Consider the following 56,331-nt stretch of genomic DNA (forward strand, 5'->3'; position numbering starts at 1 on the left):
ACCCGGGTGGCACGTTCACCCAGGCCGACGTGGCCGCCGGCGTGCTCGATTCCCGGCACGGCCGGATCGTGTCAATTCCGCGCAAGGTCAGCGGCGAGTTGTACGGCAGTTTCCTGCCGGGCAGCCCCGAGAACCTCCAGCGTGCGCTCGACGGTTTGATCGAGTTCCTGCCGTCGGGCAAGTGGTTCGACCACAGCGCGGCGGACACCTCCGATCCCGGCCGGAATTGATGTGAGGTGACGGCACCGCATGGTGGGTGAGATGTCCTCCCACGAACCGGACGACGGGCGCGACGACATGGCCGCGCTCGACTTCTTCGTCGGCGAACCCGCTCACGACACCGAATCTGTGCTCGACGCGCTCGACCCGTACGCCGACGACTACGCGGCCGATGATGACGAAAGCGACGCCGCCACACCGATTTTCACGGTCACCAACCCGCCGGGCACCGTGACGGTGAGCGCGTTCATGGACGGCAGGGTCAAACACATCGAACTGTCCGCGAAGGCGGGCGAGATGTCGGAACGCGAGTTGGCCGCCGAGATCGTCCTGATCGCCCGGCTCGCGGCCCAGGACGCCAGATCCGCCCAGTACGCGGTGATGCTGGAGGGGATGCGGGAACAGGGGCACGACGACGCGGTGACCCGCGACTTCCTCACCCGTGATCTCGCCCTGCCCACTCCCGAGCAGGCCCAGCAGGAACGGGCCCGCGTGTTCGCGACAAGATATGCGGGTGACCATGACTGAGCACCTCGCCAGCCTGTTCGGAAGCGCGGTCGGCATGCTGCCGAGCGCGCCGGCCCGCTCGTTCGAGATCTTCACCGAGATCACCAATCTCGACGAATCCGCCTGCGACGCCTGGGTCGGGCGCATCCGCTGCGGCGACACCGACCGCGTCACGCTGTTCCGTGCGTGGTACTCGCGCGCCAACTTCGGCCAACTCGCCGGGTCCGCCGAGATCTCGATGAACAGCCTCAACGCGCGGATCCCGATCGGCGGGCAATTCGGCGACATCACCTATCCGATCAACTCGCCGCTGGCGATCACGATGGGCTTCGCGGTCAACGAGGCCGCCATCGGCAACTACGCCGACGCGATGGAAGCCCTCGACGACGTCCCGGCGGCCGGGGCCGAACACCTGGTGTCGTGGGTCAAGGCGGTGGTCTACGGTGCGGCCGAACGCTGGACCGACGTCATCGACGAGGTGCGCGGCGCGGGCGGTTGGCCGGACAAGTTCCTGGCGGCCGCAGCGGGTGTGGCGCACGGCGTCGCGGCGGCCAACCTCGGGTTGTTCACCGAGGCCGAACGGCGGTTGACCGAGTCCAACTCGTCGCCCGCCGGTGAGGCCTGTGCGCCGGCGATCGCCTGGTTCCTGGCGATGACGCGGCGCAGCCAGGGCAACGAAGACGCGGCGGTCGCCCTGTTGGAGTGGTTGCAGGCCACCCACCCGGAACCGAAAGTCACGCAGGCACTGCGGGATCCGTCGTACCGGATGACGACCACGACCGCGGAGAAGATTGCCGCCCGCAAGGACCCCTGGGATCCGCGCAGCGTCGAGGCCGACACGTCGGGCCGCGACCGGTTGCTCGCCGAGGCGCAGGCCGAGCTGGACCGCCAGATCGGGTTGACCCGGGTCAAGGAGCAGATCGAGGCGTACCGCGCCGCCACGCAGATGGCCAGGATCCGGGCCGCGCGCGGGATGAAGGTCGCCCAGACCTCCAAGCACATGATCTTCGCCGGGCCGCCCGGCACCGGTAAGACGACGATCGCGCGCGTCGTCGCCAACATCCTGGCCGGGCTCGGGGTGATCAGCGAGCCGAAGCTGGTGGAGTCCTCCCGCAAGGACTTCGTCGCCGAATACGAGGGCCAGTCGGCGGTCAAGACCAGCCGCACCATCGACCGTGCGCTCGGCGGTGTGCTGTTCATCGACGAGGCCTACACGCTGGTGCAGGAACGCGACGGCCGCGCCGACCCGTTCGGCACCGAGGCACTGGACACGCTGCTGGCGCGGATGGAGAACGACCGCGACCGGCTGGTGGTGATCATCGCCGGCTACAGCGCCGACATCGACCGGCTGCTGGAGACCAACGACGGCCTGCGGTCCCGGTTCGCGACCCGCATCGAGTTCGACTCGTACTCACCCGACGAGATCGTCGAGATCGCCAAAGTGATTGCCAAAGCCAACGATTCGGCTCTCGACGAGGACGCCGCCAAGCGGGTGCTGGAGGCCGCGAGCCTGCTGAGCCAGCGGGCGCTGAACGGCAAACCGGCGCTGGACATCGCGGGCAACGGCCGCTACGCGCGGCAACTGGTGGAGGCGGGCGAGCAGAACCGCGACATGCGCCTGGCCCGGTCGCTGGACTTCGACAGCCTCGACGTCGACCAGCTCAGCCAGATCAATGGTGACGACATGGCCGCCGCGATCGCCGCGGTGCACGCACGTCTGAGTATCGGCGAGTAACGGCATGGCGAGTTTCCGGCTCACCACCAAGGTGCAGGTCAGCGGTTGGCGCTTCCTGCTCCGGCGCGTGGAGCACGCGATCGTGCGCCGGGACACCCGCATGTTCGACGACCCGCTGCAGTTCTACAGCCGCGCCGTGTCGGCGGGTGTGGTGATCGCGGTGCTGATCTGCCTGGGCGCCGCCCTGCTCGCCTACTTCAAACCGCTCGGAAAGCGGGGCAGCGACACACTTCTCGTCGACCGCACCACCAACCAGCTCTATGTCGTGCTGCCCGGGTCCGGTCAGCTGCGCCCGGTCTACAACCTGACCTCGGCCCGGCTGGTGCTGGGCAACGCGGGCACGCCGGTCGCGGTGAAGTCCGACGAACTCAACCGCATGCCCAAGGGCCAGCCCATCGGTATCCCCGGTGCGCCCTACGCCACCCCGGTCGGCGCCCCCACCTCGCAGTGGACGCTGTGCGACACCGTCACCAAACCGGAGAGTGTGGCGCCCAGCCTGGAGACGGCGGCGATCATCCGGCCGTTGCAGATGGACGCATCGGTCGGGCCGATGCGCCCGGACGAGGGGCTGCTGGTGTCCTACGAGGGTGACACCTGGTTGGTCACCGACGCCGGCCGCCACGACCTCGACCTGGCGAACCGCGCGATCACGTCGGCGGTCGGCATCCCGGTGACCGCCAGGGCGACCCCGATCTCCGAGGGGCTGTTCAACGCGCTGCCCAACGCCGGGCCGTGGCGACTGCCCGACATCCCGCTCGCCGGCGCCCCCAACACCGTTGGGCTGCCGCCGAATCTGGTGATCAGCTCGGTGTTCAAGGCGCTCACCGAAGACGGCGAACAGCACTTCGTGGTGCTGCCCGACGGGATCGCCCGGATCAACGACACCACCGCGGCCGCGATCCGCGCCACCAACTCCTACGGCCTGATCACCCCGCCGTCGGTGGAGGCGAGCGTGGTCGCCAAGATCCCCGAGCAGGTGTTCGTCTCGCCGCTGCCCGACAAGCCGCTCGACATCCTGCTGCGCGAGGACACCCCCAGCCTGTGCTGGGCGTGGCAACGCGAGCCGGGCGATCAGAACCCGAAGACCACGGTGATCGCCGGGCGGCACCTGCCGATCCCCGCGTCGGCGATGAGCACCGGGATCAACCAGATCGGCGGCGACGCAACGGTATACATCGACGGCGGCCAGTACATCCGGTTGCAGTCACCGGACCCGCGTTACGGCGAGAGCCTCTACTACATCGACCCGCAGGGCGTGCGCTACGGGCTGCCCAACGAGGACACCGGCAACACGCTCGGGCTGAGCGGGCCGACCACCGCGCCGTGGCAGGTGGTGGGTCTGCTGGTCGACGGGCCGGTGCTGTCGAAAGAGGCGGCGCTGATCGAACACGACACGCTGCCGCCGAACCCGAACCCGCGCAAGGTCGGTGAGGACGGTGCGGCCCAGCCGGCGACTGCCCAGACGGGAGGCGGCGGATGACCACCAAGAAGTTCACCCCGATCATCAAGCGCGGACCGCGGCTGACCCCCGGCGAGATCAACGTCACGCCACCGGAGGATCTCGGGGTCGAGATCCCGCCGTCGGGCATCCAGAAGGCGCTGCCGTGGGTGATGGGCGGCGGCATGCTCGGGATGATCGCGATCATGATCTTCACCGGCATCCGGCAGCTCTCGCCGTACATGCTGATGATGCCGCTGATGATGGTGATGGCCACGGTCGGCTTCATGGCCGGCGGTGGGCCCGGCGGCAAGCGCGTGCCCGAGATCAACGCGGACCGAAAGGAATACCTGCGTTATCTGGCCGGGCTGCGGACGCGGGTGACGTCGTCGGCGGCCGCGCAGGTGACGTTCTTCAACTATCACGCGCCGCATCCGGAGGACCTGCTGTCGATCATCGGCACCAACCGGCAGTGGTCGCGGCAGACCAACGCCGACTTCTACGCCGCCACCCGCATCGGGCTCGGCGCCGAACCCGCCGTGGACCGGCTGCTCAAGCCCGCGGTCGGCGGTGAGCTGGCCGGGCCGCAGGGCGCGCCGCAGCCGCACCTCGAGCCGGTCAGCCACATGTGGGTGACGAAGTTCCTGCGCACGCACGGGCTCATCCACGACTGCCCGAAACTGGTGCAGCTGCGGTCGTTCCCGACGATCGCGATCGGCGGGGACCCCGACGGCGCGGCGGCCCTGCTGACCGCGATGGTCTGCCACCTCGCGGTGTTCCATCCGCCGGACCTGCTGCAGATCCGGGTGCTGACCGACAACCCGGAGGACCCGAACTGGTCCTGGCTCAAGTGGCTGCCGCACGTGCAGCACCAGACCGACACCGACGCGGCCGGGCCCACCCGGATGGTGTTCACCCGGCCCGACGGGCTCAGCGACCTGACCGCGCGCGGGCCGCACACCCCGGACGGCGCCCCGGGCGGCCCCTACGTCGTGGTCGTCGACCTCACCGGCGGGCGGGCCGGCTTCCCGGTCGACGGCCGGGCCGGCGTCACGGTGCTCACGCTCGGCAACCACCGCGGCTCGGTGTACCGCATCCGGGTGGCAGCCGACGGCACCGCCGACGACCGGTTGCCCAATCAGCCGTTCCGCCTTGTCACTTCGATGGTCGACCGGATGACACCCGACCAGGCCTGCCGCGTGGCCCGCAAGCTGGCCGGCTGGTCCATCACCGGCACGATCATCGACAAGAGCGTGCGCGTGCAGAAGAAGGTGGCCACCGAATGGCACCAACTGGTCGGCGCGCAATCGATCGAGGAGGTCACCCCGGCGCGGTGGCGGATGTTCAGCGACACCGACCGCGACCGGCTGCGGATCCCGTTCGGGCACGAGCTCAAGACCGGCGACATCATGTACCTCGACATCAAGGAGGGCGCCGAGTTCGGTGCCGGCCCGCACGGGATGCTGATCGGCACAACGGGTTCCGGTAAATCCGAGTTCCTGCGCACGCTGATCCTGTCGCTGGCCGCCACCCACCACCCCGATCAGGTCAACCTGCTGCTCACCGACTTCAAGGGCGGTTCGACGTTCCTGGGCATGGAGAAGCTGCCGCACACCGCGGCCGTCGTCACCAACATGGAAGAGGAAGCCGAGCTGGTCAGCCGCATGGGTGAGGTGCTCAGCGGCGAGCTCGACCGCAGGCAGTCGATCCTGCGCCAGGCCGGCATGCAGGTGGGTGCGGCCGGCGCGCTGTCCGGCGTCGCGGAGTACGAGAAGCACCGCGAACGCGGTGCCGACCTTCCCCCGCTGCCAACACTTTTCGTGGTGGTCGACGAGTTCGCCGAACTGCTGCAGAACCATCCCGACTTCATCGGACTGTTCGACCGGATCTGCCGCGTGGGCAGGTCGCTGCGCGTGCACCTGCTGCTGGCCACCCAGTCGCTGAACACCGGCGGGGTGCGCATCGACAAGCTCGAGCCCAACCTCACCTACCGGATCGCGCTGCGGACCACGAGCTCGGCGGAGTCCAAGGCGGTGATCGGCACGCCCGAGGCGCAGTACATCACCAACAAGGAAAGCGGCGTCGGCTTCCTGCGCGTCGGCATGGAGGACCCGGTCAAGTTCCACAGCGTCTACACGGGCGTGAACTACGTGCCGACCGAACAGGTGCAGGAGAACGGCGAGGTCAAGCCGAAGACCAACGGCCAGGCCCGGTTGCGGATCCACGAGTTCACCGCCGCGCCGATCTTCGACACGTCGGGGGTGAACTAGCGTGAGCATCGAGTCCGAACAGCGGGTACTGCGCGAGGTCGTCCTCGACCAGCTGACCACCGGTGAGATCCGCGCGTACCGAATGTGGTTGCCGCCGTTGGCCGATCCGACACCGGTCGACGAGCTGATCGCCCGCGACCGGGACCGTCGGCCACTGCGGTTCGGGCTCGGCATCATGGACGAGCCGCGCAGACACCGCCAAGAAGTCTGGGGCATCGACGTGTCCTCGGCCAGCGGCAACATCGCGGTCGGCGGGGCCCCGCAGACCGGCAAGTCGACGTTCCTGCAGACGATGATCCTGTCGGCCGCGGCGTCGCACACCCCGCGGCAGGTGCAGTTCTACTGCGTGGACCTCGGCGGCGGTGGCCTGATCTACCTCGAAGACCTGCCGCACGTCGGCGGTGTCGCCACCCGCTCCGAACCGGACCGCGTCAACCGCATCGTGGCCGAGATGAAAGCTGTTCTGCGTCAACGCGAAGCGATGTTCAAGCAGTACCGGGTCGGTTCGATGTCGGCGTACCGGCAGATGCGTGACGACCCGAACCACGCGCTGGCCGCCGACCCGTTCGGCGACGTGTTTCTGGTGATCGACGGGTGGCCGGCGTTCGTCGCCGAGTTCGGTGACCTCGAGCCCGTGGTGCAGGATCTCGCAGGCCAGGGTCTGCAGTTCGGTGTGCACACCGTCATCTCGACGCCGCGTTGGACCGAGCTCAAGTCCCGCGTGCGCGACTATCTCGGCACCAAGGTCGAGTTCCGGCTCGGCGATGTCAACGAGACCCAGGTCGACCGCATCACCCGCGAGATCCCGGCCAACCGGCCGGGGCGGGCGGTGTCGATGGAAAAGCACCACCTGATGATGGGGGTGCCGCGGCTCGACGGTGTGCACAGCGCCGAGAACCTCGTGGCCGCGATGTCGGAGGCGGTGGCGATAGTCAGCGCCCAGCACACCGACCAGGCGCCGAAGGTCCGCGTCTTGCCCGAGCGCATCTACCTGCACGACCTCGACCCGAACCCGCCCGGCCCGGACGCCGACTACCGCACCCGCTGGACGGTGCCGCTGGGGCTGCGCGAATCCGATATGGGCGTGGCCTACAACCAGATGCACACCACGCCGCATCTGCTGATCTTCGGGGCGCCCAAGTCCGGCAAGACGCGCATCGCGCACGCTGTCGCGCAGGCGATCTGCACGCGCAACAGCCCGGCGCAGGTGCGCTTCATGCTGGCCGACTACCGGTCGGGCCTGCTCGACGCGGTGCCCGACAGCCATCTGCTCGACGCCGGCGCGATCAACCGCAACAACGCGACCCTCGAAGAGGCGATCAAGGCGCTGGCGTTCAACCTGCAGAAGCGGCTGCCCCCACCGGATTTGACGACCGCGCAACTTCGGGCGCGGTCCTGGTGGCGCGGACCCGACGTGGTCCTGCTCGTCGACGACTGGCACATGATCGTGGCCGCCAGCGGGATCGTCCCGCCGATGGCGCCGCTGTTCCCGCTGTTGCCCGCGGCCGCCGACATCGGCCTGCACCTCATCGTGACGTGCCAGATGAGCCAAGCCCACCGGGCCACCATGGACAAGTTCGTCGGCGCCGCCTACGGCGCCGGGTCGCCCACGATGTTTCTTTCCGGAGAAAAACAAGAATTTCCGTCCAGCGAGATCAAGCTCAAGCGTCGGCCTCCTGGCCAGGCGTTTCTCGTCTCACCGGACGGAAAAGAGGTCATTCAGGCGGCCTATGTGGATCCACCGGAAGAAGAAGTGCAGCCAGCACTCTCTGAGCGCGGTTAAGATATTAACCGGACGCGTCAGCAAACTTCATAACGCGTCGACAGCAAAGGGGTCGGGGGACGATTCCTAGCTTCGGGCAACCGCACGCGATGCGGTGCACAAGTCCATAACCTTGGTTATCTCTGCATTTGAGGAGTGAATGCTATGCAACCGTTGGAGCACAATCCGACCGCCGTGGGCATCGGCGGGCAAGTTGTTGCAAACGGCGCGCGGGGTCTGGCGGGGGGCACGACGGCCGCCGCCGCGGTGACCGCGCTGGTGCCCGCGGGCGCCGACGAGGTGTCGGCCCAGGCGGCGCTGGCGTTCGCCGCCGAGGGTGTGGAGACCCTGGCGATGAACACCTTCGCCCAGGAGGAGATGGCGCGCGCGGGAGCCGCCGTCATGGAGATCGCGGGCATCTACGCCGCGGTCGACAGCGCGAACGCCGCGAACTTCTGACGCTGACCGGATCTACGCAACGCCACAGGAAGTAGTCCACGATGTTCTGGCACGGGATGCCGCCAGAGTTGAACACCGCCCGGCTGATGGCCGGCGCCGGACCGGCGCCGATGCTGCAGGCCGCCGGAGGGTGGGAAGGTCTGGCGATTCTCCTGGAGACTCAGGCCGACGAACTGGCCGGGAGTCTCGCTGCCTTGACGTCGGCGTGGAGCGGCGCGGGCGCCGAGCGGGCCGTGGCGTCGATCATGCCGATGGTCATGTGGCTGCGGACCGTGGCGGCGCAGGCGCAGAAGCGGGCGATGCAGGCGACCGCGCAGGCGAACTCCTACAGCCTCGCGATGGCCACCACCCCGCCGATACCCGAGATCGAGCAGAACCACATCACGCACGCCGTGCTGGAAGCCACCAACTTCCTGGGCATCAACACGGTGCCGATCGGCGTCAACGAGTTCGACTACTTCGTGCGGATGTGGAACCAGGCGGCCGGTGCGATGGATCTGTACCAGGCCGAGACCGCGCTGAACCTCCTGTTCGAGCCGATCATGCCGATGAAGCCGATCGTGATCCCCGGCGTCGGGGAGAGCGCGGTGGGCGCGGCCCTTGGGCAGGCGGCAGCCGGTGCGCCGGCCGCGGCGTTGCGCAACGCCGCGATCGCGCACGTCGGCGCGCAGGCCACGGTCGAGTCCGCGGGCCTGATGACCGGCCGGATGGTCTCGCAGACCAACCAGATGGCCGTGCACGCCGAGAACCAGACCCAGCGCACCCAGAACGCCCAGCAGCTCGGTCCGCAGGAGCAGGCCCAGCAGGGCATGCAGATGGGGATGCAGATGGCCTCGCAGCTGGGGTCGACGTTGGGGCAGTTACCGCAGCAGGCGTCGCAGATGGTGATGCAGCCGATGCAGCAGCTGACCCAGCCGCTGCAGCAGGTGACCTCGATGTTCAGCCAGATGGGTTCGCTCGGTTCCGACAAGGCGCAGATGGGACTCATCGGCGCCAGCCCGCTGTCGAACCACCCGCTGGCCGGCGGTTCGGGCGCGACGTCGGGTGCCGGCCTGGTGCGTGCCGCCTCACTGCCCGGTGCGGGCGGCACGATGTCGCGAACCCCGTTGATGGCCAACCTGATCGGGAGCACCGACAAGGTCGCGATGGCCGGTGCGGCCGCGGGCGGCAGCGGCGGCGGCCTGGCACCGGTCGGCGCCGGTGGCGGCGCGGCACCGATGAGCGGACTGGGGCAGCGCGGTACCAGCGGCGGTTCCAAACAAGGTCTGAAGGCACCGGGGGTGTTGCCGCAAGACCTGGGCGAAGACGACGAGGACGACTGGTAGTCGACCGAATCCGCCCACCCAAGACTTCCCGGTCACCCGGCCGGAAAGACTCGCCATTTCACCGATGTGGTGAGGACACGCAAAGAAAGAAAGAGTATCCAGCATGGCAGCTTTGAATACCGATGCCGCTGTCCTCGCCAAGGAGGCAGCGAATTTCGAGCGGATCTCCGGAGAGCTCAAGGGCGTCATCTCGCATGTCGAGTCGACCGCGGGCACCCTGGCGGCCCAGATGGTCGGCCAGGCCGGCACGGCGGCGCAGGCCGCGCTGGTTCGCTACCACGAGGCCGCGGCTCGTCAGATCCAGGAGTTGAACGACATCTCGGCCAACATCCACACCTCCGGCATCCAGTACACCGCGTCGGATGAGGACGCCGCAGGCACGCTGCAGTCCACGATGAACATCAACCTCTGAACCTGACTTCAACCACGAAACGGAGACCACAACATGACTGAACAGGTATGGAATTTCGCCGGAATCGAAGGCGGCGCCAGCGAGATCCAGGGTGCTGTCGGCACCACCGCCGGCCTGCTCGACGAGGGCAAGGCGTCGCTCGCCGCGCTGGCCTCGGTGTGGGGCGGCAGCGGCTCGGAGGCCTACCAGGCCGTGCAGATGCGCTGGGACAGCACGTCTGCCGAACTCAACTCGGCCCTGCAGAACCTGGCGCAGACGATCAGTGAAGCCGGTGCGACGATGGCTCAGACCGAAGCCGGCGTGACCGGGATGTTCGCATAACACGACGGTGTGCGCAGGTGGGCGGGTCGACCATCGGGCACCCGCCCACCGCGCGTCCCTTGTGTTTGATGATGAGAGGTACTCATGTCGGCCGACTATGACCGGCTCTTCCACTCCGCGGGCGATCCTGTGCAGACCGCCGAAGACGGAGCGGACCGCGACGCCGCGCCGCAGGGCTCGGCCGCACCCACCGGCGGCCCGGGACGCAACGAGGTGACCCCGCCGCCGATGCCCATCGGAGGCACACCGCCGGCAGCCACCGGCCAGACCAAGGCCGCCGCGGCACCGCCGCCGCGCGAAACCGAGGTCACCACCCAGATGCCCCCCGCGCGGTCCACAGCGCCGCAGCGGCAACCGAATTCGATGATGCGCACGCCGAAGGCCGCCGGCCCGGCCGGCGCCCGCTTCGAGCAGGCGCGCCCGGCACCCGCGCCCGCGGCGCGCCCGGCACCGGCACCCGCGCCGAGCCACTTCGCGGATTCGCAGGCCGACGTCAACGGCACGTTCCGCGCGGGCCCGCCCGCACCGACCTCGGCGGCGACCATCGGCAACCACCGCGCCATCGACGCGCTGTCGCACGTCGGGGTCAAGTCCGCGGTGAAGATGCCGTCGCAGCGCGGCTGGCGTCATCTGCTGTACCTGCTGACGCGGATCAATCTGGGCCTGTCGCCCGACGAGCTCTACGAGATGGAGCTGCACACCCGGATCCGCCGCAACGCCCGCGACTCGTATCAGATCGGGATCTTCGGTCTCAAGGGTGGCGTCGGCAAGACCGCGGTGACGGTCGCGCTCGGATCGGCGCTGAGCAAGGTGCGCGGCGACCGGATCCTGGCGGTCGACGCCGATCCCGACGGCGGCAACCTCGCCGACCGCGCGGGCCGCCAGTCCGCCGCGACGATCGCCGACCTGCTCTCCGACAAAGAACTGGCGCGCTACAACGACATTCGCGCCTACACGAGCATGAACGCCGCGAACCTCGAGGTGCTGTCCTCGGAGGACTACAGCGGCGCGCGTCGCGAGTTCAACGACGAGGACTGGAAGGGCGTGACCAACATCGTGTCGCGCTACTACAACCTCGTGCTCGCCGACTGCGGCGCCGGGCTGTTCCAGCCGGCGGCGCGCGGTGTGCTGTCGACGGTGTCGGGTCTGGTGATCGTCGCCAGCGCCTCGATCGACGGGGCCCGCCAGGCGGCGTTGACCATGGACTGGTTGCGCCAGAACGGATACCAGGACCTGCTCGGCCGGTCCTGTGTGGTGATCAACCACGTCGTGCCCGGCAAGCCGAATATCGACGTCGACGATCTGGTCGCCCAGTTCGAGCGGCACGTCGCGCCCGGCCGGGTCGTGGTGCTGCCGTTCGACAAGCACATCGCGGCGGGCACCGAGATCCAACTGGATCTGCTGGGCAAGACGTTCCACCGCAGGATCGTCGAATTGGCTGCGGCGTTGTCCGACGACTTCGACAGGCTCGAACGGCGTTGACATCCACCGCCGCTGCAGCATCGACATCGAGCGTCACGCCCGGCCGGCCGGCGACCACCCGGGTCACCATCCTGACCGGCAGGCGGATGACCGACCTGGTGCTGCCCGCGGCGGCACCGATCGAGGGCTACATCGACGAGACGGTGTCGGTGCTGGCCGATCTGCTCGAAGACACCCCGAAAGAGGTGTTGTCCGGGTTCGACTTCGGCGCGCAGGGCGTCTGGGCGTTCGCCCGGCCGGGCGCACCGCCGCTGAAGGGCACCGAGTCGCTCGATGACGCCGGGGTGGTCGACGGCTCCCTGCTGACCCTGGTGTCGGTGAGCCGCACCGAGCGGTACCGGCCGTTGGTCGAGGACGTGATCGACGCGATCGCGGTCCTCGACGAATCGCCGGAATTCGACCGCTCCGCGCTGAATCGTTTTGTCGGCCTTGCCATCCCGGCGGTCGCGCTGCTCGTGACGGTGATGACGCTGATCGGCTGGAGCCGGGCAGGTCACCAGTGGTGGTGGGCGGTGGCGCTGGCCGTGGTGGGCCTGGGCCTGCTCGGCGGCAGCATGCTGGCCACCAACCGCTACGAGAACCTGGACCTGGCGGAGAGCCTGTTGGCCTCGTCGGTGCCGACGCTGGCAGGCGCGGTCGCCTTGGCCGTGCCGCTGCCGCGGGGCGTCGACTCGCTGGGCGCACCGCAGATCGCCGGCGCGGGCGCGGTGGTGCTGCTGTTGACGTTGGCGACGCGCGGCGGGCCGCGACGGCGGGCCGAACTGGCGGCGTTCTTCGCGGTCGCCGCGATCGCGTTGACCGCCGCGGCCGTCGCCTACGGCTACGGCTGGCAGTACTGGGTGCCCGCCGGGGCGATCGCGTTCGGTCTGATCATCGTCACGAACGCCGCGAAACTGACGGTCGCCGTCGCCCGAATCGCGTTGCCGCCCATCCCCGCACCCGGCGAGACGGTGGCCAACGACGAACTGCTCGATCCGGTGACCACCACGGCCACCGACGAGGAGACGCCGACGTGGCAGGCGATCATCGACTCGGTGCCGGACTCGGCGGCGCGCCTGCACGAACGCAGCGAGCTGGCCAAGCGGCTGCTGATCGGGTTCGTCACCGCGGGCGCGTCCGTGCTGTCTGTCGGCGCGATCGCCGTTGTGGTGCAAGGCCACTTCTTCACCCACAGCATGATCGTCGCCGGCCTGATCACCGCGATCTGCGCGTTTCGGTCGCGGCTGTACGCCGAACGGTGGTGCGCCTGGGCGCTGTTGGCGGCGGTGGTCGTCATCCCGTCGGGGGTGATGATCCGGTTGTGCCTGTGGTATCCGGACTCCGCGTGGCTGGTGCTCGCCGGTTATCTCGGGCTCGGTGTCGTCGCGCTGATCGTGATCGGGGCGACGTCAGGCGTGCGGCGGGTGTCGCCGGTGACCAAGCGGATCCTCGAACTGCTCGACGGGGCGGCGATCGCGGCGGTGATCCCGCTGCTGCTGTGGATCGCCAGCGTCTACGACATGTTGCGCAACATCCGGTTCTAACTCCACGGCGTCGACGGCCGGTCGCGGCGTACACCGTCGACGGTCACGTCCACCCGCTCGTCGAAGAAACAGATGCGGTCGCGAACCAGTTCGCCGTCGTGCAGCGGATCGTGATAGGTCCATGCGATGTCGCGCGGGCCGTCGGGCACCGAGAAGTACGACGCCCGCCCTTTGTAGGCGCAGTAGGTGACCGTGTCGCTGTGCTGCAACCGGACCGCGACGTCGTCGCGGGGCAGGTAGAACCGCACCGGCAGCATCGTCTCGAAAAGCAGCTTGGGCCGCGACGATTCGGCCAGCAGCGTGCCCTCGAACTCGACGCGCACGGTCCGGCTGCTGGCGAGGACGTCGATGCGCTTGAACGGGTCGCGCGGGTGGCTGGTGATCGGCTCCTCCTCCTCGCGCCATTCGAAGGAGTCGAAGTCGAGCACCACATAGTCGGCGAGGTCGGGGTCATCAGGCCGGAACGCACCCGCCCCGGCGGTGTCCTCACCGGCGATCACGTCGAACTCGGTGCCCGCGCACGTGTGGTTGCCGAACGGAACGGACGGGTCGAGCAGCGCATGGTCGCGGCCGGGCCGGTCGGTGTCGTCGTCTCCGGACTCGGCTCCGGCCGGCACCAGATGCGCCGAGATGGCCGTGATCGGCACCGCATAAGACGGCACGATGCGCCGCGGCTCCCACACCAGGACCGCGTCCTGGGTGTCGGCGACGAGTTCACCGGAGCGGCACACCCGGATGCGTTTGGCGGTCGGTTCGTACCGGAGCGCATCCAGGCTCCCGTGGAACAGCTCCATCATCCGGACGGCCATCGCGGCCCCCTCTCACTTGCGGGGCGGACGCAGAACATTCATCGCCAACCGCATTATCGGCGCGGGCACGCGATCTTTGGCCGAAAGCGCGGCATCGGCGGCGCGGCCCCGCAGCGGGGTGGCGCGACCGAAGGTCCGGTTGATCGGGCCGCCGGTCGGTTCCAGATCGAAGTGCAGCGGCGGCTTGCCGTCGGCGGCTCCGAGCGCATTCGAGATCACGACGCGCTGGATCTCACTGGTGCCCTCGAAGATCGTGTACAGCTTGGCGTCGCGGTACCACTTCTCGACGGGATGGTCCTTGATGTAACCCCACCCGCCCATGGTCTGGATGGCGCGTTCGGTGGTGCGCACGGCGACCTCGCTGGCGGCGAGCTTCGACATCGAGCCTTCCCCGCGCTCGAACGGCACACCGCTGGCGGCCATCCACGAGGCGCGCCACGTCAGCAGCCGCGCGCCGTCGAGTGCCGTGGCGAGCTCGGCGAGCGGGAACGAGATGCCCTGGTTGTCGATGATCGGCGCGCCGAACGCCTCGCGCCGGTTCGCGTACTCGGTCGCGTATTCCAATGCCGCCCGGGCTATTCCGAGCGCCTGCGCGGCAACCATCGGCCGTGTCTGCTCGAAGGTGCCCAGCGTCGCCGAGCCGGAGTGCCGACCGCCCTCGACGGCTTCGCGCGCTTTGGCCAGTTTGTGGTCGAGCTTGTCCTGGCCGCCGAGCAGGTTCGCCGCAGGCACGCGGACGCCGTCGAACTTCAGCTCCGCGGTGTGCGATGCGCGGCAGCCCAGCTTGTCGAGCTTGCGCACCATCTCCAGACCCGGTGTGCCGCCGGGCACGATGAACAGCGCCTGGCCCTTGTGTCCGAGTTCCTCGTCGACGACGGCGTTGACGACGTGCACGTTGGCGATGCCGCCGTTGCCGATCCACATCTTGTGGCCGTCGATGATCCAGTCGTCACCGTCGCGCCGCGCGCGGGTGCGCAGATTGCGGACGTCGCTGCCGCCTTCGGGTTCTGAGATCGCCAGCGCGGCGAGCTTGAGATCGCCTGGCGTACCGAAACATTCGGGTTCCCATTCGAGCATCTGTTCCGGTGAGGCGGCCTGCCCGATGGCCGACAGTGCCAGCGCGGGCATCACCACCGCCAGCCCGATGCCCGCACAACCCCAGAACAGCTCCTCCATGAAGATCGGCAGCGACAAGCCGGTCGGATCGCCGATCAGGTCGCGGTAGAACAGCGGGCTGTAGAACCCGCGCTGCGCGGCCTCCTCGAGCACCGGCCACGGAAATTCCTGACGCTGGTCGTATTCGAGAGCCACCGGGCGCACGACGTCGACAGCGAACTCGTGGGTGCGCTGCGCCAGGTCGTGCTGGGCCGCGGTGGGCGAGATGTCGAAGGCCACCCTGACGGATTAACCGGCCGCACGCCGAGCGAAACACTTGTTCGCTGAAACGACAGGCCCCCGGATGCCAGGGGGGAGGGCATCGCGGGGGCCTGTCTTGGGGGGGAGAGTTACTTCACGTCGACGTAGACCGTCTTGTTCAGCACGCGCTTGGACAGGTCGCTGTCGGTACCCAGGGTGTCGGTCTGGGTGTACGTCTGTCCCTCGCGGACCGAAACAACGCTCGCCTGCTCCAGCGGGGCGTTTCCGATGCGGTTGACGACCACGTGGTAGCCCTGCGATTCCAGCTCGCTGATGGTCTGCTGCGCGTTTCCGGGTCCGGACGGTGCGGCCTGAACCGGTGCGGCCAGGCCTACGAGGCCGGCGGCCAAGGCGCTAGCGGCGACGGTAGCGATCCCGAACTTCTTCATTTTCGAGCCCTCTTTTTGTGTGCGTTTCGTTCCGAGCCGTGGCATGTGTCGCGGTTCGTAGCTGCAGCTGATCTTGTAAACCGTCAGGTCAACGGTTTAATTCCGGTGGCAGAAATTGGTTGGCGATTGGCAGGAGTCGTGCTGCGGGCCAACCGATTGCCCACGTTCGGCGCACCGAATTGGACCGTCGCGGTGTGGCGCGCGCGACACTGGAGGCGATGAAGCTCAGCGGTCCGGTCCTGCGCCAGCGTGACGGAGTCACCTGCGGCCCGACGGTCGCGGTGGTGGCCGGGCTTCTGCTCGACCCGCACGCCCGCACCCACCTCGACGACCGCGATGGCGGGCTGGCGTGGTGCGCCGCGGAGCAGGCGCGGGTGCACGCCGACATCAACCGGGTCTGGCCGCGCCGGCTGGGGACGACGCCGCGCGGCCTGGTCCGTGCCTTCGACGCGCACAGCCGCCGGCTGGGCGTGCGGTACCGATGGCGATTCTTCCGCGGCCGCCGCGACAGGCTCGCCGACGTCCGGTCCGCAGTAGCCGACGGCTGGCCGGTCGCGATGCTCGTCGGGCGGGTGATCCCGCGGCACTGGGTGCTGATCGTCGCGGTCGACGGGCCGCGGCTCGACTGCTTCGAACCGACCTCGGGGCAGGTGCGGACCGTCGACATCGACAGCATTCGTCGGGCCCGGTTGACCGGTGTCGGCTTCGCGCGGCCCTTTGCGTTCGTGCTCCCGCGTCGCTGAACCGGCTATCGAACGTATGATCGAACGGTGGGCGAGCTGAAGGGCATCGGGTACAACGGTCAGCCCACCCAGCAGGCCTTCCGCCGGGTGGATCCACCGGTGACGGTGCTGGTCGATCTCGCGGCGGTGTTTCCCCGCGAACCTCACGCCGCCGGCGGCTACAACCCCGCCGGCCTGCAGATGCACGCCGTCGTCGAGGGCCGCCTGACCTGTTGGGGGCTCTGCGAGCAGGGCTACTGGTGGGGGCTGGTCACCTACCCGATCGCCTACGGCGCGCGCCGCAAGGCCGTCACCCACTGGATCCCGGCCTGGACGCTGAAGCCCAAGACCGACTGACGGACTACGAGGCGCGACCCAACCGCCGTTGCGCCTCGCCCGGCGAGATGCGCAGTCGCCGCGCGACGTCCCGCGGCGACGAGGCAGTGTCGGCGAGCAGCCGGCCGAACAACTTCTGGTCGAGCGCCGCGAGCTGCTGATCGAGCTTGTCGAGGTGCTCGATCAGCGCGTAGAGCTCCGTCCGGGACAGGCCGTCCAGCCGCAGTGCGGCCACGTCCTTATATATGGACTCGATACGGGTGAGTACGTCAACAACGGTATTCGAACGCATGTACGAACGATAACCGCGAGCGGTGACATCGCCGGGAATTTACCGGACCATAGTCCGGTTGTTGCCGGTATGCCTGCCATCACCGCCGACACCCTGACACTGCCCCGCGTCGCAGCCGCTACGCCCGCGGAGACGCAGCGACCCGTTCGCACCATCACCACCGGTCCCCGCGGCTACGAGGGCGAGGGCTTCCCGGTGGTCCGCGCGTTCGCCGGCGTGAGCGCGCGCGACCTCGACCCGTTCATCCACATGGACCAGATGGGCGAGATCGAATACGAGCCCGGCGAGCCGAGGGGCACCGACTGGCATCCGCACCGCGGCTTCGAGACGGTCACCTACATGATCGACGGCCGCTTCGCGCATCAGGACTCGCACGGCGGCGGCGGGCTGATCACCGACGGCGCCACCCAGTGGATGACCGCCGGTTCCGGGATCCTGCACATCGAGACGCCGCCCGCCGAACTCGTCGAGAGCGGCGGTGTCTTCCACGGCATCCAGCTGTGGGTGAACCTGCCGCGCAAGGACAAGTTCGCCGCGCCGCGGTACCAGGCCATCGAAGGCAACGAAGTGACGCTGCTGGCGTCGGAGGACGGCGGTGCGCTGCTGCGCGTGATCGCCGGTGACATCGACGCGCGAACTGGCCCGGGCGCGACACACACCCCGATCACCATGGCGCACGCGACGATTCAGCCCGGCGCGCGGCTCGACATCCCGTGGAACCGCGACTTCAACGCGCTGGTGTACGTGCTGTCCGGCCGGGGATCGGTCGGGCCGGTCGACCATCCGATCCAGCAGGGTCAGCTCGCGGTGCTGGGACCGGGCGACCGCATCAGCGTTGCGGCGCAGCGGGATCAGGACTCGAACCGGCCGGCGCTGGAGGTGCTGCTGCTCGGCGGCAGGCCGATCCGCGAACCAGTGTTCCAGTACGGGCCGTTCGTGATGAACACCAAGACCGAGGTGGCGCAGGCGTTCGACGACTACCAGGCGGGCAGGTTCGGCACGATCCCGCCGAACGCCCTCATGCCGCATCGTCCTTCGGCCTCCTGACGGCCTTCGGGTACAACAGCTCGAGCGCGCCGAGGTGCGCCGCGGCGGTCACCAGCGGTAGCGCCGCGGGCACCGCGAGATCGTCGTCGGTCGCCTCGGCGCGCAGGGCCATCACGAAGTCGTCGCTGATCGGCGCCGGCGCATCGGCGGACGCACCGGTGGCTCTGGCGCAGATCGCGTCGGCGTGCGTCTCGAGCACCCGGCGAGTGCGCTCGTACACGCCCAGCGGGGGTGGCATGACGTCGGCGATCAACTCCGCGGCCGCCCGCAGCCGCACCGCCCGGTTGGCCGCACGGACCACGGGCGCGCGGATGTCGGTAGCCCCGCCGCTCTCGGAAAGAAACTGGCGCACCGCGTCGTCGGCCGTCCGCGACGCCTCGAGCGCGTCATGGCTCAGCGCGATCACCTGATCGGTGGCGTTCTCGGACGCGCCGCGGGTAACCCGCCGGACGGCCGCGGTCAGGAAATGCGCACCGACGGCGAACGCGTCGTCGATGGCGCGCGACACCCGGGTGCGCGCCCCGCGCGGCCACAGCAGCACCGAGGTCATGACGCCGACGAGCGCGCCGACGGCGACGTCCTCGACGCGGATCAGCCCGACGCTCCACCCCGTCGGCGCGATCAGGTTGAAGATGATCAACACCATCATCGTGAACGCGGCCTGGCCGGCGATGAACGACGCGATCTCCGGCACGAACGCGGATCCGAACGCCACCACCGGCAGCAGCATCCACATGATGACCGGGTCGACACCGAGCAGTTCGATGAGCACCACCCCGAGCAGGAACCCGATCGCGGTGCCCGCGACCGCCCGCACGACGCGGGTGCCGGTGGTCAGCGCGCTGCTGCGCAACACCGACATCGCACCCAGCACCACCCAGAAGCCGTGCTGCAGCGGGAACAGGTGGGTGACTGCGACGGCCATCGACAGGCCGAGTCCGGTGCGAACGCTGTTGCGCAGCACGACGGCTCGGGTCGCCAGAAAGCCGCGGGTGATGACCGCGACGGCCGTCGTCTCCGGCATTACCCAGTCGGCGGTGCCGGTCCGCGGCAACCCCCGCCCCAGGATGCGCGCCCACACCGGGCGCGCGTCGGCGGCTGCGGCGTTGCGGATGATGCGCCCCGTGACGCCGACCGTCGCCGAGAAAGTCCGTCTTCCCAACAAGTTTCGCCCCACCCCGACCGCAGCGGCGTCGTCGGTCGAGCCCAGGATCTCGAGGAGGTCCTCGCGGTAGCGGCCCTGCGCGATCTCGCGCAACCCGGTGAGCGCGTCGTCGAGGTCACGGCTGCGGGCCGCGCGTTGGGCGACGTCGGGAATGCGCAGCACCGCGGCGCAGTCCCGCAACACCCGGATCAGTGGATCGCGCATGTCACCGAGCCACCGACCGGTGTCGTCGGTGATGCGGTCCGCGAGCCAGCCGAGGTCGTCGACGACGCGCACCAGCGCGCGGCTGCCCGCCGTCAGCGCCACCGGCCGGAAGTCGGCGTTGAGGAACGTCTCCCAGAGCTGGTTCATCGCCCGCGTCGCGTCCCTCGCGCTGGCCTTGCCGTCGAGGCAGTCGGCCAACCGGTTGCAGACGCGGGCCGCGTCGCCGCGCAGTTCGTCGTGGTGGCGCGGCGCCAGCAGGAACAGCGCGGCGGGCACGCACACCGCCAGCGCGATCAGCCACCCGAGCAGCCGGTCGGGGATCGGCCCGGGCGGGGTGCAGGCGGGCAGCACGAAGGTCAGCAGCGTCGCGCGTTGCCCGGCCGCGACCACCTCGCTGAGCACACCGGAGAACGTGACGGCGAACCCGAGCACGAACATCACCGCCACGCTCACCCAGGGATACGGGGACACCAGCGTCCCCAGCGTGATCAGCAGCGCGCCGTTGAAGCCGAGCCCGCAGTAGGCCAGCGCCCGCGCGGGGCGGTTGCCCGGGAAGTCGACGAGGATCAGCAGCGCGACCGAACCGAAGATCGTGAACATCGGCGTCTGCGAGCCGCCGCCCACGGCGAAGCTGACCGCCGCCGCGATCGGCAGCACGATCGCCGCGCGGAGGGCGCGCCGCAGCGCGTCGCGTTCGGGGTCGCGCTGCCGGATACGGTCCGCCGCACGGCGCCAGGTGCGGGCGGCGATGCCGGTCACCTCGCGGCCCGCGCTACCGGTCGTCCGGGACCGACTCGAACGCCCCGGTGTCCAGGGCCGCGATCAACTGGTTGGCGATCCATTGCAACGCGGTCGGATCGCGGGTGAGCGTGGTCTGCTCGTAGCCGACGAACAGGTACACCGCCCACCCCGCGAACAGCTGGGCCTGGCGCTTGTGCTGCAGGATCTCGAAGGCCGACTCGTAGAGGATGTCGAAGCGCTGCTGGTCGACGGCCACCTGCACCGCGTGCACGTGCGGATCGAGGGAACTCCAGACGCGGATCGCCGCTTCCGCGCCGTGGGGCAGGTCGAGGCCGGTCATGATCAGCGCGTCGATGCGACGCCGCGGGTCGGGTTCGGCGCGCACCCCCTCGATGACCCGCACGGTGAGGACCTGCGTCCAGTGCGCGAGCAGTTCCTTGGTGTAGGCAGGCCAGTTCGGGAAGTAGTGGTAGAAGGATCCGGTGGTGACGCCGAGCCGATGGCACACCGCCGCCAGCTTGAGCCCGCCGTAGCCCCGCTCGGACAGGATGTCGAGCCCGGTGTCGAAATAAGACTCCCGAGATACGACGCTGGCCATGAGACGCGACACTAGTTGTTCACCGGTCGAATTTCTTCCGGTTGCCATTCGCCAGATAGCGGCTCGATTCTCGGAAACGACATGCCCGGGGCGCCCCGGACAACCACTGTCTGTTAACGCAAGTGACGTGTGGCACAATTTGACCGTGCCGCATACGGCTAGTAGAGGACCCGGTCGTCCCCCCGCAGCGAAGGCCGCCGAGACACGAGAGCGCATCATCCAAGCCGCTCGCGAAGTCTTCAGCGAACTCGGATACGACGCTGCCACTTTTCAGGCCATCGCGATCCGCGCCGATCTGACGCGTCCCGCGATCAACCACTATTTCGCAAGCAAGCATGTGCTCTGGCGAGAAGTTGTCGAGCAAACCAACGCCGCGGTGGTCAACGCCGGCAAGGCGCGCGCGCAGAGCGAGACCAGTCTGCTCAACCGGCTGTCGGCCTACTTCACCGCCGCGATGCAGGCCGAGGCCGAAGACCGTTCGGCCGCAGCGTTTTTGGTGACCTCGGTGCTGGAGTCCCAGCGGCACCCCGAGTTGATCGGCGACGATCAGGACGCGCTGAAGAGTTCCCGTGAGTTCGTGGGGTGGGCGGTCAACGACGCGATCCAGCGCGGCGAGTTGTCCACCGACGCCGAGGTCGACTCGCTGGTCGAGATGCTCGTCGCGGTGATGTGGGGGATGGGTTTCTACGCCGGGTTCGTCGGCACCCACGAAGAACTCAAGGCCGTCGTGCGGCAGTTCGAACTGCTGATGGCCAACAAGCTGTGGAGCCTGCAGGACTGACCTTCGCGCCGCGGAAAATAGGCCGTCTAAGTTTTTGAGCTAGCATGGCGGCGATGAGTTCGTTGCGCACAGACGATGACACCTGGGACATCGCGACCAGCGTGGGTTCGACGGCCGTGATGGTCGCCGCCGCGCGGGCCGCCGAGACGCAGCGGGACGACGCGCTGATCCGCGACCCGTTCGCGCAGGTGCTGGTGGCGGGCGCCGGCGGCGGCGTCTGGGACATCATGCTCGACCCGCAGGTCGGCGCGAAGGTCGCCGAGACCGACCCCGAGGTCGCCGCGATCTTCGAGCACATGGGCAACTACCAGGCGGCGCGCACCCATTTCTTCGACGCGTTCTTCCGCGAGGCGGCCGAGGCCGGTATCCGCCAGGTGGTGATCCTCGCCGCGGGTCTGGACTCGCGCGCGTACCGCCTGGCGTGGCCGGCGGGCACGGTGGTCTACGAGATCGACCAGCCCAAGGTGCTCGAGTACAAGAGCGCGCGGCTGGCCGAGCATGGCGCGCAGCCGTCGGCGCGGCGGGTCGAGGTGGCCGTCGACCTGCGTTTCGACTGGCCGAAAGCGTTGCGCGAGGCCGGGTTTGATCCGGGTGTGCCGACGGCGTGGCTGGCCGAAGGTCTGCTGATGTATCTGCCCGCCGATGCGCAGGACCGGCTCTTCGAGCTCGTCACCGAACTCAGCGCGCCGGGCAGCCGGGTGTCGGTGGAGACGGTGGGCGTGCAGGCCGACGAGCGGCGCGAGCAGATGCGCGAGCGGTTCGAGCGCATCCGCGCGCAGTTCGGCATCGAGGACTCCGTCGACGTCGCGGAGCTGATGTACAACGACCCCGACCGCGCCGACGTCGCCGAGTGGCTCGACGCGCACGGCTGGCGGTCGAGCGCGGTCACCTCGCAGGAGGAGATGCGGCGGCTGGGGCGCTGGGTGCTGCCGGCTGAACTGTCGGACGACGACGGGTTCTCCTCGTTCGTCGTCGCCCGTAAGGGGTGACCTGCGAGGGCCTACTATGCGGCCCAACCGGTTGGTTAGGATCGGGTATTCCTCGGGTCAGGAAGGACACCCACCATGACCACAGAATTCGCCGCCCCGGCTCAGTCCGCCACCGATGACATCCCCGCCGTGGTGCGCCGGCTGCGGGAGACGTTCAAGACCGGCCGCACCAAGGATCTGGCCTGGCGCAAGCAGCAGCTGGAGGCGATGGAGCGGCTCGTCACCGAGAACGAGGACGCCATCGCCGCTGCGCTGGAACAGGATCTCGGGCGCAGCCGGTTCGAGGCGTGGCTGGCCGACATCGCCAGCACCGCGGGTCAGGCCAAGGACGCCGCGAAGAACCTGAAGAAGTGGACCCGCCGCCGCTACCGGCTGCTGGAGATGTCGCAGCTGCCCGGCCGGGGCTGGATCGAATACGAGCCGTTCGGCACCGTGCTGGTGATCGGCGCGTGGAACTTCCCGATCGTGCTGACGCTCGGCCCGGCGATCGCGGCCATCGCGGCGGGCAACACCGTCGTCCTCAAACCCTCCGAGGTGTGCCCGGCGTCGTCGGCGCTGATGGCCGAACTGGTGCGGCGCTACCTCGACAACGACGCGATCGCGGTGGTCGAGGGCGACGGCGCGGTCAGCCAGGAGTTGATCGCGCAGGGCTTCGACCACATCTGCTTCACCGGCGGCACCGAGATCGGCCGCAAGGTGTACGAGGGCGCCGCCCCGCACCTGACGCCGGTCACCCTCGAACTCGGCGGCAAGAGCCCGGTGATCGTGTCCGCCGACGCCGATGTCGACGTCGCGGCCAAGCGCATCGCCTGGACCAAGCTGATCAACTCCGGGCAGATCTGCATCGCGCCGGACTACGTGCTCGCCGACGTGAAGATCCGCGACCGCCTCGTCGACAAGATCAAAGAAGCGGTGACGACGTTCGAGTCCGAGAACCCCGACGGCAAGCGCATCGTCAACGAGCGGCACTTCGACCGGCTCACCTCGGCGTTGGCCGCGACCAAGGGTGACGTCGTCATCGGTGGCGGCTCGGACGGGTCGAAGATCTGCATCCAGCCGACCGTCGTCGTCGATCCGGACCCGGCCGAACCGTTGATGACCGACGAGATCTTCGGTCCGATCCTGCCGGTGATGACGGTCCAATCGCTCGACGACGCAATCACTTTCGTCAACTCGCGGCCCAAGCCGCTGGCGGCCTACCTGTTCACCAAGACCAAGAGCATCCGGGAACGGGTGATCAAGGAGGTCTCGGCGGGCGGCATGGTGGTCAACCATCTGCTGTTCCACTTCGCCACCAACAAGCTGCCGTTCGGCGGTGTGGGCCCGTCGGGCATGGGCGCCTACCACGGCCGGTACGGCTTCGAGCAGTTCAGCCACAAGAAGACGGTGATGACCAAGCCGACCCGACCCGACGTCGGCGCCTTCATCTATCCCCCGTATACAGAGAAGGCCCTTAAGCTCGCCAAACGTCTGTTTTAGCGATTCGGGTGTAGTTGGTGGCGGCCAGCGCAACCAATTACACCGAAATCGCGGAATGTGGAAAGGAAACTCATGCCAGGAGTGCAGGACCGCGTCGTCGTCGTCACCGGGGCCGGAGGCGGCCTCGGACGCGAATATGCGTTGACCCTCGCCAAGGAGGGCGCCAGCGTCGTCGTCAACGACCTCGGCGGTGCGCGCGACGGCACCGGCGCCGGATCGGCGATGGCCGATCAGGTCGTCCAGGAGATCAAGGACGCCGGCGGCCGCGCCGTGGCGAACTACGACTCCGTCGCCGAACCCGAAGGCGCAGAGAACATCATCAAGACCGCGATCGACGAGTTCGGCAAGGTCGACGGTGTGGTCTCCAACGCGGGCATCCTGCGCGACGGCACCTTCCACAAGATGGAGTTCGCCAACTGGGACGCCGTCCTGAAGGTCCACCTCTACGGCGGCTACAACGTGATCCGCGCGGCGTGGCCGCACTTCCGCGAGAACAACTTCGGCCGCGTGGTGGTGGCCACCTCGACCAGCGGGCTGTTCGGCAACTTCGGCCAGGCCAACTACGGCGCGGCCAAGCTCGGCCTCGTCGGCCTGATCAACACGCTGGCCCAGGAGGGCGCGAAGTACAACATCAAGACCAACGCGGTCGCGCCGATCGCGGCGACCCGGATGACGCAGGACATCCTGCCGCCGGAGGTCTTCGAGAAGCTGACGCCCGAATACGTGGCGCCGGTGGTGGCCTACCTGATGACCGAGGAACTGCCCGACACCGCGTCGGTGTTCATCGTCGGTGGCGGCAAGGTGCAGCGCACCGCGCTGTTCCAGAACGAGGGCATCACGTTCACCGACGTGCCGTCCGTCGACGACATCGCCGCCAAGTGGGGCGAGATCACCGACCTGTCGGCGGCGCAGCGGGCCACCTTCAGCCTCGGCTGATACCAGCATGAAAGCGCTTGTCGCGCGCGAACTTTCCGGCCCGTCCGGACTGAGCTACACCGATGTCGACGACGTCGGCGGTGACGATGCCGTCGTCGTCGACGTCGGTGCGGCCGGGGTCAGCTTCCCCGACCTGCTGCTGCTGCGCGGTGAGTACCAGCTGCGACTGGAGCCGCCGTTCATCCCCGGCATGGAGGTCGCCGGCACGGTGCGTTCGGCGCCGTATGAGTCGGAATTCAAGCCCGGCCAGCGGGTGACCGCGCTGTCGATGCTCGGCGGCTGGGCCGAACGCGTGGCGGTCTCGCCCGACAGCGTCCGGGCGACACCCGACGAGTTGGACGACGCGCAAGCCGTTGCGCTGCTGGGCAACTACCAGACGATGTATTTCGCGCTGGCCAAACGCGGCGCGTTACGGCCCGGTGAGACGGTGCTGGTGCTCGGCTCGGCCGGGGGCGTCGGCACGGCCGCGATCCAGGTGGCAAAGGCCCTGGGCGCCAAGGTGATCGCGATGGTGCACCGGCCGCATGCGGTCGAGTTCGTCGAGTCGCTGGGCGCCGACCTGGTGCTGCCGCTGACCGACGGCTGGTTGCAGGCGGTCAAGGACGCCACCGACGGCCGCGGCGCGGACCTCGTGGTCGACCCGATCGGCGGTGACGCGTTCGACGACGCCGTGCGGGCGCTGGCGATCGAGGGCCGACTGCTGGTGCTCGGGTTCGCCTCCGGCGGCGGCATTCCCGCGGTCAAGGTGAACCGGCTGCTGCTGCGCAACGTGGCGGTGATCGGCGTCGGGTACGGCGAGTACGTCAACCGCAAACCGGGCGCACAGTCGGTGTTCGAGTTCGGCGTCGCGCAACTGGTGAAGGCCGGACTGCGGCCGCCGCCGCCGATGCGGTTCCCGTTGGCCAAGGGCGCCGACGCGCTGCAGGCGCTGGCGGACGGCGGGGTGCTCGGCAAGGTCGTGCTGGAGCCGTAATGTCTCTGCGGGTGCTGGCTTTCGACACGTTCGGCACGGTTGTCGACTGGCGCACCAGCATCACCGCGGAACTGGCGGCCTTCGGCAGCAGCCTTGGCCTGCAACGGGATTGGGCGGCGATGGCCGACGACTGGCGCGCGGGCTACCCGCCGGCGATGGACCGGGTGCGCCGCGGCGAGCTGCCGTGGACGAAGATCGACGCCCTGCACCGGATGATCCTCGTCGAACTGCTCGGCAAGGCAGGTATCGACGGCGTCGCCGACGAGGCCGTCGACCACCTCAACCGCGCCTGGCATCGGCTCGACCCGTGGCCCGACGCCGTCCGCGGGCTGACCCGGCTCAAGGCGAAGTTCACCATCACCACGCTGTCCAACGGCAACTTCTCGCTGCTGACCAACATGGCCAAACGTGCCGGACTGCCGTGGGACTGCATAGTCTCGGCCGAACTGTTCGGCCACTACAAGCCCGACCCGGAGGTCTACCTCGGCTGCGCCGACCTGCTCGACGTCGAGCCCGGTGAGCTGATGCTGGTGGCCGCGCACGCCAGTGACCTGCGTGCTGCCAAGGCGGCGGGGTTGATGACGGCCTACGTCGACCGGCCGCTGGAGTACGGCGAGGGCCGCCGCCGGCCGTCGAAGATCGCCGACGGAGAGTTCGATTACCGGGCAGCCGATTTCGAAGACCTCGCGGACCAGTTGGGCGACTTGTGAGTGAAAACGATCGCTCAGTGGGTGTTGCGAAATGCCGAGTGAGGTGTTTGGCGTTCGGGACTGAGCGCGACACGATGAGTTATGGCTCGTTCGTATCGTCCTGTGGTGCGTGATCAGGAGTTCTTGTTGCCGCCGAATATGGCGGACTGGCTGCCTGCAGATCATCTGGTGTGGTTTGTCCTTGATGTGGTCGAGCAACTCGACACTTCGAGGTTGCACGCACAGCGGCGCACTGGTGGCGTCGGGCGGGCGGGTTATGACCCGGATATGTTGTTGGCGTTGTTGATCTATGCCTATGCGACAGGGCAGCGGTCATCGCGCCAGATTGAACGGTTGTGCACCGACCATGTCGCCTATCGGGTGGTGTGTGCTCAGGACCGGCCGGATCACACCACGATCGCGCGATTCCGCGCGGCTCACGATGAGGCGTTCACCGACCTGTTCGCCCAGGTGCTGCGCTTGTGCGCCCAAGCCGGGATGGTTCAGGTCGGGGTGGTTTCTATTGATGGCACCAAGATCGCAGCCAACGCCTCGAAATCAGCGAACCGGTCTCAGCGGTGGGTGGCTGAGCAAGCTCGCCGGATCGCCGAGGATGTGGTCAGTCAAGCCGCCGCGGTCGATGCCGCCGAAGACGCCGCAGAAGCCCAAGCCGGCCCGGCGCAGCGCCCGCCGGCCGAATTGGCTACCCCTGCCGGGCGCGCGGCGGCGATCAAGAGGGCCAAGGAAGAGATCGCCCGTCAAGACGCCGCCAACGCCGAGGCCGACGCTGCCGATGAGGCCCGTCAAGAGCACTACCTGCAGCGCGTGGAGGCCGGTGAAGTCGTGTCGAGTCGACCACCGGCTGGAGTGGATCAGGTGCGCCTGTATCAGGCCAGGATTGCCCGTGAACAGCGGCGTCTGGCCCCGTTGCTGAATGTGCGCGGGACCGCAGAGGCCAACCAGCGTGCCGCGATTCGCAAGATCCTCAAGAAGGCCCAAGCCGGATTGGCCCGGGCTCAGCAAGAGCAGGCCGCCGGGCTGGCTGACCGGCGGGGCGCGTCTGAACGCCGACGCGTCCGCCTCGGCGTTCAGCGTGGCCAGGCACGCGGGCCTGTGGTCAATCTGACCGATCCGCAGGCTCGATTGATGGTCGAGGGCGCCGGCGGCGGATCGGTTCAGGGCTACAACAGCCAGATCGTGTGCTCTGATGACCACTTCGTGATCGGGTTGCACATCTCCCAAGACGCCAACGATCTACATTGCTGGACACCAGCTTTGGCTGCGGCCACGACCCACATGGATGCCCTCAACAAGACGATCGAATTGGTCCTAGCCGACAACGGCTACTTCACCGAAGACAACATCACCAGCCCCGGGCCCGAGCGGCTCATAGCCCCGGGCCGGGGTCGAGCCGTTCATCACGACGCTAAACACCAATCCATTCAAGGCCCGCCACCACCGGATCTGTCACCGCGCGATGCGATGCGTCACACCCTGCGCGACCCCGAGCAGGCCCAACGATACAAACGCCGTTCGGCAACCGTGGAACCGGTAATCGGACACCTCAAAGACCGCATCGGCCTACGCCGCTTCGCCCGCCGCGGCCTGGCAGCCGTCAGCGCCGAACTGCATCTGGCCGCCGCAGCACTGAACCTCACTAAACTCCACACAGCCACCGCCGGATAACTCCGGCATCACCGTTGCACCCGGCGACATCCCCACCATCACCGGCTCACCGCTCACAAATCGCAACACCCACTCAGCGAACGAAATCACTCACAAATCGCACGAGAGCGGGGGCGTATGAGTACCGGCGGGATCGTGCTGGTGGCGCTGGCCATCGCGGTCGGCATCGTCGGCATCGTCGTGCCGCTGCTGCCGGGCACCCTGCTGGTGTTCGCCGCGATCGCGGTGTGGGCCGTCGTCGAGCGTGACACCACGGCGTGGGTGACCCTCGGGGTCGCGACGGCACTGCTGGGCGCGGCGGCGTTCGTCAAGTACACCTGGCCGGTGCGGCGGATGCGTGAGGCCGACGTGCGCACATGGAGCCTGGTCGCCGGCGCCGTGCTGGGTGTCATCGGCTTCTTCGTGATCCCGGTGCTCGGCCTGCCGATCGGTTTCGTGTTGGGTATCTACCTCGCCGAGTTGGCCAACCGGCGCGATCAGCGGATGGCGTGGACGTCGACCAAGCATGCGCTCAAGGGCGTCGCGCTGTCGGTCGGCGTCGAACTCGCCGGAGCGCTGCTGGCGACCGTCGTTTGGGTCACGGGTGTGTACCTGACGCAGTAGCTTGCAGGCATGGCCAAGCTGCGCTTCGGATACTTCATCGCCCCGTTCCACCGCGCCGGCACGAACCCGACGCTCGCGCTGCAGCGGGATCTGGAGTTCATCGAGCACCTCGATGCGCTCGGCTACGACGAAGCCTGGATCGGCGAGCATCACTCGGCGGGCAGCGAGATCATCAGCTCTCCGGAGGTGTTCATCGCCGCGGCTTCACAGCGCGCCAAGCGGATTCGGTTCGGCACCGGCGTCATCTCGCTGGCGTACCACAACCCGCTGTGGGCGGCGGACCGGCTGATGCTGCTCGACCACCTGACGCACGGCCGCATCATCGGCGGCATGGGACCCGGCTCGTTGCCCACCGATTCGGCGATGATCGGGCTGACCCCGACCGACACTCGCGAACTGCTGGAGACCAACCTCGACATCGTTGTCCGGTTGCTCAGGGGCGAGACGGTGTCCGCCAAGACCGCCACCCACGAACTCCACGACGCCAAACTGCAACTCGCGCCGTACTCCGAGGACGGCATCCCGCTGGCCGTCGCGGCGGTGGCCTCGCCGACCGGCGCGCGGCTGGCGGGCAAGCACGGCATCGGCCTGCTCTCGATCGGCGCGACGCTTGTCGTGGAGGGCTTCGACGCGCTGGCGCATCACTGGGGCATCGCCGAGGAACGCGCGGCGGCATTCGGCACCACCGTCGACCGCCGCAACTGGTCGCTGGTCTGTCCGATGCACATCGCCGAAACCTACGAACAGGCTTGTGCCGATGTGCGTTTCGGGTTGGAGTCCTGGTATCTGTATTTCCAGAAGGTGGCGGCGTTTCCGCAGATGACCATGCCCGGCGACCGCATCGACGAGGTCATCGACGTCATCAACGGTGCCGGCGCGGGCGTGATCGGCACCCCCGAACAGGCCCGTGCGCAGGTGCAGCGGCTGTGGGACCAGTCCGGCGGCTTCGGCTGCATGCTGCAGATGGGCCATGAATGGGCCAACCCGGCCGCCACCAAGCGGTCGGCGGAGTTGTTCGCCGCCGAGGTGATGCCACATTTCCAGGGTCAGGCGCAGCCGACACTGGACGCCGCCGCGCGTGCCGCCGTGGTGCGCGACGACTTGGCGCAGACCCAGCTGTCGGCGATCGAGCACATGACCACCAAATACGAAGCCGAGAAGGACGCCACCTAGCCCGGCGAACGTTGATTACCGCTCGAAGATCCGCCGAAATTTCGAGCGGTAATCAACGTTCGGCGCTCAGCCCACGAGGGGCGCTCAGCCCAGGAGGGCGGCCCGCAGGCGCTGCACGTCCTCGTCGCCGACCCCGGCCGCCTCCAGGTAACCGCGCAGCGAGCCGTAGTGCTCGTCGATCGCGCGCCGGGCGGTCTCCAGGTAGCCCTCGCGCACGCCCAGCACGGCGTCGGTCAACCGCGCCTCGACAAAGGTGACCTCCTCGGCGGTCTCGGTGCGCTCACGGACCGACTGCAGGATCTGTTCGCGCAGCTGCGGTACCGCATCATTGCTGCGCAGGAAGTCGGCCATCACGGCGTCCCGATCGACGCCGACGGCATCGAGCACGGTGGCCACGGTGAAACCGGTGCGGTCCTTACCCGCGAAGCAGTGCGCGATCAGCGGCCGCCCGTCGGCGAGCAGCGAGACTACCTGGCGGATCGCCCGCCGCGCACCCGGCAACGTCGGAAACCGTTGGTACTCCTCGGTCATGAACCGGCCGGCGGCGACGGCGACATCCTCGTCGTCGGGCTTCTCGCCCATCATTTTCTGAAACGCCGTCTCGTGAGGCGCCTCCCCGTTGCTCGCGGCGAGTTCGTGAAAGTGCAGCAGGTGCACCGCGACGCCCGGCGGCACCGCCCCGCCGCCGTGCCGCTCCACCTCGCGCGCCGACCGTAGATCGGCGACGTCGCTGATACCCAACCGGCGCAACACGTCTCGGCCGGCGTCGTCGAGCCCGCTCAGTTCGCTGGACCGGAAGAACCGCCCGGGCCGCACTCCGGTCTCGGCGGCGACGTCACGGAAGTTCCAGGCGCCCGACAGTTCTCCGGTCCCGGCCGTCACCGCTGGGTCACCGCCGCGGCGAAAGCGCTTTTCTCCCTACCCAGTTCGGCGCGGGCGATGGTGCGCATGTGCACCTCGTCGGGGCCGTCGAACAGCCGCATCGCGCGGTGCCAGGCATACAGCCGCGCCAGCGGCACGTCGTCGCTGATGCCCATCCCGCCGTGCACCTGGATGGCACGGTCGATGACGTTGCACGCCATCTGCGGAGCGACGGCCTTGATCTGCGCGACCAGCACCTGCGCGTCCTTGCTCTTGTTGCCCTGCTGATCGATGGTCCACGCCGCCTTGTGGCACAGCAGCCGCGCCTGGTCGATCTCGTTGCGCGACTTGGCGATCGACTCTCGGACCACACCCTGTTCGGCCAGCGGCTTGCCGAACGCCACCCGCTTCTGCACGCGGTCGATCATCAGTGCCAACGCCCGCTCGGCCGCGCCGATCGCACGCATGCAGTGGTGGATCCGGCCGGGGCCGAGCCGCGCCTGCGCGATCGCGAAGCCGCTGCCCTCTTCGTGCAGCAGGTTCTCGGCGGGCACCCGCACGTTGTCGAAGACGATCTCGCAGTGCCCGTGCTGGTCCTGCCAGCCGAACACCGGCAGCGAGCGCTGGATGTCGACGCCGGGGGTGTCGGTCGGCACCAGGATCATCGACTGCTGCTGATGGCTGGCCGCGTCCGGGTTGGTGCGGCCCATCACGATGAGGATCTTGCAGCGCGGGTCGGCCGCACCGGTGATCCACCACTTACGGCCGTTGATGACGTAGTCGTCCCCGTCGCGCAGCATGGTCGTCTCGATGTTGCGGGCGTCGCTGGAAGCCACCGCGGGCTCGGTCATCGCGAACGCGCTGCGGATCTCACCGTTCAGCAGCGGCTCGAGCCACTGCTTGCGCTGCTGTTCGGTGGCGAACAGGTGCAGCGTCTCCATGTTGCCGGTGTCGGGCGCTGCGCAGTTGGTGACCTCCGGGGCGATCTCCATGCTCCAGCCGGTCAGCTCCGCCAGCTGCGCGTACTCGAGGTTGGACAATCCGGACTCGGGCGGCAGGAACAGGTTCCACAGCCCACGCTCCTTGGCCAGCTTCTTGAGGTCCTCGACGACCGGCGGGACGGTGAAGTCCTTGGGACCCTTCTCCTCGCGATAGGCGTGGTAGTCAGCCTCGGCGGGGAAGACGAATTCCGTCATGAACGCGGTCAGGCGATCGTGGTAATCCTGCGCCTTGGCCGACATCGCGAAGTCCATGCCCGCCACGATATGACACTAAGTCAGACAGGTTTGTGGGGCGTCGGGCTCTGCCCGGACTCCCACTTGGACTCCAGCGACCGGGTGATCCGGGTGCCCGCCGGATAGCGCACCTCGAAGGTCTGCGCGTCGGGCGCCTCGAACGTGATGAGGAAGCCGTCGTCGACGGTCTCCTTGTGCACCACCTTCGCGGCCAAAGTCTCGTTGTCGCGGTCGACAGCGACGATGTCGCCCGGCGCCACGTCGTCGATCAGGTCATTGCTCGAGATGTTCGACATACCTCCGACGTTAGCCGCACATGGAGAAGCCCTCCCCGGGAGTGCCACGTCGTCGGGGAGGGCTTCTGGTCTGAGGGTCAGCGGCGGCCGGCCGCCAAGTCCTGGGCGTAGACCAGGCCGTGGTGGTGCGTGCCTGCCGGCATCTCTGGGGCCGGGTGGGCCTTGACGCTCGGGCCGGCGACGATGCCGGGCCGCGGCGTCGTGTCGTGCGAGTAGGTGCCCGCGCTGGCGGCGCCCGCGAAGCCGAGCGCTCCGGCGGCGATGCCTGCGGCGACGGCCGGCAGGGCGAAGAAGCGGGCGATACGGCGGGTGGTGTTCGTGGTCATTTCGAATCCTCCTGTGTGCGTGTACTTTTCGGTTTGTCTGCCGGTGTGTTCCGGCGATGACTCAAGAATGCGGCATCGGCGCGTCCCGGTCTGTCGACCGGCTGGGGGATGAGCGGGTGGAATCGCGTGTCCACCGATCGGGGGAACGGTTGCTGTGCGAAGCTGATCGCGTGGTGGACCGGGTCACGGTGGTGGTTGGCGACGACCATCCGATGTTTCGCGACGGCGTGGTCCGCGCGCTGGTCAACAGCGGTCAGATCGACGTGCTGGCCGAGGCCGACGACGGGGTGAGCGCGCTGGCGGCGATCCGGGCGCACAACCCGCAGGTGGCGCTGCTGGACTACCGCATGCCCGGGATGGACGGCGCCGAGGTGGCGGCCGCGGTCACCCGCGACGAGCTGCCGACCCGCGTGCTGCTGGTCTCCGCGCACGACGAGGCCGCGATCGTCTACCAGGCGCTGCAGAACGGCGCGGCCGGTTTCCTACCCAAGGAGTCCAGCCGCTCGGAGCTGGTCAACGCGGTGCTCGACTGCGCGAAGGGCCGCGACGTCGTCGCGCCGAGCCTGGCCGCCGGGCTGGCCGGCGAGATCCGCAAGCGCGCCGAACCCGAGGGGCCGGTGCTCAGCCCCCGCGAGCGTGAGGTGCTCAAGCTGATCGCCGAGGGCATCAGCATCCCGGCGATGGCCAAGCAGCTGTTCCTGGCGCCGTCGACGGTGAAGACGCACGTCCAGCGCCTGTACGAGAAGCTCGGCGTCAACGACCGCGGCGCCGCCGTCGCCGAGGCGATGCGCCGCAAGCTCCTGGACTGAACCGGCATGGACCGCCTCGCGCGCCTCTTCGCCGCCGAACCTGTTCGCGTCACCGCGGTGTTGCGGTTGCCGCTGATCGCGCTGATCGCGGTGCTGGTGTGGGTGTGGGAGGTCGACCACTGGTTGCCGATGGTCTACGTGGTGGTGCTGGGCGTGTGGGCGGTGGCCGCGGTCCTGTGGCTGGTGCTGGTGTCGCGCGGCCCAACGCTGCCCCGGTGGGCCGACTGGGCGTCGACGAGCATCGACGTGCTGGTCGTCGTCGTGCTGTGCCTGGTGTCCGGCGGGGCCACCGCGGCGCTGCTGCCGGTGTTCTTCCTGCTGCCGATCGCGGTGGCGTTCCAGGACCGCCCGCTGCTGACGGCGCTGCTGGGCGTCGGCACCGCGGTGGCCTACCTCGCGGTGTGGATCGTCTACTCCAAACGCGACGACACCGTCGGCATGCCGAACGTGGTGTACACCCAGTTCGGTTTCCTGCTGTGGTCGGCGGTCGCGACGTCCGCGCTGTGTGTGGTGCTGGTGCGCAGGCAGGCCCGGGTGCTCAAGCTGCAGGAGGTGCGACGACAACTGGTGTCCGAGGCGATGCAGGCCGACGAGCGGCACAACCGCGAGGTCGCCGAACATCTGCACGACGGCCCGCTGCAGACGCTGCTGGCCGCGCGGCTGGATCTCGATGAGGTCCGCGAACGCGTCGACGATCCCGCGCTCGATGCGGCGCACGCCGCGCTGCAGCAGACCGCCGCCGCGCTGCGCTCGACGGTGACCGAGCTGCACCCGCAGGTGCTGGCTCAGCTCGGGCTCACACCCGCGGTGCGAGAGTTGGTGCGGCAGTTCGAATCTCGCGGTGGTTGCACGGTGGAGGCCGAGCTCGACGAGGTCGGCAAGCCCGAGTCGCAGCAGTTGCTGTACCGGGCGGCCCGCGAACTGCTGACCAACATCGGTAAGCACGCCGGCGCGACGACGGTGCACGTCGGGTTGGTGCGGCGCGGCGACCGGATCGTGCTGACGGTCACCGACGACGGGCGCGGTTTCGACCCGGCGGTCGTCGAGAAGTATGTCGCCGACGGACACATCGGGCTGGGCTCGCTGCTGGCCCGCTTCGACGCGATGGGCGGTTCGATGGAGGTCCACTCGGCCCCGGGGCGGGGGACGCAGGTGATAGCCACCTCGCCGCCGGAGACTCCTCCCGGCGAACAGACGTGAAATGCCCCGTCCGCGGGGGTTTTCGGGGCAATTTGTGACTGCTCGGCGAGTCTAACCAGACAGCCCGCGGGCGATGACGAGGCGCTGAATCTGGTTGGTGCCCTCGAAGATCTGGGTGATCTTGGCTTCGCGCATGTACCGCTCGACGCGGTAGTCGCGGGTGTAGCCGGCGCCGCCGAACACCTGCACCGCGTCGGTGGTGACCTTCATCGCGGCGTCGGTGGCGGTCAGCTTCGCGACGCTGGCCTGCTGCGAGTACGGCCGGCCGAGGTCGCGACGGCGGGCCGCGTCGAGATACGTCGCGCGTGCGGTGGCGACCGCCGCCGCCATGTCGGCCAGCAGAAACCCCAGCCCCTGATGGTCGATGATCTTGCGGCCGAATGTGGTTCGCTCGTTGGCGTAGGCGACCGCCTCGTCGAGTGCGGCCTGCGCCAGCCCGGTCGCCACCGCGGCGATGCCGAGCCGGCCGGAGTCCAGCGCCGAGAACGCGATCTGCAGGCCCTGACCTTCGGCGCCGATCAGCCGGTCGGCGTCGAGGTGCGCGTCCTCGTAGAACGCCGACGTGGTCGGGATCGCGTGCAGGCCCATCTTCTCCTCGGGCTTGCCGAACGTCAGACCGGACAGATCACCGGGCACCAAGAAACAGGAGATTCCTTTACTGCCTTCCCCTGTCCGCGCGAACAGCGTGTAGAAGTCCGCCCGCCCGCCGTGGGTGATCCACGACTTCGAGCCGTTGAGCACATAGCCGCCGTCGGCCCTCACCGCCTTGCACTGCAGCGCCGCCGCGTCCGAACCGGCCTGCGGTTCGCTCAGGCTGTACGCGCCGATCTGCTCGCCGGACAGCATCGCAGGCAACCACCGCTGCTTCTGCTCGTCGGTGCCGAACACCAGCAGCGGGTGCGACGACAGGCTGTGCACGCTGACCGCCACCGCGACCGCCGCCCAGCGCGCCGCCAGTTCCTCGAGCACCTGCAGGTACACCTCGTACGGCTGACCGCCGCCGCCCCACTCCTCGGGCTGCGGCAGGCTCAGCAGCCCCGCCGCCCCCAGCTGCGCCATCACGCCGTCGGGATAGCGCTCGTCCTTCTCGTGCTCGTCGACGATCGGATCGAGCACCTTGTCGGCGATGTCGCGGGCGAGCGCGATCAGGTCCTCGGCATCGCTGCTGGGTAGGAGCCGGTCGACGGCCACCGTGGCCTCCCGTGGTCGAAGTTTGTCAGACAGTTTGCAGATCGAAGCCACGATAGGGCCGGTCAGTCGGCGCGCCGCCACCAGGCGATGAAGTAGAGCACCATCGCCGCGGTCAACGCGAGCAGCACCCACAACACGAGCGCCTGGTCGATCCACGCCCCCGGCGGCGGTGCGCCCGGCATGAAGTTGCGGATCGGCACGATCGCGAACAGCATCGCGGCATACCAGGTGGAGAACGGCGGCAGGAAGTTCTTCCGCCCGCGCAGCATCTCGATCGAGACGAACAGCGCCAGCGCGGGCAGCGTGATCAGCACCAGGCACAGGCCCAGGTCGAAGGCGAGCGCGCCGCGGGCCCGGCTCAGCGTCACGGTCTCGTAGTCGCCCTCACCCGACGACTGGGTGACCGGACCGCTGCGGGTGCTGGTGATGTCCCAGCCGTTGAGGGTGCCGGTCACCTCGACCCGGGCCGGTTCGAACGTTCGGTCGTCGCCGGACCCGACCAGCACGTCGGCCCCGAGCGCGCCGATGGTGTACGAGTCGAAGGGCCACTTGTCCGGATCGCCCTCGGCGATGATCGTCGTGCTCATCTCCGCGGGCAGCCGCCCGTTGGGTGTCTCCAGGTCCTGAGCCAGGTTGACCTCGTCGAGGAACAGCCGGACCGCGACGTCGGTGTTGACGACGTTGAGCGCCGTGTTCAGGTGGTCCTCGGCGGGGAAGACCACCACCTTGGCCTCGACCTCGTTGTCGACCGTGTCGATCGAGTGCAGCTTCACCTGCACGACGGTGTCCTCGCTCGCACCGAGATCGGGTGGGCCCAGCGACTCTTCGGATCCGGACACGTAGCGGTAGCCGAGCAACGAGCCGGCGTAGATGAGCACGACGATCAGCACCGTGCCGGCACTGGCCAGTCGTGCCCGGGTCGTGCTGCGAGGTCTCGACGGTTCGGCTTCCGGCACCAACGGGATGTTAGTGACGCAGGCGGTGAATACCGGCGGCCCGCCGACGACACGCCGCACCTCAGTTCCGCGACGAGCCGTACCGATATAGCTGTGACCAGCGGTAGCGGTTAGGGTGTCCGTCATGACGCAGACGAGTGCCGAAGCCGCCGGTGGAGCGGCCGCGACGGTCGGGGTGGTGCGCGAGTCCGGCGCCGACGAGCGCCGCGTCGCGCTGGTGCCCAAGGCGGTGGCGTCGCTGGTCAACAGCGGCCTGGCGGTGGTGGTCGAATCCGGAGCCGGTGAACGGGCGCTGCTGCCCGACGCGCTCTACACCGACGCCGGCGCGACGATCGGTGACGCCTGGGCCGCCGACGTGGTGGTCAAGGTGGCGCCGCCGAGCGCCGAGGAGGTCGGCCGGCTGCGGTCCGGGCAGACGCTGGTCGGGTTCCTCGCGCCGCGCGACACCGAGAACCAGATCGGCGCGCTACGGGCCGCGGGCGTGCAGGCGTTCGCCGTCGAGGCGATTCCGCGCATCTCGCGCGCGCAGGTGATGGACGCGCTGTCGTCGCAGGCCAACGTCGCCGGCTACAAGGCCGTGCTGCTCGCGGCCTGGGAGTCGACCCGGTTCTTCCCGATGCTGACTACCGCCGCCGGCACGGTGAAACCCGCCACGGTGCTGGTGCTCGGTGTCGGGGTGGCCGGACTGCAGGCGCTGGCCACCGCCAAGCGGCTCGGCGCGCGCACCACCGGCTACGACGTGCGCCCCGAGGTCGCCGACCAGGTGCGCTCGGTCGGCGCCCAGTGGCTGGACCTCGGCATCGAGGCGGCCGGCGAGGGCGGCTACGCCCGCGAACTGTCCGACGAGGAACGCGCGCAGCAGCAGAAGGAACTCGAGCGCGCGATCACCGGGTTCGACGTCGTGATCACCACCGCCCTGGTCCCCGGACGGCCGGCGCCGCGGCTCGTCACCGCCGCCGCCGTCGAAGGTATGAAGCCGGGCAGCGTCGTGGTGGACCTGGCCGGGGAGACCGGCGGCAACTGTGAGCTCACCGAGCCGGGCCGCACCGTCATCAAGCACGGGGTGACGATCTCGTCGCCGCTGAACCTGCCCGCGACCATGCCCGAGCACGCCAGCGAGCTGTATTCGAAGAACGTCACGTCGCTGCTGGAGCTGCTGATCACCGACGGCGTACTGGCACCGGATTTCGACGACGAGGTCGTGGCGGCCTCCTGCGTCACCCGAGGAGAGAACTGATGTACGACCAGCTGCTGGCCAACCTCGCGATCCTGGTGCTGGCGGGATTCGTCGGGTTCGCCGTGATCTCGAAGGTGCCCAACACCTTGCACACCCCGCTGATGTCGGGCACCAACGCGATCCACGGCATCGTGGTGCTCGGCGCGCTGATCGTGCTGGGTGACCTGCCCGCCGACGCGCACTGGGGCGTGCGGGCCATCGCGTTCCTGGCGCTGATCTTCGGCACGCTCAACGTCATCGGCGGCTTCCTGGTCACCGACCGGATGCTGGGCATGTTCAAGGGCCGCGGGTCCGACATCAAAGCCGTTGAGGCGGGCCGCAAGTGAACCACCTCGTCACCGTCCTCTACATCGTCGCGTTCGGCCTGTTCATCCTCGGCCTGTCCGGGCTGACCGGGCCGAAGACCGCCGTGCGCGGCAACTGGATCGCCGCGACGGGCATGGCCATCGCCGTGGTCGCCACGCTGATCAAGGTGCGCGACACCGCGCCGATCAACTGGATCCTGATCGCCGCCGGCCTCGCCCTCGGCGTGATTCTCGGTGTGCCGCCGGCGAAGAAGACCAAGATGACCGCGATGCCGCAGCTGGTCGCGCTGTTCAACGGCGTCGGCGGCGGTACGGTCGCGCTGATCGCGTGGGCGGAGTTCATCGAGACCGACGGCTTCGCGCACTTCACCGCCGACCAGCATCCGACGGTCGCGCTGGTGGCCGGCTCCCTGTTCGCCGCGATCATCGGCTCGGTGTCGTTCTGGGGTTCGCTGGTGGCGTTCCTCAAGCTCCAGGAGTCGATCCCCAAGAACGTCGAGAAGCGACTCGTCGCCTCGGCCAAGCTGTTTCAGGCCGCCAACGTCCTGCTGCTGCTCGGCGCCACCGCCGCGGCGATCTACATCGGGCTCAACGCCGGCACCGGCAGCGCGCCCTGGACCATCATCGTGGTGCTGGTGCTCGCCGGCCTGATGGGCCTGTTCGTGGTGTTCCCGATCGGCGGCGCCGACATGCCGGTGGTCATCTCGCTGCTCAACGCGTTGACCGGGTTGTCAGCCGCGGCAGCAGGTTTGGCGCTCAACAACACCGCGATGATCGTCGCGGGCATGATCGTCGGCGCCTCGGGTTCGATCCTGACCAACCTGATGGCCGTGGCGATGAACCGGTCGATCCCGGCGATCGTGTTCGGCTCGTTCGGCGGCGGCGCCACCGCGGTGGCCGGGCCCGGCGGCGAGCAGGGCACCGTAAAGTCCACCTCGGCCGCCGACGCCGCGATCCAGATGGCCTACGCCAACCAGGTGATCGTGGTGCCCGGCTACGGGTTGGCCGTCGCCCAGGCGCAGCACACCGTCAAGGAGATGGCCGATCTGCTCGAAAGCAAGGGCGTCGAGGTCAAGTACGCCATCCATCCGGTCGCGGGCCGCATGCCGGGGCACATGAACGTGCTGCTGGCCGAGGCCGACGTCGAGTACGACGCGATGAAGGAGATGGACGACATCAACGGTGAGTTCAACCGCACCGACGTCACGCTCGTCATCGGCGCCAACGACGTCACCAATCCCGCGGCGCGCACCGACCCGAGCTCCCCTATTCATGGCATGCCGATCCTCAACGTCGACGAGTCGCGCTCGGTGATCGTGCTCAAGCGGTCGATGAGTTCGGGCTACGCCGGCATCGAGAACCCGTTGTTCTTCCTCGACCACACCTCGATGCTGTTCGGCGACGCCAAGAAGTCCGTCGGCGAGGTCATCGAGGAACTCAAGGCGCTCTGACTACCGGCTAGCCGGTAGCGGCTTCTGCTGCCAGCGTCATTGGCCGGTGCCCGCGGCCGCGGTGAGATCGACGTAACCGAAAAGATCTCACCAAGGAGGCGGCATGTCCAACAAGTCGAGGGCCGGCGCGCTGGCCACACTGGGCGCAACGCTGGGCATGCTCGGCGCGATGATCGGGTTGGCGCCCAGCGCGCAGGCCGACGCGTGCGCCGACGTCGACGTGGTGTTCGCCCGCGGCACAGGAGAACCGGTGGGTCTGGGCCGCGAGGGCGAGGCGTTCGTCGACGCGCTGCGCGGTGCACTGCCCGGCAAGACCGTCGCCTCCTACGCGGTGAACTACCCCGCCTCCTACGACTTCCTCAAGGCCACCGACGGCGCCAACGACGCCAGCGCCTATCTGCAGACCACGGCCGCGGCCTGCCCGGACACCAGCTTCGTGCTCGGCGGCTACTCGCAGGGCGCGGCGGTGATCGACATCCTCACCGCCGCACCGGGGCCCGTCCTGGACTTCACCGACCCGCTGCCGCCCGCGGTCGCCGACCGGGTCGCGGCCGTCGCGGTGTTCGGCAACCCCTCGGACCGCATCGGGAAGCCGCTGACCACCGCCAGCCCGCTGTTCGGGGCCAAGACCGTCGAGCTGTGCAACGGCGCCGACCCGGTGTGCTCCCCCGGCAACGACCGCGCCGCGCACAGCCTCTACGTCGAATCGGGTCTGGTGGACCAGGGCGCCGCGTTCGCCGCAGGCCGGCTGACCGCGCCCGTGCCGCCGGCCGCGCAGCTGGCGGCGAACGTAAGCTCGGGCGGGTGACGGACCGACGCCCGCCAGTCGAGACGCTGCTGGCCCGTGCCGGCGGCGTCCGCGGGTTGGTCTACTCCGGGTTGCCGGTCGCGGTGTTCGCCGCGACGTCGACCACCGTCGGGTTGCTGCCCGCCACCGCCGCGGCCGTCGGCGTTGCGGCGCTGGCGCTGGGTTGGCAACTGCTGCAACGGGAATCGACCCGCCCGGCACTGTTCGGGTTCGCAGGCGTCGCCGCGTGCGCGGCGGTCGCGCTGATCACCGGCCGGGCCAAGGACTTCTACCTGCCCGGCATCTGGATGTACCTCGGCCTGGCGATCCTGTTCACCACGTCGCTGGTGGTGCGCCGCCCGCTGGTCGGTGTGGTGTGGGCGTGGATCACCGGCCGCGACGGCACCTGGCGACGTATCGGGCGGGTGCGGTTGGCGTTCGACATCGCGACCGCGGTGATGGCGACCGCGTCGTGGTCGCGGTTCCTGGTGCAGTACCACCTCTATGACACCGACCAGGCCGGCCTGCTCGCGGTCGCGCGCGTCGCGATGGGCTGGCCGATCTTCGTCGTCACCTCGTCGGTCATCTACCTCGCGATCCGCACCGCGATCCGCACGCTGCCCCGATCGGCCTGACACCCGGCGCGGAGTTTTGCTCGCGCTGAGCGCAGATATTCACGGCCGTGTCACCGGCCGGTACCAATACCGAGGTGAACGCGACTCTGCCTGCCGACCGCGACGAGGTCGCCCGCCGTGTCCGTATTCGTTGACATCACGCCCGACGATCCCGTCGTCGCGGCGCCCCCTGCCCGGAAGTGGCGCGCCCGGCTGACCCGCGCCGCGCTGCCGCTGCTGTCGCTGCTGGTGTTCTTCGCCGTCTGGCAACTGGTCGCGGTCAGCGGAATCTGGAACCAGACGTTCGTGCCGTCTCCGGGCACGGTGTGGCGCGCGTTCGTCGACATCTCCTCGACGCACGACGGGGTCCGCGGATACGCGGGCTACCTGCTGTGGGAGCACCTCTACATGACGCTGCGCCGGGTGTTCGCCGGCGTGGTGATCGGCGTCGCGCTCGGTGTGCTGCTGGGGCTGGTGATGGGGTCGATCAGCTGGGTGCGCAGCGTGCTCGAGCCGTGGCTGACGTTCCTGCGTGCGCTGCCGCCGCTGGCCTACTTCTTCCTGCTGGTGATCTGGCTCGGCATCGACGAGGCACCGAAGATCACGCTGCTGGCGCTCGCGGCGCTGCCCCCGGCCGCGGTGGCGACGACGGCCGCGGTGCTGGCCGCGCCGGTCGGGCTGCAGGAGGCCGCGCGGGCGCTGGGCGCCTCGCGCGGCGAGGTCATCCGCGACGTCGTCGTCCCCTCGGCGCTGCCGGAGACGTTCACCGGTATCCGGCTGGCGGTCGGGATGGCGTACTCATCGGTCGTCGCCGCCGAACTGTTCAACGGCATCCCCGGCGTCGGGGGCTTGGTCAAAGACGCCAGCAACTACAACAACACGCCCGTGGTGCTGGTCGGCATCTTCGCGATCGGCATCTCGGGTCTGCTCATCGACGGTCTACTGCGCGCGATCGAACGGCGCAGCGTTCCCTGGAGAGGAAAGATATGAAGTTCAAAACGCTTGTGGCGGTGGCAGCCGCGGCCGTGCTTGCGCTGGCCGGCTGCTCGGTCGACAAGTCGGAACAATCGGCCGACAGGCCGACGATCCGGATCGGATACCAGACATTCCCCAGCGGGGACCTGATCGTCAAGAACAACAGGTGGCTCGAGGAGGCGCTGCCGGACTACAACATCAAGTGGACGAAGTTCGACTCCGGCGCCGACGTCAACACCGCGTTCGTCGCCAAGGAACTCGACTTCGGCGCGCTGGGTTCGAGCCCGGTCGCGCGCGGGCTGTCAGCGCCGCTGAACATCCCCTACAAGGTGGCGTTCGTGCTCGACGTCGCCGGCGACAACGAGGCGCTGGTCGCGCGCAACGGCAGCGGCGTGAACACCATCGCCGAACTGAAGGGTAAGCGGGTCGCCACCCCGTTCGCCTCGACCGCGCACTATAGTCTGCTCGCCGCGCTCGCGCAGAACAATCTGTCGGCCAACGATCTTCAGCTCGTCGACCTGCAGCCGCAGGCCATCCTGGCGGCGTTCGACCGTGGCGACATCGACGCCGGGTACTCGTGGCTGCCCACGCTCGATCAGCTCCGGAAGAACGGCAAGGATTTGATCACCAGCCGGCAGCTGGCCAAGGACGGCAAGCCGACCCTCGACCTCGCGGTCGTCGCCGACGAGTTCGCGTCGGTGCATCCGGAGGTCGTCGACGTCTGGCGCCAGCAGCAGGCGCGCGCACTCGATGTCATCCACACCGACCCGGGCGCCGCGGCCAAGGCGATCGCCGCCGAAATCGGCCTGACCCCAACAGAAGTCGAGGGCCAGCTCAAGCAGGGCGTCTACCTCACGCCGCAGGAGGTCGCCTCGGCGGAGTGGTTGGGCTCCGACGGCGAGCCGGGCAATCTCGCGGTCAACCTGCAGAGCGCCTCGCAGTTCCTCGCCGACCAGAAGCAGATCCCCGAAGCGGCGCCGCTGGCGACGTTCCAGGACGCGATCTACACGAAGGGCCTGCCGGGTGTCCTCACCCAGTGACGGCACCATCCGCATTGCCGGCGTGCGGCATCGGTACGGGCGCGGTGGCGACGAGGTCACCGCGCTCGGCCCCGTCGACCTCACCGTGGAACCCGGCGCGTTCCTGGTGCTGGTCGGGGCGTCCGGGTGCGGCAAGAGCACGCTGCTGCGGCTGCTGGCCGGCTTCGAGACGCCGAGCGAGGGCTCGGTCCGGGTCGCCGGGACTGCGCCGACGCCCGGTGTGACCGCCGGCGTGGTGTTCCAGCAGCCGCGGCTGTTCCCGTGGCGCACCGTCGGCGGCAACGTCGACCTCGCGCTGAAGTACGCCGGGGTGCCGCGCGAGCGGCGCGCCGAACGACGCGACCAACTGCTGGCGCGCGTCGGCCTCGAGGGCACCGCGGGCCGCAAGATCTGGGAGATCAGCGGCGGCCAGCAGCAGCGGGTCGCGATCGCACGGGCGCTGGCCGCCGAGACACCGCTGTTCCTGCTCGACGAGCCGTTCGCCGCGCTCGACGCGCTGACCCGCGAGCTGCTGCAGGAAGACGTCCGCCAGGTCAGCGCCGAGACCGGGCGCACCACGGTGTTCGTCACCCACAGCGCCGACGAGGCCGCGTTCCTCGGATCGCGGATCGTGGTGCTCACCCGCCGGCCCGGCCAGGTCGCCCTGGACATCCCGGTCGACCTGCCCCGCACCGGAGTCGACGCCGACGAGCTGCGCCGCTCGCCGGAGTACGCGGAGCTGCGCGCCGAGGTGGGCCGCGCCGTCAAGGCGGCCGCGGCGTAAGCGCGCCACGCGGTTCAGCGGCAGGCGGTCGGGTAATCCCCCGGCATGGATATGCATGCGCTGCTGCAGAAGCCCGAATCGTTGGACACGCTGGACGCCACCGCCGACCTCACCGCGGGCGCGATCGACACCGTTCTCGGCGACGGGGCGCTGGCACAGGGACTGCGGGGTTCCTGGCTGGGCCACCCGACGCATCCGTTGCTGATCACTCTGCCGATCGGAGCGTGGCTGTCGTCGGCCGTGCTCGACCTCGTGTTCAAGGACCGCGACGCCGCGCGGCAGCTCATCGCCATCGGGCTGGCGGCGACACCGCCGGCGGTGCTGGTCGGCCTCGCGGAGTTCCCGACGCTGGGCAGGCGCCAACGCCGGGTCGGGCTGCTGCACGCCGCCGGGAACACCGTCGCCGCGGCCGCATTCCTGATGGCCTACCGCAAGTACAAGCGCGGCAAGATCGGCGCGGCGCGCGCGTTCAGCGTGCTGGGATTGACCGCCGTCTCAGTGGGCGGTGCTCTGGGCGGACATCTGTCCTACGCACAGGGTGCGGGTGTGCACCGCTGGCAGCTGATCGGTTAGACCGGCGGGTACGCGGGGGGCGGGTAGACGCCGCGCAGGATCCAGGCGAACCAGTTGATGCCGTACTCCAGCTCGTCGCTCGCGTCATAGTCCGGATTCGGATCCATGTCATCACCTCTCGAGTGCGGCTGGTCACCGAAAGTCTAGACCCGGCGTGGGGACCGCGACAGCCCCAACACCTAAACTGTCCAACCAGTTGATTGATGTCCGGGTCCGCCCGGGCCTTGCCCCAGAGTGAGTCGCCATGCCGCCTTCGGAGTCCAACGGGTTGTCCCGTCGCGAGGAGTTGTTGGCGGTCGCCACCAAACTCTTCGCGGCCCGCGGCTACCACGGCACCCGGATGGACGACGTCGCCGACGCGGTCGGGCTGAACAAGGCGACGGTCTACCACTATTACGCGAGCAAGTCGCTGATCCTCTACGACATCTACAAGGGCGCCGCCGACTTCACCGTCGACGCCCTGCACGACGATCCGTCGGCATCGGCCCGCGAGACCATCTACCACTTCACCCGCCGCCTGCTGGTCGGCATCGCCAGCGACATCGAGCGCGCCGCGGTGTACTTCCAGGAGGGCCCCTACATCGGTGAGTGGTTCACCGAGGAGCAGGTGGCCTACATCCGGGAGAAGGAAACCCAGGTCTACGAGCACGTGCGCGACGTCATCGACCGCGGCATCGCCAGCGGCGAGTTCTACGACTGCGATTCACACGTGCTCGCGCTGGGCTACATCGGCATGACGTTGGGCGCCTACCGCTGGCTGCGCCCGCATGGCAGGCGCACCGCCCAGGAGATCGCGATCGAGTTCAGCACCGCGCTGCTGCGCGGGCTCATCCGCGACGAGGCGGTGCGCACCGAGTCGCCGCTGGGTGTGCCCGTCGACGCGCTGCCGGGCGAAGCGGACACCGCCACCACCGGCTGACCGCGAGGGCAAGATGGACCCGTGAAGTCCCTTCTGCTGTCCCGGCGCGACCTCGATTTCCTGCTCTACGAATGGTTGCGGGTCGACGAACTCGCCCAGCGTGACCGGTTCAGCGAGCACTCGCGCGACACCTACAACGCGGTGCTGGACCTCTGCGAGCAGTTGGCGACGCGGTACTTCGCCACGCACAACCAGAAGAGCGACGCCAACGAGCCCACGTTCGACGGCGAGAAGGTCACCGTCATCCCCGAGGTGAAGGAGGCGTGGGACGCGTTCGCGCAGGCCGACCTGATCGCGATGTCGATGGACGAGCGACTCGGCGGCGCCCAGCTGCCCGCCGCCGTCGCGCAGGCCGCGTTCGCCTGGTTCTCGGCGGCCAACGTCAGCACGACCGGCTACCTGATGCTGACCATGGCCAACGCCAACCTGCTGTCCCGGTTCGGCACCGACGAGCAGATCAACGCGTTCCTCAAACCGATGCTGGCCGGGCGCTTCTCGGGCACCATGGCGCTGTCCGAGACGCAGGCGGGTTCCTCGCTGGCCGACATCACCACCCGCGCCGAACCGCAGGAGGACGGCAGCTACCGACTGTTCGGCTCGAAGATGTGGATCTCGGGCGCCGAACACGAGATGACCGACAACATCGTGAACCTGGTGTTGGCGAAGATCCCCGGCGGGCCGGCGGGAACCAAGGGCATCTCGCTGTTCATCGTGCCCAAGTACGTGCTCGACGACGACGGCGGCGTCGGCGAGCGCAACGACATCGTGCTGGCCGGGCTCAACCACAAGATGGGCCAGCGCGGCATCACCAACACGGTCCTGGGCCTCGGCGAAGGTGCCTACACCCCGGGCGGAAAGGCCGGCGCGGTCGGTCATCTGGTGGGTGAACCGCACCGCGGCATCGCCTACATGTTCACGATGATGAACGAGGCGCGGCTGGGCGTCGGCATGGGCGCGGTCTCGCTCGGCTACACCGGCTACCTCAAGTCGGTGAAGTACGCCCGCGAACGTCCCCAGGGCCGGCTGGTGAGCGCGAAGGATCCCGCCGCCCCGCAGATCCCGATCATCGAGCACGCCGACGTCAAGCGGATGTTGTTGGCGCAGAAGGCGTATGTCGAAGGCGGGCTCGCGCTGCTGCTGTACTGCGGCAAGCTGGTCGATCTGCAGGAGACCGCGCAGTCCGACGAGGAGCGCGACACCGCGACGCTGCTGCTCGACATGCTGACCCCGGTCGGCAAGAGCTGGCCGTCGCAGTGGTGCCTGGCGGCCAACGACCTCGCCATCCAGGTGCACGGCGGCTACGGCTACACCCGCGAGTACGACGTCGAGCAGCACTACCGCGACAACCGGCTCAACCCGATCCACGAAGGCACACACGGCATCCAGAGCCTCGACCTGCTGGGCCGCAAGGTGCCGGCGCGCGGCGGGGCCGGCCTGGCGGCGCTCGGCACCGCGATCGGCGGCACGGTCGCGGACGCCGCCGCGCTCGGCGGCGAGATCGCCGGACAGGCAGCCCAACTCGACGCGGCGTGGCAGCGGCTGGTGAGCGTCACCGCCGAGATGTTCGCGCCCGGCGACGTCGAGGCCGCGATGGCCAACAGCGCGGTCTACCTCGAGGCGTTCGGCCACATCGTCGTCGCCTGGGTGTGGCTGCAGCAGGCGCTCGCGGCGCACGGCCGCACCGGCGACTTCTACGACGGCAAACGGCAGGCGGCGCAGTACTTCTTCCGGTACGAGTTGCCGAAGACGGCCCCGCAACTGGACCTGCTGGCCAGCCTGGACCGCACCACGCTCGACATGCAGGACAGCTGGTTCTGAGGACGTCAGAAGCGGATCACCTGACGCACCGCCTTGCCGTCGGCGAGTTGGTCCATGCCGTCGTTGATCTCGTCGAGTGTGATGGTCGATGACACCAGCGACTCGACCGGCAGCCGCCCGGCCCGCCACAGGTCGACGAAGTGCGGGATGTCGCGCGCCGGTACCGCCGACCCGAGGTAGCTGCCGATCAGGGAACGGCCTTCGGCGACAAAACCCAACGGCGACAACGTCACCCGCGCATCGGGGCGCGGTAGGCCGACCGAGACGGTGCGGCCACCGGGAGCGGTGAGCTCGACGGCGGTCTCGAGCGCGGCGGGATGCCCGGCCGCCTCGATCACCACCGCGGCCTTCAGCCCGAGCTCGCGCGCCTGCTCGGGGGTGTAGACCTCGTCGGCGCCGTATTGTGCCGCCCGGTCGAGCTTGTCGGGCACCTGGTCGACGCCGATGACGCGGATGTCCTCGGCCGCCAGCGCGGTCAGCACCGCCGCCATGCCGACACCGCCGAGGCCGACCACGGCGACCGTCGTACCGGGCTGCGGGCGGCCCGCATTGATCACCGCACCGCCGCCGGTCAGCACCGCGCAGCCGAGCAGCGACGCCACGACCGCGGGCACGTCGTCGGGCACCGGCACCACCGAACGGCGGTCGGCGACGGCGTGGGTGGCGAACCCCGAGACGCCGAGGTGGTGATGAACCGGCGCGCCGTCGCGCGACAGGCGGCGTTCACCGGTCATCAGCGTGCCTGCCGCGTTGGCCGCGCTGCCCGGTTCGCAGGGGGTCAGCCCCTCGGTGGCGCAGGCCGCGCAGGCGCCGCATCGCGGCAGGAACGTCATCACGACGCGGGTGCCCGCCGGTAGGTCCGAACCGCCGGGCCCGACCTCCTCCACGACACCGGCCGCCTCGTGGCCGAGCAGCATCGGCACCGGCCGCACCCGGTTGCCGTCGACCACCGACAGATCCGAGTGACACAACCCGGCGGCCTCGATCCGCACCAGCAGCTCGCCGGCGCCGGGCGGGGCCAGGTCCAGCTCACCGACCGACAGCGGTCTCGACTCGGCATACGGCCGGGCACGGCCGATCTCCTCCAACACGGCGCCGCGGATCCTCATGACCTCCAGCTTGCCCGCACTGGAAGACTGCTGCCATGGCCGAGCCCGAACCGACCCGCACGGACTTCCCGGTGCACTGGCCGGTCACCACCCGGTGGGCCGACAACGACATGTTCGGTCACCTCAACAACGCGGTGTACTACGCGCTGTTCGACACCGCGATCAACGGCTGGATCAACACCACCGCCGGCGTCGACCCGCTGAGCGCTCCGTGGCTGGGGGTCGTCGCGGAATCGGGCTGCCGTTACCTGGCCGAACTGCGGTTCCCGCAACCACTTTCGGTCGGCCTGGCGGTGGTTCGGCTGGGCAACAGCAGCGTGACCTACCGGCTGGGGCTGTGGGCGCAGGACGGTCCGGTCGCCGCGGTCGGGCACTGGGTGCACGTGTACGTCGACCGGGTCGACCGCCGGCCCGTGCCGGTCCCCGGACAGATCCGCGCCCTGCTGGAGACGGCGCGCGATTGAGTGTCGATATGCTCGTGCGATGCCGCTCGTGAGCAAGACCGTCGAGGTGGCGGCCTCCGCCGAAGCGATCATGGGGATCGTCGCCGATTTCGAGTCGTACCCGCAGTGGAACGAGGAGATCAAGGGGTGCTGGGTGCTGGCCCGCTACCACGACGGCCGCCCCAGCCAACTGCGTCTCGACGTCGTCGTGCAGGGGCAGTCCGGGACCTTCATCACCGCGGTCTACTACCCGGGTGAGAACCAGATCTACACCGTGCTGCAGCAGGGCGACCACTTCGACAAGCAGGAGCAGAAGTTCTCGGTGGTGCCGATGGGCCCGACCTCGCTGCTGACCGTCGACCTCGACGTCGAGACCAAGCTGCCGATCCCCAAGCCGATGGTGAAGAAGGCGATCGGCGACACGCTGGACTATCTGGCCGACAACCTCAAGGCCCGCGCAGAACAACTAGCCGCGACCTAACTCCACAGCCCCGCTTCGTCGAGCCGGGCGAGCAGCCGCCGCGCGCCGTCGGTGAACTCGTCGGCGGTCAGGCGCACCACCGTGTCGGTGTCGCGGGCCCGAAGCGCGGCGGTCAGCTCCCGGTGCCCGGCGACGGTCGACGCGCCCCACTGCGGGTCGCCTGCATAGAGCTGTCCGGGCAGATAGCGCGCGACGTGCAACAGGAACCAGGCCAGTTTGATCCGGCCGGTCGACCGGTTGAACGCGCGGTGGAACGCGAACTCGGCGGCCGAGATGTCCTCTGTCGCGTGCCGCGCCACCGCGGCCGCCAACTCGTCGTTGAGCTGGTCCAGTTCGTCGATCTCGGCGTCGGTGATCCGCGCCGTCGCGGTCGCGGCCAACTCCTTGGCGATGGTGGCCTGCAGCCAGAAGATGTCCCCGACGTCGGTGCGGGTCAGCGGGACCACGACGTGGCCGCGGTGCGGTTCGAGCTGCACCATGCCTTCGCCGCGCAGCGTGCGCAGCGCCTCGCGCACCGGCGTGATGCTGACCCCGAGCGCGGCCGCGGTCTCGTCGAGCCGGATGAAGGTGCCCGGCCGCAGCGCGCCGGTCACGATGTCTACGCGCAGCCGCGCCGCGACCTCATCGGAGAGCTGTTCGCGCCGGACTCCGCGCCGCGTTCTGCGCGGGGTTGCGGTGGGCGCGTTCACGGTGCTCTCCGGTCCTTTCTCCAGCGCGGTGACGAAAGCTTGTCGCCGAACCGCCGAGGCCATAGTGTGACCGGGGCGACACCATATTTGATCAAATATCAGCGACCCGCAACCCAGATGGAGCACTCGCCGTTGCTTGAGCCGGACCTCACCGCACAGCCCTATCTCGCTCGCAGGCAGAACTGGACCAACCAACTCGCCCGCCACGCGCTCATGCAGCCGCAGGCCACGGCGCTGCGCTTCCTCGGCCGCACCACCACCTGGCGCGAACTCGACCGGCGGGTCGGTGCCCTGGCCGGCGCGCTGAGCAGGCGCGGCGTCGGGTTCGGCGACCGGGTGCTGATCCTGATGCTGAACCGGACCGAGTTCATCGAGTCCGTCCTGGCGGTCAACAAGCTCGGGGCGATCGCGGTCCCGGTGAACTTCCGGATGACACCCCCGGAGATCGCGTTCCTGGTCAGCGACTGCCAGGCGCGGGTGGTGATCACCGAGGCGGTGCTGGCCGGTGTCGCCACCGCGGTGCGCGGCCTCGATCCGACGTTGACGACGGTGATCATCGCCGGCGGCCCGACCGAGGAGGGCGTCGAGGGCTACGACGACCTGATCGCCGAGACCGGCGACGAGCCGCAGATTCCCGACATCCCGAACGACTCGCCGGCGCTGATCATGTACACGTCGGGCACCACCGGCCGGCCCAAGGGTGCGGTGCTCACCCACACCAACATCGCCGGGCAGGCGCTGACCTTCCTGTTCACCAACGGCGCCGACATCAACAGCGACGTCGGCTTCATCGGGGTGCCGCTGTTCCACATCGCCGGCATCGGCAACATGATCCCGGGCCTGCTGCTCGGCCGGCCCACCGTGCTCTACCCGCTGGGCGCCTTCGATCCCGACGAGCTGCTCGACGTGCTGGCGGCCGAGCAGGTCACCGGGATCTTTCTGGTGCCCGCGCAGTGGCAGGCGGTGTGCGCCGCCCAGCAGGCGCGCCCGCGCGAGCTCAAGCTGCGGACGCTGTCCTGGGGTGCCGCCCCGGCGTCGGACACCCTGCTGCGGCAGATGGCTGAGACCTTCCCCGGCAGCCAGATCCTGGCCGCGTTCGGCCAGACCGAGATGTCGCCGGTGACCTGCATGCTGCTCGGCGAGGACGCGATCAGGAAGCTCGGCTCGGTCGGCAAGGTGATCCCGACCGTCGCCGCACGGGTCGTCGACGAGGACATGAACGACGTCCCCGTCGGCGAGGTCGGCGAGATCGTCTACCGCGCACCCACGCTGATGGCCGGCTACTGGAACAACCCGAAGGCCACCGCCGAGGCGTTCGCGGGCGGCTGGTTCCACTCCGGCGACCTGGTCCGCCAGGACGAGGAGGGCTACGTCTGGGTCGTCGACCGCAAGAAGGACATGATCATCTCCGGCGGCGAGAACATCTACTGCGCCGAGGTGGAGAACGCGCTCGCCGCGCACCCGGCCATCGCGGAGGTCGCGGTGATCGGTCGGCCCGACCAGAAGTGGGGCGAGGTCCCGGTCGCGGTCGTCGCGCTGGGGGCCGGCGGTCAAACGGATCTTGACCTGCGTGATCTTGACGGTTTCCTCACCGAGCGGCTGGCCCGGTACAAGCACCCCAAGGCGCTCGAGGTGGTCGAGGCGCTGCCGCGCAACCCGGCCGGCAAAGTCCTCAAAACCGAACTCCGGGCACGTTTCGGCGGCCAGAAACCGGTTGACGTCGGCGAAAGTTCCGCTGCGCCAACGGTTTCAACTGCGGCACAGGACAATTGAGGGGCGGGGCCGAGTTTGCTAACGGTTACGTGCACAATCCGACGGATGCCCTGCACGCACAGAACAGCATCGGGTACATTCCTGTGGTCCGTCTTACTACCCACCGGTAGGGAGACGGTGATCACAACTGCAAGGTCGGGGCAAGGAGGGGTCGTGCGACAGGGGCTGCCGTTGAATCGCGACAGTCGCCGTTGCGCCGCGGGAGCACACTGGTGACGGCGTCGACCGGCGTGACCGGTTACGTACGCGACCAGGTCCGGCCGGGCCTAGAGGCGGTCGGCGGGTTCGTGCGCATGTGCGTGCTCGTCGGCAAAGCGCTGTTCAAACCCCCGTTTCAATGGCGCGAGTTCATCCTGCAGAGCTGGTTCTTGATGCGGGTGGCGTTCCTGCCGACGCTGGCGGTGTCGATCCCGCTGACCGTGCTGCTGATCTTCACGCTGAACATCCTGCTCGCGGAGTTCGGTGCCGCCGACGTGTCCGGTGCCGGCGCCGCGATCGGCGCCGTGACCCAGCTCGGACCGTTGGTGACCGTGCTCGTCGTCGCCGGCGCGGGCTCCACCGCGATCTGCGCCGACCTGGGCGCCCGCACCATCCGCGAGGAGATCGACGCGCTCGAGGTCCTCGGCATCGACCCGATCCACCGGCTGGTGGTGCCCCGCGTGGTCGCCTCCACCTTCGTCGCCGTGCTGCTCAACGGCGCGGTCATCACCGTCGGCCTGGTCGGCGGCTTCATCTTCGGTGTGTATCTGCAGAACGTCTCCGCGGGCGCCTACGTCTCCACGCTCACCCTCATCACCGGGCTGCCCGAGGTGATCATCTCGATCATCAAGGCGGGCACGTTCGGGTTGATCGCCGGTCTGGTCGGCTGCTACCGCGGGCTGACCGTGGCCGGCGGCGCGAAGGGCGTGGGCACCGCCGTCAACGAGACCCTGGTGCTCTGCGTCATCGCGCTGTTCGCGGTCAACGTGGTGCTCACGACGATCGGTGTCCGATTCGGAACGGGGAGCTGACGTGTCGACGACAACGGTCCTGCGTTCTCGGTTTCCGCGGGGGTTCTCCCGCGTACAGAACCTCGCCAGTTCACCGGCCCGGTTCCTCGACAGCGTCGGGCACGTCGCGTGGTTCGTCGTCACCGCGATCGGGTCGATCGGTCACGCGCTGCGGTACTACCGCAAGGAGACGCTGCGCCTGATCGCCGAGATCGGCATGGGCACCGGCGCGATGGCGGTGATCGGCGGCACGGTCGCGATCGTCGGGTTCGTGACGCTGTCGGGTTCGTCGCTGGTCGCGATCCAGGGCTTCGCGTCGCTGGGCAACATCGGCGTCGAGGCGTTCACCGGCTTCTTCGCCGCACTGATCAACGTGCGCATCGCCGCCCCGGTCGTCGCGGGCCAGGCGCTGGCGGCCACCGTCGGCGCCGGCGCCACCGCCGAACTCGGCGCCATGCGCATCAGCGAGGAGATCGACGCCCTCGAGGTGATGGGCATCAAGTCGATCTCGTACCTGGTGTCGACGCGCATCATGGCCGGCTTCATCGTGATCATCCCGCTGTATGCGATGGCGATCATCATGAGCTTCCTGTCCGCTCAGGTCACCACGACGTTCTTCTACGGCCAGTCCATCGGCACCTACGAGCACTACTTCCGCACGTTCCTGCGTCCCGACGACGTGTTTTGGTCGTTCATCCAGGCCGTGATCATCTCGGTCATCGTGATGCTCAACCATTGCTACTACGGGTACTTCGCCAGCGGCGGCCCGGTCGGCGTGGGAGAGGCGGTGGGCCGCTCGATGCGCGCCTCGCTGGTCGCGATCGTCTGTGTCGTCCTGTTCGCATCGTTGGCGCTCTACGGCGTCGACCCGAACTTCAACCTGACGGTGTAGCGATGACGGCCCCGCTGAACAATCCCCGCACCCCGCCCTACAAGCTGGCCGGCCTCGTGCTGACCCTGCTGACGATCGTCGCGCTCGTCCTGGTGTACATGCAGTTCCGCGGTAACTTCCTGCCGCGCGAGCAGCTGACGATGATCGCGGCGCGGTCCGGCCTGTCGATGGACCCCGGCGCGAAGGTCACCTACAACGGTGTCGAGATCGGCCGGGTGGCCTCGGTGGACGCCGTCGACGTCGGTGGCGAGTCACGGGCCAAGATCACGCTCGACGTGGACCCCGACTACATCAAGCTGATTCCGAAGAACGTCGACGCCAGCATCGACGCGACTACCGTCTTCGGCAACAAGTACATCAACTTCTCGTCGCCGAAAAACCCGACACCGCAACGGATCACGCCCGACGACGTGATCGACGTGACGACGGTGACCACCGAGTTCAACACGCTGTTCGAGACCGTGGTGTCGCTGTCGTCGCAGGTCGACCCGATCAAGCTGAACCAGACGCTGTCGGCGACCGCCGAGGCGCTCGACGGCCTCGGTGACCGGTTCGGGCAGTCGATCATCAACGGCAACGAGATCCTCACCGACGTCAACGCGCGGATGCCGCAGTTGCGGGAGGACAACCGGCTGCTGGCCGACCTCGGCGAGACGTACGCCAATGCGGCGCCCGACCTGTTCGACGGCCTGCAGAACGCGGTCACCACCGCCGCGACGCTCAACGAGCAGCAGGGCAACATCGACCAGGCGCTGATGGCGGCGATCGGTTTCGGCAACACCGGCGGTGACGTGTTCGAGCGCGGCGGCCCGTATCTGGTGCGCGGCGCGGAGGACCTGATCCGCCCGTCGGAGATCCTCGACGAGTACAGCCCGGCGCTGTTCTGCACCATCCGCAACTACCACGACGTCGAGCCCAAGGTCGCGGCGTCGTTGGGCGGCAACGGATATTCGCTGCGCACGCTCTCGGAGCTGATGGGCGCCGCCAACCCCTACGTCTATCCGGACAACCTGCCGCGGGTGAACGCGCGCGGTGGCCCCGAGGGTCGGCCCGGCTGCTGGCAGCCGATCACCCGCGACCTGTGGCCCGCGCCCTACCTCGTCATGGACACCGGCGCCTCGATCGCGCCGTACAACCACTTCGAACTGGGCCAGCCGATCCTGATCGAGTACGTCTGGGGTCGCCAGGTTGGGGAGAACACGATCAACCCATGAAAATCACCGGAACCGCCATCAAGCTCGGCGCCTTCTCACTGGTGCTGTTGCTGTTCACCGCGATCATCATCGTGGTGTTCGGTCAGATGCGTTTCGACCGCACCACCGGCTATTCGGCGATCTTCTCCAGCGCCAGCGGACTGCGTTCCGGCCAGTTCGTCCGCGCGTCGGGCGTCGAGGTCGGCAAGGTCTCCAAGGTCGAGCTGGTCGAGGGCGGCTCGCAGGTCCGCGTCGACTTCGACGTCGACCGGTCGCTGCCGCTGTTCGAGGGCACCACCGCGCAGGTCCGGTACCTGAACCTGATCGGCGACCGCTATCTCGAACTCAAGCGCGGCGACAGCGACAAGCGGCTGCCCGGCGGCGGCACCATCCCGATCGAGCGCACCCAGCCCGCCCTGGACCTGGACGCGTTGATCGGCGGGTTCCGGCCGGTCTTCCGCGCACTCGATCCCGAGAAGGTCAACACGATCGCCCAGTCGATCATCACGGTGTTCCAGGGTGAGGGCGGCACGATCAACGACATCCTCGACCAGACCGCGTCGCTGACCTCGGCCCTGGCCGACCGCGACCGCGCGATCGGTGAGGTGATCCGGAACCTGAACACGGTGCTGGACACCACCGTTCGCCATCAGCAGCAGTTCGACGAGACCGTGCAGGATTTTGAGAGGCTGATCACCGGGTTGAACAACCGCAAGGATCCGATCGCCACGTCGGTCGCCGAGATCAGCGACGCCGCAGGCACGGTCGCCGATCTGCTGGCCGACAACCGCCCGCTGCTGCAGAGCACCGTCACTCATCTCGAGGCCGTGCAGCAGCCGCTGGTCGACCAGCGCGACGGGCTCAACGACCTGCTGACCCGGCTGCCCACCGCGTTCAAGATCATCGGGCGCGCCGGCGGCATCTA

The 56,331-nt window shown here is 68.8% G+C and carries 58 protein-coding genes and 1 pseudogene (2 of these 59 cut by a window edge); 44 read left to right on the forward strand and 15 right to left on the reverse strand.

Translation table 11 applies throughout. From position 1 onward, the window contains the following. From BLW81_RS07085 to eccD, 12 genes are all read left to right on the forward strand, one after another. On the forward strand, nt 1-230 hold the final stretch of the coding sequence (locus tag BLW81_RS07085) for an ESX secretion-associated protein EspG (RefSeq protein WP_083406577.1). 607 nt of this gene lie to the left of the window's left edge; 230 of the gene's 837 nt are visible here — the last part of the coding sequence; its start codon lies off the left edge, out of view; the stop codon is at nt 228-230. 19 nt (nt 231-249) lie between these two features. After that, nucleotides 250-747, forward strand: a complete 498-nt coding sequence (locus tag BLW81_RS07090) for a secretion protein EspD (RefSeq protein WP_083406578.1) — start codon at nt 250-252, stop codon at nt 745-747. Beyond that, nucleotides 740-2,461 (forward strand): type VII secretion AAA-ATPase EccA, encoded by a 1,722-nt coding sequence (gene eccA, locus BLW81_RS07095; RefSeq protein ID WP_083410368.1) that lies wholly within the window; start codon nt 740-742, stop codon nt 2,459-2,461. The genes BLW81_RS07090 and eccA overlap by 8 nt, the downstream gene beginning before the upstream one ends. Nucleotides 2,462-2,465: 4 nt before the next feature. Then, nucleotides 2,466-3,941 carry a type VII secretion protein EccB gene (gene eccB, locus BLW81_RS07100; RefSeq protein WP_083406579.1) on the forward strand — a complete coding sequence of 492 codons (1,476 nt, stop codon included), beginning with the start codon at nt 2,466-2,468 and terminating at the stop codon, nt 3,939-3,941. Next, a complete protein-coding gene (gene eccCa / locus BLW81_RS07105; RefSeq protein WP_083406580.1) occupies nt 3,938-6,169 on the forward strand; it encodes a type VII secretion protein EccCa in 2,232 nt (743 codons plus the stop codon). Before eccB ends, eccCa begins: the two co-directional genes overlap by 4 nt. Before the next feature lies 1 nt (nt 6,170). Next, on the forward strand, nt 6,171-7,952 hold the full coding sequence (gene eccCb, locus BLW81_RS07110) for a type VII secretion protein EccCb (RefSeq protein WP_083406581.1): 1,782 nt from the start codon (nt 6,171-6,173) through the stop codon (nt 7,950-7,952). A gap of 144 nt (nt 7,953-8,096) precedes the next feature. Beyond that, complete coding sequence (locus tag BLW81_RS07115; protein ID WP_083406582.1) at nt 8,097-8,390, forward strand: PE domain-containing protein; 294 nt, start codon at nt 8,097-8,099, stop codon at nt 8,388-8,390. Nucleotides 8,391-8,431: 41 nt separating this feature from the next. Beyond that, nucleotides 8,432-9,715: a PPE family protein gene (locus BLW81_RS07120; protein ID WP_083406583.1), complete on the forward strand. Its 1,284-nt coding sequence runs from the start codon at nt 8,432-8,434 to the stop codon at nt 9,713-9,715. Nucleotides 9,716-9,818: 103 nt separating this feature from the next. Then, nucleotides 9,819-10,127, forward strand: coding sequence for a WXG100 family type VII secretion target (locus BLW81_RS07125; protein WP_083406584.1), 309 nt, complete (start codon nt 9,819-9,821; stop codon nt 10,125-10,127). A gap of 33 nt (nt 10,128-10,160) precedes the next feature. Beyond that, entirely contained in the window at nt 10,161-10,448 is a 288-nt protein-coding gene (locus BLW81_RS07130) for a WXG100 family type VII secretion target (protein ID WP_083406585.1), read from the forward strand. Nucleotides 10,449-10,532: 84 nt separating this feature from the next. After that, entirely contained in the window at nt 10,533-11,930 is a 1,398-nt protein-coding gene (locus tag BLW81_RS07135) for a MinD/ParA family ATP-binding protein (RefSeq protein WP_083406586.1), read from the forward strand. Beyond that, nucleotides 11,927-13,453, forward strand: a complete 1,527-nt coding sequence (gene eccD / locus BLW81_RS07140; RefSeq protein WP_083406587.1) for a type VII secretion integral membrane protein EccD — start codon at nt 11,927-11,929, stop codon at nt 13,451-13,453. The genes BLW81_RS07135 and eccD overlap by 4 nt, the downstream gene beginning before the upstream one ends. Here the strand turns inward: eccD and BLW81_RS07145 are convergent. From BLW81_RS07145 to BLW81_RS07155, 3 genes are all read right to left on the reverse strand, one after another. Beyond that, nucleotides 13,450-14,262, reverse strand: coding sequence for a DUF427 domain-containing protein (locus tag BLW81_RS07145; RefSeq protein ID WP_083406588.1), 813 nt, complete (start codon nt 14,260-14,262; stop codon nt 13,450-13,452). The two genes, eccD and BLW81_RS07145, sit on opposite strands and share 4 nt — an antisense overlap. A gap of 12 nt (nt 14,263-14,274) precedes the next feature. Beyond that, nucleotides 14,275-15,657, reverse strand: a complete 1,383-nt coding sequence (locus BLW81_RS07150; RefSeq protein WP_083406589.1) for an acyl-CoA dehydrogenase family protein — start codon at nt 15,655-15,657, stop codon at nt 14,275-14,277. 110 nt (nt 15,658-15,767) lie between these two features. Beyond that, the gene (locus BLW81_RS07155) at nt 15,768-16,067 is read right to left on the reverse strand and encodes a hypothetical protein (protein ID WP_083406590.1); all 300 of its coding nucleotides are present in this window, start codon (nt 16,065-16,067) and stop codon (nt 15,768-15,770) included. A gap of 218 nt (nt 16,068-16,285) precedes the next feature. Here BLW81_RS07155 and BLW81_RS07160 point away from each other — a divergent pair, with 218 nt between their 5' ends. Next, complete coding sequence (locus BLW81_RS07160) at nt 16,286-16,810, forward strand: hypothetical protein (protein ID WP_083410369.1); 525 nt, start codon at nt 16,286-16,288, stop codon at nt 16,808-16,810. Between the two features lie 27 nt (nt 16,811-16,837). Continuing rightward, nucleotides 16,838-17,146 carry a hypothetical protein gene (locus BLW81_RS07165; RefSeq protein ID WP_083406591.1) on the forward strand — a complete coding sequence of 103 codons (309 nt, stop codon included), beginning with the start codon at nt 16,838-16,840 and terminating at the stop codon, nt 17,144-17,146. A gap of 4 nt (nt 17,147-17,150) precedes the next feature. Here the strand turns inward: BLW81_RS07165 and BLW81_RS07170 are convergent, their stop codons facing one another. Further along, the gene (locus tag BLW81_RS07170; protein ID WP_157897620.1) at nt 17,151-17,417 is read right to left on the reverse strand and encodes a hypothetical protein; all 267 of its coding nucleotides are present in this window, start codon (nt 17,415-17,417) and stop codon (nt 17,151-17,153) included. A 69-nt stretch (nt 17,418-17,486) separates the two neighbouring features. Here BLW81_RS07170 and BLW81_RS07175 point away from each other — a divergent pair, with 69 nt between their 5' ends. Then, nucleotides 17,487-18,464 carry a pirin family protein gene (locus BLW81_RS07175; protein WP_083406593.1) on the forward strand — a complete coding sequence of 326 codons (978 nt, stop codon included), beginning with the start codon at nt 17,487-17,489 and terminating at the stop codon, nt 18,462-18,464. On the opposite strand, the gene BLW81_RS07180 is transcribed toward BLW81_RS07175, so the two are convergent. Beyond that, the gene (locus tag BLW81_RS07180) at nt 18,436-20,592 is read right to left on the reverse strand and encodes an FUSC family protein (RefSeq protein ID WP_235632210.1); all 2,157 of its coding nucleotides are present in this window, start codon (nt 20,590-20,592) and stop codon (nt 18,436-18,438) included. The two genes, BLW81_RS07175 and BLW81_RS07180, sit on opposite strands and share 29 nt — an antisense overlap. Nucleotides 20,593-20,605: 13 nt before the next feature. Continuing rightward, nucleotides 20,606-21,172: a TetR/AcrR family transcriptional regulator gene (locus BLW81_RS07185; protein ID WP_083406594.1), complete on the reverse strand. Its 567-nt coding sequence runs from the start codon at nt 21,170-21,172 to the stop codon at nt 20,606-20,608. Between the two features lie 145 nt (nt 21,173-21,317). Between BLW81_RS07185 and BLW81_RS07190 the strand changes: the two genes are divergently transcribed. From BLW81_RS07190 to BLW81_RS07230, 9 genes are all read left to right on the forward strand, one after another. Then, nucleotides 21,318-21,953: a TetR/AcrR family transcriptional regulator gene (locus tag BLW81_RS07190; protein ID WP_083410371.1), complete on the forward strand. Its 636-nt coding sequence runs from the start codon at nt 21,318-21,320 to the stop codon at nt 21,951-21,953. A gap of 53 nt (nt 21,954-22,006) precedes the next feature. Continuing rightward, nucleotides 22,007-22,942, forward strand: coding sequence for a class I SAM-dependent methyltransferase (locus tag BLW81_RS07195; protein WP_083410372.1), 936 nt, complete (start codon nt 22,007-22,009; stop codon nt 22,940-22,942). 75 nt (nt 22,943-23,017) lie between these two features. After that, nucleotides 23,018-24,421, forward strand: coding sequence for an aldehyde dehydrogenase family protein (locus BLW81_RS07200; protein WP_083406595.1), 1,404 nt, complete (start codon nt 23,018-23,020; stop codon nt 24,419-24,421). Between the two features lie 72 nt (nt 24,422-24,493). Continuing rightward, nucleotides 24,494-25,357: an SDR family oxidoreductase gene (locus tag BLW81_RS07205; RefSeq protein ID WP_083406596.1), complete on the forward strand. Its 864-nt coding sequence runs from the start codon at nt 24,494-24,496 to the stop codon at nt 25,355-25,357. Between the two features lie 7 nt (nt 25,358-25,364). Continuing rightward, nucleotides 25,365-26,330, forward strand: a complete 966-nt coding sequence (locus BLW81_RS07210) for an NADPH:quinone oxidoreductase family protein (protein ID WP_083406597.1) — start codon at nt 25,365-25,367, stop codon at nt 26,328-26,330. Next, nucleotides 26,330-27,040, forward strand: a complete 711-nt coding sequence (locus BLW81_RS07215; protein ID WP_083406598.1) for a haloacid dehalogenase type II — start codon at nt 26,330-26,332, stop codon at nt 27,038-27,040. Before BLW81_RS07210 ends, BLW81_RS07215 begins: the two co-directional genes overlap by 1 nt. 105 nt (nt 27,041-27,145) lie before the next feature. Next, nucleotides 27,146-28,705, forward strand: coding sequence for a transposase (locus BLW81_RS07220; RefSeq protein WP_235632108.1), 1,560 nt, complete (start codon nt 27,146-27,148; stop codon nt 28,703-28,705). A gap of 117 nt (nt 28,706-28,822) precedes the next feature. Then, nucleotides 28,823-29,308: a DUF456 domain-containing protein gene (locus BLW81_RS07225; RefSeq protein ID WP_083406600.1), complete on the forward strand. Its 486-nt coding sequence runs from the start codon at nt 28,823-28,825 to the stop codon at nt 29,306-29,308. A gap of 9 nt (nt 29,309-29,317) precedes the next feature. Continuing rightward, the gene (locus BLW81_RS07230) at nt 29,318-30,481 is read left to right on the forward strand and encodes an LLM class flavin-dependent oxidoreductase (protein WP_083406601.1); all 1,164 of its coding nucleotides are present in this window, start codon (nt 29,318-29,320) and stop codon (nt 30,479-30,481) included. A gap of 84 nt (nt 30,482-30,565) precedes the next feature. Here the strand turns inward: BLW81_RS07230 and BLW81_RS07235 are convergent, their stop codons facing one another. From BLW81_RS07235 to BLW81_RS07250, 4 genes are all read right to left on the reverse strand, one after another. Beyond that, nucleotides 30,566-31,363 (reverse strand): tyrosine-protein phosphatase, encoded by a 798-nt coding sequence (locus BLW81_RS07235; RefSeq protein WP_083406602.1) that lies wholly within the window; start codon nt 31,361-31,363, stop codon nt 30,566-30,568. Then, nucleotides 31,360-32,595 (reverse strand): acyl-CoA dehydrogenase family protein, encoded by a 1,236-nt coding sequence (locus BLW81_RS07240; protein WP_083406603.1) that lies wholly within the window; start codon nt 32,593-32,595, stop codon nt 31,360-31,362. Before BLW81_RS07240 ends, BLW81_RS07235 begins: the two co-directional genes overlap by 4 nt. Nucleotides 32,596-32,618: 23 nt before the next feature. Beyond that, nucleotides 32,619-32,873 carry a hypothetical protein gene (locus tag BLW81_RS07245; protein WP_083406604.1) on the reverse strand — a complete coding sequence of 85 codons (255 nt, stop codon included), beginning with the start codon at nt 32,871-32,873 and terminating at the stop codon, nt 32,619-32,621. Nucleotides 32,874-32,950: 77 nt separating this feature from the next. Further along, nucleotides 32,951-33,199, reverse strand: coding sequence for a hypothetical protein (locus BLW81_RS07250; RefSeq protein ID WP_083406605.1), 249 nt, complete (start codon nt 33,197-33,199; stop codon nt 32,951-32,953). A 170-nt stretch (nt 33,200-33,369) separates the two neighbouring features. On the opposite strand from BLW81_RS07250, the gene BLW81_RS07255 reads away from it, so the two are divergent. Beyond that, entirely contained in the window at nt 33,370-34,008 is a 639-nt protein-coding gene (locus BLW81_RS07255) for a response regulator (RefSeq protein WP_083406606.1), read from the forward strand. A 6-nt stretch (nt 34,009-34,014) separates the two neighbouring features. Then, nucleotides 34,015-35,208, forward strand: coding sequence for a sensor histidine kinase (locus tag BLW81_RS07260; protein WP_083406607.1), 1,194 nt, complete (start codon nt 34,015-34,017; stop codon nt 35,206-35,208). A gap of 51 nt (nt 35,209-35,259) precedes the next feature. Here the strand turns inward: BLW81_RS07260 and BLW81_RS07265 are convergent, their stop codons facing one another. Further along, nucleotides 35,260-36,399: an acyl-CoA dehydrogenase family protein gene (locus BLW81_RS07265; protein ID WP_083410373.1), complete on the reverse strand. Its 1,140-nt coding sequence runs from the start codon at nt 36,397-36,399 to the stop codon at nt 35,260-35,262. A 62-nt stretch (nt 36,400-36,461) separates the two neighbouring features. Then, on the reverse strand, nt 36,462-37,355 hold the full coding sequence (locus tag BLW81_RS07270) for a DUF4436 domain-containing protein (RefSeq protein WP_235632211.1): 894 nt from the start codon (nt 37,353-37,355) through the stop codon (nt 36,462-36,464). 124 nt (nt 37,356-37,479) lie between these two features. Here BLW81_RS07270 and BLW81_RS07275 point away from each other — a divergent pair, with 124 nt between their 5' ends. The 9 genes from BLW81_RS07275 (at nt 37,480) to BLW81_RS07315 (ending at nt 45,100) form a co-directional block, all read left to right on the forward strand. Beyond that, nucleotides 37,480-38,592, forward strand: coding sequence for a Re/Si-specific NAD(P)(+) transhydrogenase subunit alpha (locus BLW81_RS07275; RefSeq protein ID WP_083406608.1), 1,113 nt, complete (start codon nt 37,480-37,482; stop codon nt 38,590-38,592). Next, a complete protein-coding gene (locus BLW81_RS07280; protein WP_083406609.1) occupies nt 38,592-38,918 on the forward strand; it encodes an NAD(P) transhydrogenase subunit alpha part 2 in 327 nt (108 codons plus the stop codon). The genes BLW81_RS07275 and BLW81_RS07280 overlap by 1 nt, the downstream gene beginning before the upstream one ends. Continuing rightward, nucleotides 38,915-40,348 carry an NAD(P)(+) transhydrogenase (Re/Si-specific) subunit beta gene (locus BLW81_RS07285; protein WP_083406610.1) on the forward strand — a complete coding sequence of 478 codons (1,434 nt, stop codon included), beginning with the start codon at nt 38,915-38,917 and terminating at the stop codon, nt 40,346-40,348. The genes BLW81_RS07280 and BLW81_RS07285 overlap by 4 nt, the downstream gene beginning before the upstream one ends. 103 nt (nt 40,349-40,451) lie before the next feature. Beyond that, nucleotides 40,452-41,156 (forward strand): cutinase family protein, encoded by a 705-nt coding sequence (locus BLW81_RS07290; RefSeq protein ID WP_083406611.1) that lies wholly within the window; start codon nt 40,452-40,454, stop codon nt 41,154-41,156. After that, entirely contained in the window at nt 41,153-41,770 is a 618-nt protein-coding gene (locus BLW81_RS07295; protein ID WP_083406612.1) for a DUF3159 domain-containing protein, read from the forward strand. Before BLW81_RS07290 ends, BLW81_RS07295 begins: the two co-directional genes overlap by 4 nt. A 117-nt stretch (nt 41,771-41,887) precedes the next feature. Beyond that, nucleotides 41,888-42,739, forward strand: a complete 852-nt coding sequence (locus BLW81_RS07300; RefSeq protein ID WP_083406613.1) for an ABC transporter permease — start codon at nt 41,888-41,890, stop codon at nt 42,737-42,739. Then, nucleotides 42,736-43,764 (forward strand): taurine ABC transporter substrate-binding protein, encoded by a 1,029-nt coding sequence (locus BLW81_RS07305; protein ID WP_083406614.1) that lies wholly within the window; start codon nt 42,736-42,738, stop codon nt 43,762-43,764. Before BLW81_RS07300 ends, BLW81_RS07305 begins: the two co-directional genes overlap by 4 nt. Continuing rightward, entirely contained in the window at nt 43,748-44,527 is a 780-nt protein-coding gene (locus tag BLW81_RS07310) for an ABC transporter ATP-binding protein (protein ID WP_083406615.1), read from the forward strand. Before BLW81_RS07305 ends, BLW81_RS07310 begins: the two co-directional genes overlap by 17 nt. Nucleotides 44,528-44,572: 45 nt before the next feature. Then, a complete protein-coding gene (locus BLW81_RS07315) occupies nt 44,573-45,100 on the forward strand; it encodes a DUF2231 domain-containing protein (protein ID WP_083406616.1) in 528 nt (175 codons plus the stop codon). On the opposite strand, the pseudogene BLW81_RS29880 reads toward BLW81_RS07315, so the two are convergent. Beyond that, nucleotides 45,097-45,207: pseudogene (locus tag BLW81_RS29880) on the reverse strand (CAP domain-containing protein); the annotation flags it as partial. The gene BLW81_RS07315 and the pseudogene BLW81_RS29880 overlap by 4 nt on opposite strands. Nucleotides 45,208-45,344: 137 nt before the next feature. Between BLW81_RS29880 and BLW81_RS07320 the strand changes: the two are divergent. Both BLW81_RS07320 and BLW81_RS07325 read left to right on the forward strand, forming a co-directional pair. After that, a complete protein-coding gene (locus BLW81_RS07320; RefSeq protein WP_083406617.1) occupies nt 45,345-46,019 on the forward strand; it encodes a TetR/AcrR family transcriptional regulator in 675 nt (224 codons plus the stop codon). A 21-nt stretch (nt 46,020-46,040) separates the two neighbouring features. Continuing rightward, nucleotides 46,041-47,837, forward strand: a complete 1,797-nt coding sequence (locus tag BLW81_RS07325) for an acyl-CoA dehydrogenase (protein WP_083406618.1) — start codon at nt 46,041-46,043, stop codon at nt 47,835-47,837. Nucleotides 47,838-47,842: 5 nt separating this feature from the next. Here the strand turns inward: BLW81_RS07325 and BLW81_RS07330 are convergent, their stop codons facing one another. Continuing rightward, entirely contained in the window at nt 47,843-48,946 is a 1,104-nt protein-coding gene (locus BLW81_RS07330) for an alcohol dehydrogenase catalytic domain-containing protein (protein ID WP_083406619.1), read from the reverse strand. A 35-nt stretch (nt 48,947-48,981) separates the two neighbouring features. Between BLW81_RS07330 and BLW81_RS07335 the strand changes: the two genes are divergently transcribed. Together BLW81_RS07335 and BLW81_RS07340 are read left to right on the forward strand one after the other, a co-directional pair. After that, nucleotides 48,982-49,410 carry an acyl-CoA thioesterase gene (locus BLW81_RS07335; RefSeq protein ID WP_083406620.1) on the forward strand — a complete coding sequence of 143 codons (429 nt, stop codon included), beginning with the start codon at nt 48,982-48,984 and terminating at the stop codon, nt 49,408-49,410. 19 nt (nt 49,411-49,429) lie between these two features. Next, nucleotides 49,430-49,870, forward strand: a complete 441-nt coding sequence (locus tag BLW81_RS07340) for an SRPBCC family protein (RefSeq protein WP_083406621.1) — start codon at nt 49,430-49,432, stop codon at nt 49,868-49,870. On the opposite strand, the gene BLW81_RS07345 is transcribed toward BLW81_RS07340, so the two are convergent. Next, the gene (locus BLW81_RS07345; RefSeq protein ID WP_083410375.1) at nt 49,867-50,559 is read right to left on the reverse strand and encodes a GntR family transcriptional regulator; all 693 of its coding nucleotides are present in this window, start codon (nt 50,557-50,559) and stop codon (nt 49,867-49,869) included. The genes BLW81_RS07340 and BLW81_RS07345 overlap by 4 nt on opposite strands. Nucleotides 50,560-50,676: 117 nt before the next feature. On the opposite strand from BLW81_RS07345, the gene fadD5 reads away from it, so the two are divergent. The 5 genes from fadD5 to BLW81_RS07370 all read left to right on the forward strand — a co-directional run. Next, nucleotides 50,677-52,332 carry a fatty-acid--CoA ligase FadD5 gene (fadD5, locus tag BLW81_RS07350; protein WP_083406622.1) on the forward strand — a complete coding sequence of 552 codons (1,656 nt, stop codon included), beginning with the start codon at nt 50,677-50,679 and terminating at the stop codon, nt 52,330-52,332. Between the two features lie 212 nt (nt 52,333-52,544). Next, nucleotides 52,545-53,342: an MlaE family ABC transporter permease gene (locus tag BLW81_RS07355; protein ID WP_083406623.1), complete on the forward strand. Its 798-nt coding sequence runs from the start codon at nt 52,545-52,547 to the stop codon at nt 53,340-53,342. Between the two features lies 1 nt (nt 53,343). Next, on the forward strand, nt 53,344-54,213 hold the full coding sequence (locus tag BLW81_RS07360) for an MlaE family ABC transporter permease (RefSeq protein ID WP_083406624.1): 870 nt from the start codon (nt 53,344-53,346) through the stop codon (nt 54,211-54,213). Nucleotides 54,214-54,215: 2 nt separating this feature from the next. Then, nucleotides 54,216-55,427 carry an MCE family protein gene (locus BLW81_RS07365; protein WP_083406625.1) on the forward strand — a complete coding sequence of 404 codons (1,212 nt, stop codon included), beginning with the start codon at nt 54,216-54,218 and terminating at the stop codon, nt 55,425-55,427. Beyond that, nucleotides 55,424-56,331 carry the 5' portion of a virulence factor Mce family protein gene (locus tag BLW81_RS07370; protein ID WP_083406626.1) on the forward strand. It continues 124 nt past the right edge of the window, so only the first 908 of its 1,032 coding nucleotides appear in the window; it begins with the start codon at nt 55,424-55,426; its stop codon lies off the right edge, out of view. The genes BLW81_RS07365 and BLW81_RS07370 overlap by 4 nt, the downstream gene beginning before the upstream one ends.

It is taken from the genome of Mycolicibacterium rutilum, from assembly GCF_900108565.1.
GTDB lineage: Bacteria > Actinomycetota > Actinomycetes > Mycobacteriales > Mycobacteriaceae > Mycobacterium > Mycobacterium rutilum.

Bases quoted from the DNA above. Each gene is read 5' to 3' on its own strand.
- BLW81_RS07090 (WP_083406578.1), top strand. From the start codon at position 250: ATGGTGGGTGAGATGTCCTCCCACGAACCGGACGACGGGCGCGACGAC.
- eccA (WP_083410368.1), top strand. From the start codon at position 740: ATGACTGAGCACCTCGCCAGCCTGTTCGGAAGCGCGGTCGGCATGCTG.
- eccB (WP_083406579.1), top strand. From the start codon at position 2,466: ATGGCGAGTTTCCGGCTCACCACCAAGGTGCAGGTCAGCGGTTGGCGC.
- eccCa (WP_083406580.1), top strand. From the start codon at position 3,938: ATGACCACCAAGAAGTTCACCCCGATCATCAAGCGCGGACCGCGGCTG.
- BLW81_RS07115 (WP_083406582.1), top strand. From the start codon at position 8,097: ATGCAACCGTTGGAGCACAATCCGACCGCCGTGGGCATCGGCGGGCAA.
- BLW81_RS07120 (WP_083406583.1), top strand. From the start codon at position 8,432: ATGTTCTGGCACGGGATGCCGCCAGAGTTGAACACCGCCCGGCTGATG.
- BLW81_RS07125 (WP_083406584.1), top strand. From the start codon at position 9,819: ATGGCAGCTTTGAATACCGATGCCGCTGTCCTCGCCAAGGAGGCAGCG.
- BLW81_RS07130 (WP_083406585.1), top strand. From the start codon at position 10,161: ATGACTGAACAGGTATGGAATTTCGCCGGAATCGAAGGCGGCGCCAGC.
- BLW81_RS07135 (WP_083406586.1), top strand. From the start codon at position 10,533: ATGTCGGCCGACTATGACCGGCTCTTCCACTCCGCGGGCGATCCTGTG.
- BLW81_RS07145 (WP_083406588.1), bottom strand. From the start codon at position 14,262: ATGGCCGTCCGGATGATGGAGCTGTTCCACGGGAGCCTGGATGCGCTC.
- BLW81_RS07155 (WP_083406590.1), bottom strand. From the start codon at position 16,067: ATGAAGAAGTTCGGGATCGCTACCGTCGCCGCTAGCGCCTTGGCCGCC.
- BLW81_RS07160 (WP_083410369.1), top strand. From the start codon at position 16,286: ATGAAGCTCAGCGGTCCGGTCCTGCGCCAGCGTGACGGAGTCACCTGC.
- BLW81_RS07170 (WP_157897620.1), bottom strand. From the start codon at position 17,417: ATGCGTTCGAATACCGTTGTTGACGTACTCACCCGTATCGAGTCCATA.
- BLW81_RS07175 (WP_083406593.1), top strand. From the start codon at position 17,487: ATGCCTGCCATCACCGCCGACACCCTGACACTGCCCCGCGTCGCAGCC.
- BLW81_RS07185 (WP_083406594.1), bottom strand. From the start codon at position 21,172: ATGGCCAGCGTCGTATCTCGGGAGTCTTATTTCGACACCGGGCTCGAC.
- BLW81_RS07195 (WP_083410372.1), top strand. From the start codon at position 22,007: ATGAGTTCGTTGCGCACAGACGATGACACCTGGGACATCGCGACCAGC.
- BLW81_RS07200 (WP_083406595.1), top strand. From the start codon at position 23,018: ATGACCACAGAATTCGCCGCCCCGGCTCAGTCCGCCACCGATGACATC.
- BLW81_RS07205 (WP_083406596.1), top strand. From the start codon at position 24,494: ATGCCAGGAGTGCAGGACCGCGTCGTCGTCGTCACCGGGGCCGGAGGC.
- BLW81_RS07210 (WP_083406597.1), top strand. From the start codon at position 25,365: ATGAAAGCGCTTGTCGCGCGCGAACTTTCCGGCCCGTCCGGACTGAGC.
- BLW81_RS07215 (WP_083406598.1), top strand. From the start codon at position 26,330: ATGTCTCTGCGGGTGCTGGCTTTCGACACGTTCGGCACGGTTGTCGAC.
- BLW81_RS07225 (WP_083406600.1), top strand. From the start codon at position 28,823: ATGAGTACCGGCGGGATCGTGCTGGTGGCGCTGGCCATCGCGGTCGGC.
- BLW81_RS07230 (WP_083406601.1), top strand. From the start codon at position 29,318: ATGGCCAAGCTGCGCTTCGGATACTTCATCGCCCCGTTCCACCGCGCC.
- BLW81_RS07240 (WP_083406603.1), bottom strand. From the start codon at position 32,595: ATGGACTTCGCGATGTCGGCCAAGGCGCAGGATTACCACGATCGCCTG.
- BLW81_RS07245 (WP_083406604.1), bottom strand. From the start codon at position 32,873: ATGTCGAACATCTCGAGCAATGACCTGATCGACGACGTGGCGCCGGGC.
- BLW81_RS07250 (WP_083406605.1), bottom strand. From the start codon at position 33,199: ATGACCACGAACACCACCCGCCGTATCGCCCGCTTCTTCGCCCTGCCG.
- BLW81_RS07260 (WP_083406607.1), top strand. From the start codon at position 34,015: ATGGACCGCCTCGCGCGCCTCTTCGCCGCCGAACCTGTTCGCGTCACC.
- BLW81_RS07275 (WP_083406608.1), top strand. From the start codon at position 37,480: ATGACGCAGACGAGTGCCGAAGCCGCCGGTGGAGCGGCCGCGACGGTC.
- BLW81_RS07280 (WP_083406609.1), top strand. From the start codon at position 38,592: ATGTACGACCAGCTGCTGGCCAACCTCGCGATCCTGGTGCTGGCGGGA.
- BLW81_RS07290 (WP_083406611.1), top strand. From the start codon at position 40,452: ATGTCCAACAAGTCGAGGGCCGGCGCGCTGGCCACACTGGGCGCAACG.
- BLW81_RS07305 (WP_083406614.1), top strand. From the start codon at position 42,736: ATGAAGTTCAAAACGCTTGTGGCGGTGGCAGCCGCGGCCGTGCTTGCG.
- BLW81_RS07315 (WP_083406616.1), top strand. From the start codon at position 44,573: ATGGATATGCATGCGCTGCTGCAGAAGCCCGAATCGTTGGACACGCTG.
- BLW81_RS07320 (WP_083406617.1), top strand. From the start codon at position 45,345: ATGCCGCCTTCGGAGTCCAACGGGTTGTCCCGTCGCGAGGAGTTGTTG.
- BLW81_RS07330 (WP_083406619.1), bottom strand. From the start codon at position 48,946: ATGAGGATCCGCGGCGCCGTGTTGGAGGAGATCGGCCGTGCCCGGCCG.
- BLW81_RS07335 (WP_083406620.1), top strand. From the start codon at position 48,982: ATGGCCGAGCCCGAACCGACCCGCACGGACTTCCCGGTGCACTGGCCG.
- BLW81_RS07340 (WP_083406621.1), top strand. From the start codon at position 49,430: ATGCCGCTCGTGAGCAAGACCGTCGAGGTGGCGGCCTCCGCCGAAGCG.
- fadD5 (WP_083406622.1), top strand. From the start codon at position 50,677: ATGGAGCACTCGCCGTTGCTTGAGCCGGACCTCACCGCACAGCCCTAT.
- BLW81_RS07365 (WP_083406625.1), top strand. From the start codon at position 54,216: ATGACGGCCCCGCTGAACAATCCCCGCACCCCGCCCTACAAGCTGGCC.